Source organism: Sphingomonas sp. PAMC26645, from assembly GCF_004795835.1.
In the GTDB taxonomy this organism is placed as follows: domain Bacteria; phylum Pseudomonadota; class Alphaproteobacteria; order Sphingomonadales; family Sphingomonadaceae; genus Sphingomonas.
In genome coordinates this window covers 111,166-166,497 of the sequence record NZ_CP039249.1, presented here as the reverse complement: position 1 = coordinate 166,497, position 55,332 = coordinate 111,166, and the positions used below count along the sequence as shown (strand labels likewise).

General features: G+C 65.5%; 59 protein-coding genes and 1 tRNA gene (2 of these 60 cut by a window edge). 32 read left to right on the top strand and 28 right to left on the bottom strand.

Annotation, left to right across the window (positions count from 1 at the left end):
* From E5673_RS00835 to E5673_RS00815, 5 genes are all read right to left on the bottom strand, one after another.
* Positions 1-581, bottom strand: the 5' portion of a protein-coding gene (locus E5673_RS00835; RefSeq protein ID WP_247599502.1) for a virulence factor. 193 nt of this gene lie to the left of the window's left edge; 581 of the gene's 774 nt are visible here — the first part of the coding sequence; the start codon lies at positions 579-581; the stop codon falls past the left edge of the window.
* Positions 582-651: 70 nt separating this feature from the next.
* Positions 652-2,244: a cisplatin damage response ATP-dependent DNA ligase gene (locus E5673_RS00830; protein ID WP_136191277.1), complete on the bottom strand. Its 1,593-nt coding sequence runs from the start codon at positions 2,242-2,244 to the stop codon at positions 652-654.
* 166 nt (positions 2,245-2,410) lie between these two features.
* A complete protein-coding gene (locus E5673_RS00825) occupies positions 2,411-2,908 on the bottom strand; it encodes a DNA starvation/stationary phase protection protein (RefSeq protein ID WP_056063578.1) in 498 nt (165 codons plus the stop codon).
* Between the two features lie 61 nt (positions 2,909-2,969).
* Positions 2,970-3,536 carry a TMEM165/GDT1 family protein gene (locus E5673_RS00820; protein WP_136188562.1) on the bottom strand — a complete coding sequence of 189 codons (567 nt, stop codon included), beginning with the start codon at positions 3,534-3,536 and terminating at the stop codon, positions 2,970-2,972.
* Between the two features lie 3 nt (positions 3,537-3,539).
* On the bottom strand, positions 3,540-3,872 hold the full coding sequence (locus E5673_RS00815) for a hypothetical protein (RefSeq protein WP_235524686.1): 333 nt from the start codon (positions 3,870-3,872) through the stop codon (positions 3,540-3,542).
* 192 nt (positions 3,873-4,064) lie between these two features.
* Here E5673_RS00815 and rpmG point away from each other — a divergent pair, with 192 nt between their 5' ends.
* The gene (gene rpmG / locus E5673_RS00810; RefSeq protein ID WP_055881863.1) at positions 4,065-4,232 is read left to right on the top strand and encodes a 50S ribosomal protein L33; all 168 of its coding nucleotides are present in this window, start codon (positions 4,065-4,067) and stop codon (positions 4,230-4,232) included.
* A gap of 337 nt (positions 4,233-4,569) precedes the next feature.
* Here rpmG and E5673_RS00805 read toward each other — a convergent pair whose 3' ends face one another.
* Positions 4,570-4,932, bottom strand: a complete 363-nt coding sequence (locus E5673_RS00805) for a response regulator (protein ID WP_136188561.1) — start codon at positions 4,930-4,932, stop codon at positions 4,570-4,572.
* 36 nt (positions 4,933-4,968) lie between these two features.
* On the opposite strand from E5673_RS00805, the gene E5673_RS00800 reads away from it, so the two are divergent.
* The 4 genes from E5673_RS00800 (at position 4,969) to E5673_RS00785 (ending at position 7,850) form a co-directional block, all read left to right on the top strand.
* Positions 4,969-5,253 carry a DUF3572 domain-containing protein gene (locus tag E5673_RS00800; RefSeq protein WP_056054478.1) on the top strand — a complete coding sequence of 95 codons (285 nt, stop codon included), beginning with the start codon at positions 4,969-4,971 and terminating at the stop codon, positions 5,251-5,253.
* A complete protein-coding gene (locus tag E5673_RS00795) occupies positions 5,250-5,876 on the top strand; it encodes an HAD family hydrolase (protein WP_136188560.1) in 627 nt (208 codons plus the stop codon). The genes E5673_RS00800 and E5673_RS00795 overlap by 4 nt, the downstream gene beginning before the upstream one ends.
* 192 nt (positions 5,877-6,068) lie before the next feature.
* The gene (locus E5673_RS00790) at positions 6,069-6,533 is read left to right on the top strand and encodes a RidA family protein (RefSeq protein ID WP_107955532.1); all 465 of its coding nucleotides are present in this window, start codon (positions 6,069-6,071) and stop codon (positions 6,531-6,533) included.
* 168 nt (positions 6,534-6,701) lie between these two features.
* Positions 6,702-7,850: a GNAT family N-acetyltransferase gene (locus tag E5673_RS00785; RefSeq protein ID WP_136188559.1), complete on the top strand. Its 1,149-nt coding sequence runs from the start codon at positions 6,702-6,704 to the stop codon at positions 7,848-7,850.
* Here E5673_RS00785 and E5673_RS00780 read toward each other — a convergent pair.
* Both E5673_RS00780 and E5673_RS00775 read right to left on the bottom strand, forming a co-directional pair.
* Positions 7,810-9,399, bottom strand: coding sequence for a hypothetical protein (locus tag E5673_RS00780; protein ID WP_210731783.1), 1,590 nt, complete (start codon positions 9,397-9,399; stop codon positions 7,810-7,812). The two genes, E5673_RS00785 and E5673_RS00780, sit on opposite strands and share 41 nt — an antisense overlap.
* Positions 9,400-9,521: 122 nt before the next feature.
* Positions 9,522-10,766, bottom strand: coding sequence for an argininosuccinate synthase (locus E5673_RS00775; RefSeq protein WP_247599501.1), 1,245 nt, complete (start codon positions 10,764-10,766; stop codon positions 9,522-9,524).
* A gap of 148 nt (positions 10,767-10,914) precedes the next feature.
* Between E5673_RS00775 and E5673_RS00770 the strand changes: the two genes are divergently transcribed.
* Positions 10,915-11,304 carry an EF-hand domain-containing protein gene (locus E5673_RS00770; protein WP_056063559.1) on the top strand — a complete coding sequence of 130 codons (390 nt, stop codon included), beginning with the start codon at positions 10,915-10,917 and terminating at the stop codon, positions 11,302-11,304.
* Between the two features lie 40 nt (positions 11,305-11,344).
* Here E5673_RS00770 and E5673_RS00765 read toward each other — a convergent pair whose 3' ends face one another.
* From E5673_RS00765 to E5673_RS00755, 3 genes are read right to left on the bottom strand one after another with little or no spacing between them, the layout of a single operon-like run.
* Complete coding sequence (locus E5673_RS00765; protein ID WP_136188558.1) at positions 11,345-12,571, bottom strand: cyclopropane-fatty-acyl-phospholipid synthase family protein; 1,227 nt, start codon at positions 12,569-12,571, stop codon at positions 11,345-11,347.
* A 50-nt stretch (positions 12,572-12,621) separates the two neighbouring features.
* Positions 12,622-13,383 carry a molybdopterin-dependent oxidoreductase gene (locus E5673_RS00760; protein WP_136188557.1) on the bottom strand — a complete coding sequence of 254 codons (762 nt, stop codon included), beginning with the start codon at positions 13,381-13,383 and terminating at the stop codon, positions 12,622-12,624.
* Positions 13,380-14,147 (bottom strand): cytochrome b/b6 domain-containing protein, encoded by a 768-nt coding sequence (locus tag E5673_RS00755; RefSeq protein ID WP_247599500.1) that lies wholly within the window; start codon positions 14,145-14,147, stop codon positions 13,380-13,382. The genes E5673_RS00760 and E5673_RS00755 overlap by 4 nt, the downstream gene beginning before the upstream one ends.
* Before the next feature lie 52 nt (positions 14,148-14,199).
* On the opposite strand from E5673_RS00755, the gene E5673_RS00750 reads away from it, so the two are divergent.
* Both E5673_RS00750 and E5673_RS00745 read left to right on the top strand, forming a co-directional pair.
* Positions 14,200-14,817, top strand: coding sequence for a flavin reductase family protein (locus E5673_RS00750; RefSeq protein WP_136188556.1), 618 nt, complete (start codon positions 14,200-14,202; stop codon positions 14,815-14,817).
* A 64-nt stretch (positions 14,818-14,881) separates the two neighbouring features.
* Complete coding sequence (locus E5673_RS00745; protein ID WP_136188555.1) at positions 14,882-16,042, top strand: MFS transporter; 1,161 nt, start codon at positions 14,882-14,884, stop codon at positions 16,040-16,042.
* A gap of 338 nt (positions 16,043-16,380) precedes the next feature.
* Here the strand turns inward: E5673_RS00745 and E5673_RS00740 are convergent, their stop codons facing one another.
* Entirely contained in the window at positions 16,381-17,712 is a 1,332-nt protein-coding gene (locus E5673_RS00740; RefSeq protein ID WP_056490031.1) for an MFS transporter, read from the bottom strand.
* A gap of 273 nt (positions 17,713-17,985) precedes the next feature.
* Between E5673_RS00740 and E5673_RS00735 the strand changes: the two genes are divergently transcribed.
* The 11 genes from E5673_RS00735 (at position 17,986) to E5673_RS00685 (ending at position 28,410) form a co-directional block, all read left to right on the top strand.
* The gene (locus E5673_RS00735) at positions 17,986-19,164 is read left to right on the top strand and encodes a ubiquinol oxidase subunit II (protein ID WP_136191274.1); all 1,179 of its coding nucleotides are present in this window, start codon (positions 17,986-17,988) and stop codon (positions 19,162-19,164) included.
* Between the two features lie 10 nt (positions 19,165-19,174).
* Complete coding sequence (gene cyoB, locus E5673_RS00730) at positions 19,175-21,175, top strand: cytochrome o ubiquinol oxidase subunit I (RefSeq protein WP_056490025.1); 2,001 nt, start codon at positions 19,175-19,177, stop codon at positions 21,173-21,175.
* A 4-nt stretch (positions 21,176-21,179) separates the two neighbouring features.
* Entirely contained in the window at positions 21,180-21,818 is a 639-nt protein-coding gene (cyoC, locus tag E5673_RS00725) for a cytochrome o ubiquinol oxidase subunit III (RefSeq protein WP_244187173.1), read from the top strand.
* Positions 21,815-22,198: a cytochrome o ubiquinol oxidase subunit IV gene (gene cyoD / locus E5673_RS00720; RefSeq protein WP_056063531.1), complete on the top strand. Its 384-nt coding sequence runs from the start codon at positions 21,815-21,817 to the stop codon at positions 22,196-22,198. The genes cyoC and cyoD overlap by 4 nt, the downstream gene beginning before the upstream one ends.
* On the top strand, positions 22,198-22,914 hold the full coding sequence (locus tag E5673_RS00715) for an SURF1 family protein (protein ID WP_136188554.1): 717 nt from the start codon (positions 22,198-22,200) through the stop codon (positions 22,912-22,914). The genes cyoD and E5673_RS00715 overlap by 1 nt, the downstream gene beginning before the upstream one ends.
* Positions 22,915-22,994: 80 nt before the next feature.
* Positions 22,995-24,224 carry an ATP-binding protein gene (locus E5673_RS00710; protein ID WP_210731833.1) on the top strand — a complete coding sequence of 410 codons (1,230 nt, stop codon included), beginning with the start codon at positions 22,995-22,997 and terminating at the stop codon, positions 24,222-24,224.
* 238 nt (positions 24,225-24,462) lie between these two features.
* The gene (locus tag E5673_RS00705) at positions 24,463-24,996 is read left to right on the top strand and encodes a response regulator transcription factor (protein WP_056490014.1); all 534 of its coding nucleotides are present in this window, start codon (positions 24,463-24,465) and stop codon (positions 24,994-24,996) included.
* Positions 24,997-25,032: 36 nt separating this feature from the next.
* Positions 25,033-26,100: a spore photoproduct lyase family protein gene (locus E5673_RS00700; RefSeq protein WP_136188552.1), complete on the top strand. Its 1,068-nt coding sequence runs from the start codon at positions 25,033-25,035 to the stop codon at positions 26,098-26,100.
* Between the two features lie 76 nt (positions 26,101-26,176).
* The gene (locus E5673_RS00695; protein ID WP_136188551.1) at positions 26,177-26,971 is read left to right on the top strand and encodes a class III extradiol ring-cleavage dioxygenase; all 795 of its coding nucleotides are present in this window, start codon (positions 26,177-26,179) and stop codon (positions 26,969-26,971) included.
* A gap of 10 nt (positions 26,972-26,981) precedes the next feature.
* Positions 26,982-27,554 carry an NAD(P)H-dependent oxidoreductase gene (locus tag E5673_RS00690; RefSeq protein ID WP_136188550.1) on the top strand — a complete coding sequence of 191 codons (573 nt, stop codon included), beginning with the start codon at positions 26,982-26,984 and terminating at the stop codon, positions 27,552-27,554.
* A 1-nt stretch (position 27,555) separates the two neighbouring features.
* A complete protein-coding gene (locus E5673_RS00685) occupies positions 27,556-28,410 on the top strand; it encodes a pirin family protein (RefSeq protein ID WP_136188549.1) in 855 nt (284 codons plus the stop codon).
* Here the strand turns inward: E5673_RS00685 and E5673_RS00680 are convergent.
* Positions 28,407-29,264 (bottom strand): peptidylprolyl isomerase, encoded by an 858-nt coding sequence (locus tag E5673_RS00680; protein ID WP_136188548.1) that lies wholly within the window; start codon positions 29,262-29,264, stop codon positions 28,407-28,409. The genes E5673_RS00685 and E5673_RS00680 overlap by 4 nt on opposite strands.
* An 88-nt stretch (positions 29,265-29,352) precedes the next feature.
* Here E5673_RS00680 and E5673_RS00675 point away from each other — a divergent pair.
* Positions 29,353-29,443 (top strand) — tRNA-Ser (locus E5673_RS00675).
* 231 nt (positions 29,444-29,674) lie between these two features.
* Here the strand turns inward: E5673_RS00675 and E5673_RS00670 are convergent.
* The gene (locus E5673_RS00670) at positions 29,675-30,619 is read right to left on the bottom strand and encodes an NAD(P)-binding protein (RefSeq protein WP_136188547.1); all 945 of its coding nucleotides are present in this window, start codon (positions 30,617-30,619) and stop codon (positions 29,675-29,677) included.
* A gap of 127 nt (positions 30,620-30,746) precedes the next feature.
* Entirely contained in the window at positions 30,747-31,850 is a 1,104-nt protein-coding gene (locus E5673_RS00665; protein ID WP_136188546.1) for an aldo/keto reductase, read from the bottom strand.
* Between the two features lie 95 nt (positions 31,851-31,945).
* On the opposite strand from E5673_RS00665, the gene E5673_RS00660 reads away from it, so the two are divergent.
* Positions 31,946-32,833: a LysR family transcriptional regulator gene (locus E5673_RS00660; RefSeq protein WP_136188545.1), complete on the top strand. Its 888-nt coding sequence runs from the start codon at positions 31,946-31,948 to the stop codon at positions 32,831-32,833.
* 55 nt (positions 32,834-32,888) lie between these two features.
* Here E5673_RS00660 and E5673_RS00655 read toward each other — a convergent pair whose 3' ends face one another.
* A complete protein-coding gene (locus E5673_RS00655; RefSeq protein WP_136188544.1) occupies positions 32,889-33,377 on the bottom strand; it encodes a metallophosphoesterase family protein in 489 nt (162 codons plus the stop codon).
* Positions 33,378-33,511: 134 nt separating this feature from the next.
* Here E5673_RS00655 and E5673_RS00650 point away from each other — a divergent pair, with 134 nt between their 5' ends.
* Both E5673_RS00650 and E5673_RS00645 read left to right on the top strand, forming a co-directional pair.
* A complete protein-coding gene (locus E5673_RS00650) occupies positions 33,512-34,072 on the top strand; it encodes a GDSL-type esterase/lipase family protein (RefSeq protein WP_136188543.1) in 561 nt (186 codons plus the stop codon).
* A gap of 61 nt (positions 34,073-34,133) precedes the next feature.
* Complete coding sequence (locus E5673_RS00645) at positions 34,134-34,637, top strand: TIGR02594 family protein (RefSeq protein ID WP_136188542.1); 504 nt, start codon at positions 34,134-34,136, stop codon at positions 34,635-34,637.
* A 103-nt stretch (positions 34,638-34,740) separates the two neighbouring features.
* Here the strand turns inward: E5673_RS00645 and E5673_RS00640 are convergent, their stop codons facing one another.
* The 4 genes from E5673_RS00640 to E5673_RS00630 all read right to left on the bottom strand — a co-directional run bounded on the left by E5673_RS00640 (position 34,741) and on the right by E5673_RS00630 (position 36,971).
* Positions 34,741-34,959: a hypothetical protein gene (locus E5673_RS00640; protein ID WP_120300599.1), complete on the bottom strand. Its 219-nt coding sequence runs from the start codon at positions 34,957-34,959 to the stop codon at positions 34,741-34,743.
* A 94-nt stretch (positions 34,960-35,053) separates the two neighbouring features.
* A complete protein-coding gene (locus E5673_RS00635; protein ID WP_136188541.1) occupies positions 35,054-36,151 on the bottom strand; it encodes an alpha/beta fold hydrolase in 1,098 nt (365 codons plus the stop codon).
* Between the two features lie 131 nt (positions 36,152-36,282).
* Positions 36,283-36,459 (bottom strand): hypothetical protein, encoded by a 177-nt coding sequence (locus E5673_RS20135; protein WP_348769879.1) that lies wholly within the window; start codon positions 36,457-36,459, stop codon positions 36,283-36,285.
* Positions 36,414-36,971: a DUF2490 domain-containing protein gene (locus tag E5673_RS00630; RefSeq protein ID WP_247599499.1), complete on the bottom strand. Its 558-nt coding sequence runs from the start codon at positions 36,969-36,971 to the stop codon at positions 36,414-36,416. The genes E5673_RS20135 and E5673_RS00630 overlap by 46 nt, the downstream gene beginning before the upstream one ends.
* Positions 36,972-37,243: 272 nt before the next feature.
* Here E5673_RS00630 and E5673_RS00625 point away from each other — a divergent pair, with 272 nt between their 5' ends.
* Together E5673_RS00625 and E5673_RS00620 are read left to right on the top strand one after the other, a co-directional pair.
* Positions 37,244-37,993, top strand: a complete 750-nt coding sequence (locus E5673_RS00625) for an RMD1 family protein (protein WP_235524791.1) — start codon at positions 37,244-37,246, stop codon at positions 37,991-37,993.
* A 575-nt stretch (positions 37,994-38,568) separates the two neighbouring features.
* Entirely contained in the window at positions 38,569-39,843 is a 1,275-nt protein-coding gene (locus E5673_RS00620; RefSeq protein ID WP_210731782.1) for a DUF1295 domain-containing protein, read from the top strand.
* 110 nt (positions 39,844-39,953) lie between these two features.
* Here E5673_RS00620 and E5673_RS00615 read toward each other — a convergent pair whose 3' ends face one another.
* From E5673_RS00615 to E5673_RS19510, 3 genes are all read right to left on the bottom strand, one after another.
* Positions 39,954-41,327, bottom strand: a complete 1,374-nt coding sequence (locus E5673_RS00615) for a glutamate--cysteine ligase (RefSeq protein WP_136188540.1) — start codon at positions 41,325-41,327, stop codon at positions 39,954-39,956.
* A 73-nt stretch (positions 41,328-41,400) separates the two neighbouring features.
* Positions 41,401-42,150, bottom strand: coding sequence for a 16S rRNA (uracil(1498)-N(3))-methyltransferase (locus tag E5673_RS00610; protein ID WP_136188539.1), 750 nt, complete (start codon positions 42,148-42,150; stop codon positions 41,401-41,403).
* Between the two features lie 239 nt (positions 42,151-42,389).
* Positions 42,390-42,551 carry a hypothetical protein gene (locus E5673_RS19510; protein ID WP_168711538.1) on the bottom strand — a complete coding sequence of 54 codons (162 nt, stop codon included), beginning with the start codon at positions 42,549-42,551 and terminating at the stop codon, positions 42,390-42,392.
* Between the two features lie 82 nt (positions 42,552-42,633).
* On the opposite strand from E5673_RS19510, the gene ubiA reads away from it, so the two are divergent.
* From ubiA to E5673_RS00590, 3 genes are read left to right on the top strand one after another with little or no spacing between them, the layout of a single operon-like run.
* A complete protein-coding gene (ubiA, locus tag E5673_RS00600; RefSeq protein WP_136188538.1) occupies positions 42,634-43,575 on the top strand; it encodes a 4-hydroxybenzoate octaprenyltransferase in 942 nt (313 codons plus the stop codon).
* 9 nt (positions 43,576-43,584) lie between these two features.
* Positions 43,585-44,931, top strand: a complete 1,347-nt coding sequence (locus E5673_RS00595; RefSeq protein WP_136188537.1) for a TldD/PmbA family protein — start codon at positions 43,585-43,587, stop codon at positions 44,929-44,931.
* 43 nt (positions 44,932-44,974) lie between these two features.
* The gene (locus tag E5673_RS00590) at positions 44,975-45,739 is read left to right on the top strand and encodes a 3'(2'),5'-bisphosphate nucleotidase CysQ (RefSeq protein ID WP_056066675.1); all 765 of its coding nucleotides are present in this window, start codon (positions 44,975-44,977) and stop codon (positions 45,737-45,739) included.
* A 6-nt stretch (positions 45,740-45,745) separates the two neighbouring features.
* Here the strand turns inward: E5673_RS00590 and E5673_RS00585 are convergent, their stop codons facing one another.
* The 4 genes from E5673_RS00585 to E5673_RS00575 all read right to left on the bottom strand — a co-directional run bounded on the left by E5673_RS00585 (position 45,746) and on the right by E5673_RS00575 (position 49,209).
* Positions 45,746-46,879 carry a hypothetical protein gene (locus E5673_RS00585; RefSeq protein WP_247599498.1) on the bottom strand — a complete coding sequence of 378 codons (1,134 nt, stop codon included), beginning with the start codon at positions 46,877-46,879 and terminating at the stop codon, positions 45,746-45,748.
* A 230-nt stretch (positions 46,880-47,109) separates the two neighbouring features.
* The gene (locus tag E5673_RS19505; RefSeq protein ID WP_168711537.1) at positions 47,110-47,280 is read right to left on the bottom strand and encodes a hypothetical protein; all 171 of its coding nucleotides are present in this window, start codon (positions 47,278-47,280) and stop codon (positions 47,110-47,112) included.
* A gap of 4 nt (positions 47,281-47,284) precedes the next feature.
* The gene (locus E5673_RS00580) at positions 47,285-47,992 is read right to left on the bottom strand and encodes a hypothetical protein (protein ID WP_136188536.1); all 708 of its coding nucleotides are present in this window, start codon (positions 47,990-47,992) and stop codon (positions 47,285-47,287) included.
* Between the two features lie 5 nt (positions 47,993-47,997).
* A complete protein-coding gene (locus E5673_RS00575; RefSeq protein ID WP_136188535.1) occupies positions 47,998-49,209 on the bottom strand; it encodes a toxic anion resistance protein in 1,212 nt (403 codons plus the stop codon).
* Positions 49,210-49,361: 152 nt separating this feature from the next.
* Between E5673_RS00575 and E5673_RS00570 the strand changes: the two genes are divergently transcribed.
* From E5673_RS00570 to typA, 3 genes are all read left to right on the top strand, one after another.
* On the top strand, positions 49,362-50,375 hold the full coding sequence (locus E5673_RS00570; RefSeq protein WP_136188534.1) for a zinc-binding alcohol dehydrogenase family protein: 1,014 nt from the start codon (positions 49,362-49,364) through the stop codon (positions 50,373-50,375).
* Between the two features lie 434 nt (positions 50,376-50,809).
* Positions 50,810-51,787, top strand: coding sequence for a hypothetical protein (locus tag E5673_RS00565; RefSeq protein WP_136188533.1), 978 nt, complete (start codon positions 50,810-50,812; stop codon positions 51,785-51,787).
* 90 nt (positions 51,788-51,877) lie between these two features.
* Positions 51,878-53,722, top strand: a complete 1,845-nt coding sequence (typA, locus tag E5673_RS00560) for a translational GTPase TypA (RefSeq protein WP_056051990.1) — start codon at positions 51,878-51,880, stop codon at positions 53,720-53,722.
* Positions 53,723-54,142: 420 nt separating this feature from the next.
* Here the strand turns inward: typA and E5673_RS00555 are convergent, their stop codons facing one another.
* Positions 54,143-54,799 carry a L,D-transpeptidase family protein gene (locus E5673_RS00555; RefSeq protein ID WP_348769878.1) on the bottom strand — a complete coding sequence of 219 codons (657 nt, stop codon included), beginning with the start codon at positions 54,797-54,799 and terminating at the stop codon, positions 54,143-54,145.
* A gap of 213 nt (positions 54,800-55,012) precedes the next feature.
* On the opposite strand from E5673_RS00555, the gene E5673_RS00550 reads away from it, so the two are divergent.
* Positions 55,013-55,332, top strand: partial view of a hypothetical protein gene (locus E5673_RS00550; protein WP_132737344.1) — the 5' portion only. 85 nt of this gene lie beyond the right edge of the window; 320 of the gene's 405 nt are visible here — the first part of the coding sequence; the start codon lies at positions 55,013-55,015; its stop codon lies beyond the right edge, outside the window.

The window sequence follows — 55,332 nt, the reverse complement described above, 5'->3', positions numbered from 1 at the left end:
AGCCGATTGCCGGTCGTCGCGCCCATGCTGTCGGGCGTGCCGTGATCGTAGAGCAGGCTGGACGGATCCGCGCGATAGAACACCGTGTTACCCGGCAGGATCAGCACGATCGCGGCAACGTGTGGTCGCAAGTCCGCGGGCAGGTTGGCGAGTCCGGTCTGGACGATATCCGCGCCATAGGACTGCCCCATCACGACGATCCGCTTCGCCCCGGTCCGCGAGAGCGCCGTCCGCACGCCATCCGCGATGATCGCATCGAGCTCGTGACGCGTGACACGATGCGCGAACAACGCTGGCGTGGTGATCCCGACGACCGGGATGCCGTGCTCGGTCAGTCTCCGCGAGGTCGACGCGCCGAGCAGGAACCGCAGCCCCATGTCGCCTGAGAAGTTCACCACCGCGATCGGCGGCGGTCCCGACGCGTGCACGCCGATCGCCGGATACACATGCACCGGATCGCGGTCGAAATAGCCCGCGAGGTAGACGAACAGCACGACGATCGCGGATATTATAGCAGTCACCCACGCGCCGCGCCGCCAGCGTCGTGCCGCTACCGTGCGAGGATGTTTCGAACTTTTCACTGGATCGTCCTGACTCGTACCAAGACCGGATGAATACCCGGCCCGGCCGCGCACTTCCATGACGTGCCGATTACGTAATCATCCGCTTGAGCGTCTCGATCCGGTCCGCCTCCGCCGCGGGCTTGTCCGTCCGGATCCGCGCGATCCGGGGAAAGCGCATCGCCACCCCTGATTTGTGGCGCTTCGAGCCGTGCAGCGAATCGAACGCGATCTCGAGCACCAGCGTCTTCTCCACCTCGCGCACCGGGCCGAACCGGTTCTGCGTGTGATTGCGAACGAAACTGTCGAGCATCTTGAGCTCTTCGTCGGTGATCCCCGAATACGCCTTCCCGACCGGAAGCAGCTCCCCCTCCTCGGTCCAGCAACCGAACGTGTAATCCGAATAATAGGACGATCGCCGCCCCGACCCACGCTGCGCGTACATCATCACGCAATCGGCGGTCAGCGGATCGCGCTTCCATTTATACCAGAGCCCGGCACGCCGACCGCCGACATACGGCGAATCGCGGCGCTTGAGCATCACGCCCTCGATAGCCGCGTCGCGCGAGGTCGCGCGAATCGCCTCCAGCGCGGTGAAGTCGTCCGCCTCGATCACCGCGCTCAGATCGAACCGCTCGGGATCCAGCTGCGGCACGAACGCCTCCAACCGCTTCCGCCGCTCGGTCCAGGACAGCGCGCGCAGATCCTCGTCGCCATTGATCAGCAGATCATAGAGCCGCACGAACGCGGGATAGTCCGCCAGCATCTTGGCCGACACAGTCTTGCGCCCAAGCCTTTGCTGCAACGCGTTGAAGCTCGCCGCTCCGCCGCCATCCTCCAGTGTCCCGCCCTGATGCTCGCCCTTCACTAAAAGTTCGCCGTCGACCGTCCCCGGCGTCCGGAACGCAGCCGCGATCTCGGGGAAGCTGTCCGTCACGTCGTCGCCGGTCCGGCTGTAAAGCCGTGTCTCTCCCGCGACATGGACGATCTGGACGCGGATGCCGTCCCATTTCCACTCGGCGGCATAGTCGGTGAGATCGACGCGCAGGTCTTCGAGTCCGTGCGCGAGCATGAACGGCCGAAATACGGGGACGTCCGCCGGCGTCGGCTGCTCTCCGGTTCCCTCCGCCCAGGCGAACAGGCTCGGATACGGCGCATCGAGCCCGTGCCAGACCTCCTCGACCGCATCGACGTCGAGCCCGAACGCATCCGCCAGCGCCGTCTTCGCCAACCGCGCCGACACGCCGATCCGCAACGCGCCGGTCGCCATCTTGAGTAGCGCGAACCGCTCCTCGGCATCGGATCGGTCGAGCATGTCCGCCAGCGCACCCGGCGCATCGGCCCGCGACAATGCCGCCAGCCGCTCGACGACGTCGGTAATCGACAAGGGGGTGGGGTCGACCGGAACCGTCGGCTCGGGCCAGAGCAACGCCACCGTCTCCGCAGTATCGCCGACATAATCGCGGCTCATCCGGAACAGCACCGGATCGACGCGCTCTTCGATCAGTCCGCGGATCACCGCGGACTTCACGCCCTTGAGATCGAGATCGCCGGTTAGCGCCGCCATCGCCCAGCCCCGGTCCGGGTCGGGCGTCGCGCGCAGGTAATCCGCGATCAGCTTCAGCTTGGCGTTACGCGACCGGGTGTAGGTGAGCGAATCGAGCAGGGCGGCGAATGCGTGCATTGTCGGTAAACGCACCTGCCGCCCGAAGGGATGCAGAGGCGAAACGACCGCCGGCGGGCGGCCCCGGCGACGGTCAATCCGCAGTTTTGAAAGTTGCCGAGCAGTTGAGGGTGGAGTGGCCTCACAATCCTCCCCTTGCGGGGGAGGATTGAGGCTACGGCCGTTCTCAACCCTTGCGGCTCGCCTCGAACAGGAACCACGCACGCTCTTCGGCATGATCGGTCCATTCGTCGACGATACCACTCGTCGCGTTGTCCTTGGCGGCGTCGGCGGCGTCCTTGACGATGCGGAACTGTTCGACGAGCTTCAGATTGTCCTCGCGCAGTTCGGCGAGCATCTCGGTTGGGCCGACGAACGCCATGTCGTTGTCCGCGATCGTCTGGTGCCGCGAGATGTCGCCGATCGAGCGCAGCGTGGTGTTGCCGGTCTTGCGCACGCGCTCGGCGATCGCGTCGGTCACGCCGATTATCTGCGCGGACTGGTCGTCGAGCAGCAGGTGGTAATCCCGGAAATGCGGCCCCGACATGTGCCAGTGGAAATTCTTGGTCTTGAGATACAGCGCATAGCAATCGGCGAGCGCGGCGTTCAGCGCGTCGGCGACCGACTTGGTGCTGTTGCTCGGCAGGTCGGTCGGCGTGTCGAGAGCAGGGTTGATCTCGGCCATGTTTAGCTCCCGTTGGAAGGTCGTCGCGTGAACGATCCGAACGCACACTTGCTCCCGGCCGTCAGACCAAGCGTAGTGCGCCAAGCGCCAGGACGATACCGAAGATCAGGAACACGGTGCCGATGGCGATGCGCAACGGCTTGAGCGGCAGTCTAAGCCACGCGGCCTCGCCCATCAGCGCCGCGGGGACGATCACCACCAGCGAGCCGATCGTCGCGCCGATCGCCGCGAGGGCCGGGACGGGCGTCCGCGCGGCAAGCGTCAGGACGATGAACTGAACGCCGTCGCCGAAAGCCAGGATGAACAGGCCGAGCGCGGTAGTGGCGATCGCGCCGATCTTCCAGCGATCCAGCCGCTCGGGTGCCCTGGCCGGAAAGAACGATCCACCACCCTGCAACAGCAATGCGAGCGCGAGCATCAGTTGTTGCGCATTGGGGGCAAGCTTCGGCCCGATCACCGCGCCGAGCGCCGCCGCCAAGCCGCTCGCCGCGAACAACGCCAGCGCCGCCATCGCGATCACAAGACCCGGCTTTCGGTATCGGTCCGACAGGATCGCTGCGAGCCACGCCGTTCGATCGCCGACCTGTGCGAGCGCCGCCGCGACCAGCGCTGCCATCAACGCGTCCATGAATTATCCCGCAAGGCGCACCGAACACGCCGCGGCGAACGCGTGGCACGCCTGGACGTCCTGCCGCTCGCACCCGACCGCATCGCGCAGGATCGACAGCCAGCCATGTACCAGCGCACCATGCTCGCCGCGCGACAGGGCGGAATCGACGAAGTGCGCGACCGTGACCGCGGGGTTGAGGCCGTTGGTATGTGCGATCACGCGGATCGCATCGATCTCGGTGGCGATGTCGCAAGGGCGGGAATAGGGCGCTCGGACATCGATCGCCGCGATTCGCGCCGCGAGATCGGCTTTCACCGCGATCATGTCGTCGATTCGAACCAGCGCCTGCCCCACGATCCCGCTCCTGTCTTTATCTGATGATATGATGCGCTTGTGGTAGTGAATAGCGGGTTAAATGAAGCGTCTCGGCATGCAGCGACAGGGTAAAGCTTGACTTCGCTCCCTGCGTCCGCCATGCGCCGCCCCTGATGGAGCGGCGGCGTCAGTTCGCCGCTTTCGCATTTTCAAGCCATAGGAATTGGGCTCATGGCCAAGCCGACCACCGTAAAGATCAAGCTGCTCAGCACCGCTGACACCGGCTTCTTCTACGTCACCAAGAAGAATCCCCGTACCAAGACGGAGAAGCTCTCCTTCTCGAAATACGATCCCGTCGTGCGCAAGCATGTCGAGTTCAAGGAAGCCAAGATCAAGTAATCCGGTCGGCGGTGCAAGCCGTCGTTTGATTGCGAAGATCCGAAAAGCCGCGGGGTAGCCCCCGCGGCTTTTGGCGTTTGTGATTCCCTCCTCGATTCGTCCCCCCTCCCGTTCGTCCTGAGTAGCCATCGAGTAGTCGCCGAAGGCGGCGTATCGAGAGGGCGTATCGAAGGACAGGTTGGCGCGCGGAACCCATGCTTCGATACGCGCCCTCGATACGCTCCTGACGGAGCTACTCGGTCTCTACTTAGCACGAACGGGGTTGGGGGGTTGGCAACGGAATGTGCGGGTTAAGCAACGTGCAGGCGGAGTAGATGGCTGTCCGTTCGTTCCCACCTCAGATCAGCGCCCCGACCGCATCCATGAACCGCGCCAAGCTGATCGGCTTCGACACATACGAGTCCGCGCCCGCAGCCCGGATCCGCTCCTTGTCCTCGCGCCCAGCATACGCGGTCACCGCCATCACCGGGATCGCCTTCAACTCCTCGTCCGCCTTCAGTTCGAGGATGATCTCGTAGCCGGTGACGTGCGGCATTTGGATGTCCATGATGATTAGGTCGGGCACGAATTCCCGAGCGCGCGCAACGGCTTCGCGACCGTCCCGCACGGGTTCGACGGCGAACTGATGCGCGCGCAGCAGGTCGCAGAATAGTTTGAGGTTGAGTTCGTTGTCCTCGACAACGAGCACCTTCTTTGTCACCGCCGCACCTTATCCGGAAAGAGGGCACGATAGGCAATGCGCGACCGTGATTCAAACGAAGACGCCGAAGCGCTCGCCCTGCGCGCGTTGGTATGGACGCTGGTCGAGCCCGATCGCGCTATGCGATTGCTGTCGGTGACCGGCCTTGAGCCGCATGACCTCCGCGCTCGGGCGAGCGACCCGACGGTGCTGTCGGCGGCGCTCGGCTTTCTCGAAAACCATGAGCCGGACCTGATTGCCTGCGCCGAGTCGCTGGGTGTGAAGCCAGAGGCACTCGTCCGCGCACACGCCAAGCTGGACCAGGGAGAATTTGAAGCATGAGGCCGTTGCTGATCAGCGATTGCGACGAAGTGCTGCTGCACATGGTCAAGCATTTCGGCGTCTGGCTCGACGAGCGCCACGACATCGATTTCGCGATCCAGCACGGCGATTTCTCGACCGCAATGACGCGGCGTGACGGTGGCCCGCCGCCGTCGCGCGAGGACATGTGGGCGATGCTGGGTGAGTTCTTTCCCGGCGAGATGCACCGCCAGACGCTGGTACCGCATGCGGTCGAGGCGCTGGAGCGGCTCGCACAGGTGGCGGACATCGTCATCCTCACCAACCTCCAGGACGAATGCCGCCAGCCGCGGATCGAGCAACTGGCGAAGTTCGGCATCGCGCACCGTGTTGAGTGCAACCAGGGCGGCAAGGGCACGCCGGTATCGCGGCTGGTCGAAGAATACGGCTCGCCGGTCACGGTGTTCGTGGATGATCTGGCGGTGCATCACGAGTCGGTCGCGAAGCACGCCCCGGGGGTGCACCGGCTGCACATGGTCTCCGAGCCGACGCTGGCGGTGAGCGTCCCGAAGGCGCCCGAGGCTCATGCGCGGATCGACGACTGGCGCGAGGCGGCGGATTGGATCGCCGCACGGTTCGAAGCGGGTTTGCCGGCGGACGCCTGAGTCGTCCACGTCACCACGAACACAGCATTCTCCCCTCCCTGAAAGGGAGGGGTTGGGGGTGGGTAGGCCAGCTTCAGTCGCAACCGTTCCGACAAATGCGGAAGCCCACCCACCCCCGGCCCCTCCCTTCCAGGGAGGGGAGCAGAAGGGGCCCCTTGACCCATCCCCCACCGCTGTGGTGATACCTCCTCCATGACCGATCGTATCGACCGCAAGCTCGAAGAGCTGGGCCTCACCCTTCCGCAGGCCGCCGCACCCGTGGCGTCCTACGTCCCGACCGTGCTGGCGAACGGCATGCTCCATATCTCGGGCCAGCTACCGTTCAAGGACGGCGCGCTGGTTACCGGTCGCGTCGGAGACGGCGTCTCGCTCGAAGACGCACAGGAAGCGGCGAAGCTCTGCGGGCTGATGCTCGTCGCACAGATGAAGGCGGCACTCGGCACGCTCGGCCGCGTCGAGCGGATCGTGAAGCTTGGCGTGTTCGTCAACTCGACCGGCGATTTCACTGACCAGGCGAAAGTCGCCAATGGCGCTTCGGACTTGATGGTTGCGCTGTTCGGCGATGCCGGCAAGCATGCGCGCGCGGCAGTCGGCGTTCCTGTCCTCCCGCTCGGCGCCGCTGTCGAGGTCGACGCGATCGTTCAAGTTTCCGCCTGACACTTGTTCTCCCGCGAAAGCGGGAGCCCAGGGTTACCAAGCGCAGCCCATGTGGTCCTGGGCTCCCGCCTTCGCGCGAGAGCGGCGTATGGGACGGACGGCTGTTTTCCTTCGAGATAAGCTGACGCGCCCTTTGCTATCGGCACCCCGCTACCCCAAATGTCGCGGATGAACGCCGTCACAGCCCGCATCGCCCAAGGCGTCACTTCGATCGCGGCCGCGGACTGGGAGGCGTGCTCCGGCACCGCCAACCCGTTCGTCGGCCACGCCTTCCTCTCCGCGCTCGAAGGGTCGAAAAGCGTCGGCGGCCGCTCCGGCTGGCAGGCATTGCCGGTGGTGGTCGACGGCGCCGACGGCAAGCCCGCGGCAATCGCGCCCGCCTATGCCAAGAGTCACAGCCAAGGCGAATACGTCTTCGACCAGGGCTGGGCGGACGCGTGGGAGCGGGCAGGGGGGCAATATTACCCCAAGCTCCAGATCGCTGCGCCGTTCAGTCCTGTACCCGGCCCACGCCTGCTCCTTCGCGACCGCGAGCAAGCCCCCGCGCTGATCGCCGCGCTGGAGGCGGTGACCGACCAGAGCGGGCTATCCTCCGCCCACGCCACCTTCATCGATCCCGACGAAGTGGCGCTATTCGAGGCGGCAGGCTGGCTGATCCGCCAGGGTACGCAGTTCCACTGGAAGAACGACGGCTACGCCAGCTTCGACGACTTCCTCGCCGTCCTTGCCAGCCGCAAGCGCAAGGCGATCCGCAAGGAGCGCGCCGCCGCCGTCGAAGGTCTGACGATCCGCCACCTCGTCGGTACCGAGATCACGCCCGAGCACTGGGACGCGTTCTGGGTTTTCTACCAGGACACCGGCAGCCGCAAATGGGGCCAACCGTACCTCACGCGCGGCTTCTTTGACCAGATCGGCAAGACGATGGGCGACCGCGTGCTCCTCATCCTCGCAGAGCGTGATGGCGCACCGATCGCCGGCGCGCTCAACCTGATCGGCGACGACACGCTCTACGGTCGTTATTGGGGGGCGACGGAGGAGGTGCCGTTCCTCCATTTCGAACTCTGCTATTACCAGGCGATCGACACGGCCATCGCGCGGGGATTGCAGACCGTCGAGGCGGGCGCGCAGGGCGAACACAAGCTCGCGCGCGGCTATGCCCCGGTCGCGACCTATTCCGCGCACTACATCCCCGACCCGAGCTTCCGCCGCGCGATCGCCGACTATCTGCTCCGTGAACGCGAAGCCGTCGCCGAGCAGCAGGAATATCTTGGCGAGCTTACTCCGTTCCGGCGGGGCGAGCAGCAGCAACCCGATTGACGCGGTAGAGCAGGCTGGTGCCATCGCGCCGGATCAGCGTCAGGTCGCGGACCAGCTTCGAATCGAACTTCGGCGGGTGGATCAGCCAGACATAATCGAAAGCATCGCGCGGGAATTTCTGCAGCGCCACGCCGATCGGCCGCCAGAACTGGCCACGGCACTTGATGTCGCTGACGATCTCCGACGGATCGTGCGCGAAGCCCTTCGCCGCCGGATAGTGCGTCGTCATCAACTGCGCGCCGGCCATCGACCACTGATCGTTGGTGAACGCCAGTCGCCGCTCCAGCAGCAGCGCGGGGACATGCTCGAGCCGCGAATACGCCCAGTCGTCGCGACACCGCCGCCCGACGAACGACACGACGCGCGATCGCTCGGGCACCGTATCGATCGCCGCGATCGCCTGGTCGTAGCTGCGATCGTACATCAGGTAGCTGACCGTCGTCCCCACCAGCCGCACGCCGAAGAACGCAAAGCCCAGCACCGCGAGCACCGCCGCGCCGCGCAGCGAAAGCCCGTGTCGCGGCCGCAGCGCGATCACCGCGATCCCGAGCATGAACGGCGCGAGCCGCATGTCGGCATAGGCCGACCCGAACACGATCCGCGGCAACAGGATATACACGATCGCGAGGAACAGCGCCGACAGGCTCAGGTTGCGCGAATATTCGATCGTCTGGTCGCGCACGCCGCGGAACAGGATCACGAACAGCACGGTGACCGACGCGATGTCGAACGTCATCCAACGATCGCGCAGGACCATCGTGATCCAGTTCATCTTCCAGCGCCAGTTGAACCAGTCCTGCGTCTTGCCGCCTACATGATCACCCGAGCGCCAGACGATCATCATCACCATCGGCAGCGCGAGCGGCAGGCAGTTCAGCCCCGCCTGGATGCACGCCTTGAACCAACCATGCGCCCAGCTCTTGGGATCGCTGTCGCGACGGATGTCGTGCTGGCGGATCAGCTCTGCGGAGAAGGCGAGTACGCCCAGCACGCCCCAGCCGAACGTATGGCACAGCCACAACAGGCACGAGACGGGGACGAAGATGATGGTCCGCAGCTGCCGCCGGTCGAGCCGCCCCATCCGCAGCCACAATGCGAACAGGTTGAGCGCGAGTGCCATGCCGAGCGCGAAATTCACGAATCCGAACTGGAACGGATAGCTGTACGCGAGCGGCAGCGCGAACAGCGCGGTCGCGGGGATTCGCCCGTGCACCTCGCGCGCGATCCACAGCAGCCCGGTCACGGTGAGCGCGGGGATCGCCATCACGATCAGCTTCACCGCGAGCTGCAACCCGAAGATCGGCGCGAGCGGCACGATCAGCAGGTCGATGCCGAGGTTGCCGATCATCTGCCAGCGGAAGTTATACCACTGATTCAACCAGGGATTGTCGGCGATCGCCAGCTGGACGCGGTACCGGCCCATATGCCCGGGCAGGTCGACCAGCGGCGGTATTTCCGGCCACAGCAACGGTATGATCGATGCGATCGCAACCGCGGCAACGAATGCGCGCGTCTGCCACCAATGCAGCGTTTCCCCCTGAGTAATCATATCGTCGAACCCTAGGGGCGGGTGGGCGCACTAGACAAGTGCGCGCACGACGAGTTGACGATCTTCCCCGCAAACTTCGACATTAGACTGAGGTCCGACGGGGAACGGGTTACTGTTCGCCCCTACTGATCACGCCGTCCGAGCAGGCGCAGGCGCAGTGCGTTCAGCTTGATGAAGCCCGCCGCATCGCGCTGGTCGTAGGCGCCCTGGTCGTCCTCGAACGTCACGACCTTCTCCGAATACAGCGAGTTCGGCGATTTCCGGCCGACCACGTACACGCCGCCCTTGTAGAGCTTCAGCCGAACGGTGCCCGAGACCTTCTCCTGGCTGTGATCGATCGCGGCCTGCAGCATCTCGCGCTCTGGCGAGAACCAGAAGCCGTTGTAGATCAGCTCGGCATAACGTGGTGCCAGCTCGTCCTTCAGGTGGGCCGCGCCGCGATCGAGCGTCAGCTGCTCGATGCCGCGATGCGCGAGGTGATAGATCGTGCCGCCGGGAGTCTCGTACATGCCGCGGCTCTTCATGCCGACGAAGCGGTTCTCGACGAGATCGAGACGGCCGATCCCGTGACGGCGGCCATAGTCGTTGAGCGTCGACAGCAACGTCGCCGGGCTCATGCCCTCGCCGTTGATCGCGACGCCGTCGCCGCGCTCGAAATCGATCGTAATGTACTCGGGGGTATCAGGCGCGTCCTCGGGGTTCACGGTGCGCGAATAGACATAGTCGGGGACCTCGTCCCACGGGTTCTCGAGCACGAGGCCTTCGCTCGACGTGTGCAGCATGTTCGCATCGGTCGAGAACGGCGCCTGGCCGCGCTTGTCCTTGCTGACCGGAATCTGGTGCTGCTCGGCGAACTCGATCAGGCGCGTACGGCTGGTGAGATCCCACTCACGCCACGGCGCGATCACCTTGATGTCGGGCGACAGCGCGTAATAGCCGAGCTCGAACCGCACCTGGTCGTTGCCCTTGCCGGTCGCGCCGTGGCTGACCGCGTCGGCGCCGACCATCTTGGCGATCTCGATCTGGCGCTTGGCGATCAGCGGCCGCGCGATCGACGTGCCGAGCAGGTACAGCCCCTCGTACAGCGCGTTCGACCGCATCATCGGGAACACGTAATCCCGCACGAACTCCTCGCGCAGATCGTCGACGAAGATGTGCTCGGGCTTGACGCCCATCATCTCGGCCTTGGCGCGCGCCGGCTCGAGTTCCTCGCCCTGGCCAAGATCGGCGGTGAACGTCACGACCTCGCAGTTATACGTCTGCTGGAGCCATTTCAGGATCACGCTCGTGTCCAGGCCACCGGAATAGGCGAGCACGACCCGATTGATGCCGGCCTCGCCGGCGGGACGATTGATCTGATCGGTCACGGGCAGAATCCTTCGGGCAATATGCAATGCCCGCGCCCCTATGCGCTGGGGGCCCCTCATGCAACCTGTGCATGCAACCGCAAGCGTTAATGGCGCGTACAACCGAACCGGTCTATTCGCGCCGCAAATCCTCTGGAGTTAACCCACCGTGCTACGCCAAAGCCTCACTCTTCTCGTCCTTGCCGGCCTTGCGACTCCGGCGCTCGCGCAGGAAACCCGCGCGTCCGCCTCGGCCAAGTTCAAGACCGAGTTCGCCGCGTCGGATACCAACAAGGACGGCGTCCTGACGCGCGCGGAAGTGCAGGCACGGATCGGCAACATGAAGGTCGGGCCGGGCCGTCCGGATCCGGTGCATGCCAAGCGCCTCGCCGATCTGTGGTTCACCAGCGCGGACAAGAACAAGGACGGCAAAGTCACGCAGGCCGAAGCGCAGGCACTCCTGGCGGCAACGTTTGCGAAGTACGACGCGAACAAGGACGGCAAGATCGGCGGCGACGAGCGCGCTGCGGCGAAGTCGGAGATGCAGGGGCCGCGCTAAAGCGTAACCAATTCCCCTCCCTTCCAGGGAGCAGAGCGGGTCACCCCTCCCGCAACGCTCGCTCACCCTCGAGCATATAGTCCCGCGTCAACGGTAACGTCATCCGGCTCTTCGACAACTGGATCTGGTAATTGACCATCCCCCCGGTCCGGAACGCTGCCGCCGCGCCCGCGAGATAGAACGTCCACATCCGGTAGAACCGCTCGTCGTACAACGCGACGATCGCGTCCTTCGCGGCCACCGTGCGGTCGTACCATTGGTCGATCGTCAGTGCGTAATGGACGCGTAGCACCTCGATATCGGTCGGGAACATCCGCAGCCCCTCATACCCCTTCACGATTTCCGACAGCGCCGGGTTATAGCCGCCCGGGAAGATATACTTGGTCGTAAAGGTGTCGGTGACGCCCGGACCGCCCATCCGGCCGATCGTATGGAGCAGCATCACGCCGTCCGCGGTCAGCAGGTCGCGGCATTTGCGGAAGAACGCCTTGTAGTGCGCCGGGCCGACGTGCTCGAACATCCCGACAGAGACGATCCGGTCGAAACTCCCGGTCAGCGCGCGGTAGTCGATCAGCTCGAACTTCACCTTGTCGGCGACGCCAGCCTCTTTGGCCCGTCGCCGCGCGACCTTCAACTGTTCCTCGCTCAGCGTCACGCCCAGCACTTCGGCGCCGGTCTTCGCGTGCAGATACAGCGCCATCCCCCCCCAGCCGCAACCGATGTCGAGCACGCGCATGCCCGGCTGGATCGCAAGCTTGGCGGCGATATGCGCCTTCTTGTCCGACTGCGCCTGCTCCAGGCTGTTCCCCGGATCGGTGAAGTACGCGCAGGAATATTGCCGGTCCGCGTCGAGGAACAGGTCGTACAGCCGATCCGACAGGTCATAGTGATGCGCGACGTTCTTTTTCGACCGGCGCGCCATGTTCACGCGGTCGACGCGGTGCACCACCTTGTCGAGCAGCTTGATCGGCAGCGACGGATTGAGCCCGCCGCCACGCTCCCACGGGGTGTTGCCCTTGAGTAGGTTGACCAGGTCGCGAATGTCGCCCCGTTCGATCACCAGGCGCCCATCCATGAACGCCTCCGCCGCGCCCAGCGCCGGGTGGCGGACGATCGCGCCGGCCACGCCCGGCTGGGTCAGCCGGATCGCGACGGGGTTATACGCAGGGTCGGGCTTGCCGAAATGCTTGGTCGTGCCGTCCGCATGGATGAGCGTGAGTTCGCCGGTTTTAACCTGCCGCGCCAGGAAACGATCGAATAGGGCCATGTCGCGTTAGCTAATGACTGGTATGGAATTGCGCTACCCCTCGGGGCGGCTCAGATGCCTGCGTACCAGTCATAATCCACGTTATCTTCCCAATAGCCGCCCTTGCCCTTGCCGATCCCGGCGAGACTGGCGACCGCGTCGATCGCCATGACGTATTTGGCGTGCTTGTACCCGAGTTGCCGCTCGACGCGCAGCCGAACGGGGGCGCCGTGCGCGACGTCGAGCACCTGATCGTTGAGCGCCCAGGCAAGAATCGTCTGCGGATGGAACGCGTCGACCAGATCAACCGACTCGTAATAGTTCGCGCCGCCGAACAAGTCGGCGCAGGTGAACACGATGTAGCGCGCGGACTTCTGCAAACCCGCAGCGGTCAGCAGCGCGCCGAGCTTCGGCCCCTGCCATTTGCCGATCGCGCTCCAGCCCTCGACGCAATCGTGGCGCGTGATCTGCGCACGCGATGGCATCTGGCGGAGTTGCGGGAGCGAAACCGACAGCGGCCGATCGACCAAACCGCCGACCTTGAGCCGGTAATCCGCGAAATTATTGGCGACCATCGAAGTATACTCCGCGGTCCCCGGATTGCTCGTCCCATTGGAGCGGAAGATCGGCGACATCTGCGCAGGGCTGAACTCGGGCGCGAGCGCGTTGCGGTTGGTCAGCGCGCGTTGCAGCCCGCGGTTCATGTCCTCGCCCATGAACAGGATCTTCCGCGCCTCGGGATTCGCAGCGATCTTGTCGCAGCCGGTCAGCAGCGCGCCGGCACCGATGGTCGCGCCCATGACGAGCGAACGGCGGGTGATCAGCGAGCTCATGCGACGTCCTCCGACGTGTGGGCGGGGACGTGCCCCGGAACCTTCCAGCGCCCGGTAATCATCGACCGCACTTCGTTCCAGGTCCCCGCGAGGATCACCAGCGCCAGATGCGCGATGATGAACAGCACCAGCCCGGTGGCAGCGATGAAGTGGATCGAGCGCGCCGACTGCCGACCACCGAACACCTCGAGAAGCCACGGCCACGCCGCGTCCATCCCCGGCGACATCGTCAGCCCGGTCAGGATCATCACCGGGATCAGCACGAAGATCGTTACGACATACGAGAGCTTCTGGAGGATATTGTACGCGCCCGGCTTCTTGGGATCGTGAAAGCGGAAGGCAAGATGCTCACTCACGTCATGCACCACTTCGCGCGGCGAAAGCTCGGCGGCACGCACGCGGAGATCGCGCTGGAAGTGCTTGTTGATCAGGCTGACGATCATGAACCCGAGCAGCGCGAAGGCGAGCACCAGCGCGAATAGCAAATGCCAGCGTCGCGACAGCGCGAGGTTGTAGCCCGCCGGAATCGTCAGCAGGTTGAGCAGCGACACCAGCCAGCTCGGCCACTGGTCGAGCGTCGTCCACGCGGTATCGAAATTCGCGCCGTACCGTCCCCAGTACAGCCGCGGATGCGCCTTGAGGATGCCGATGCCGCTGCCGATCATGATGAACATCGTCACCACCGTCACCCAGTGCCAGACGCGCGTCGCCATCCGGTGGCGCTTGATGACCGGGGTGATTGTCGGGTCAGTGGGATCGTTCATGCTCGACCTTCGCTATAGGCAGTCGCACCGTGATATAGCAGGAACGTACCGCATGATCGAATGGCATTCTTACGAGCCCGCGAACGGCCATCGCCTGCCGCACGATCCTCTGAACGCGATCGTCGCGCCGCGCCCGATCGGCTGGGTCAGTACGATGTCCGCCGACGGCGTGGCGAACCTCGCACCGTACAGTTTCTTCAACCTCTTCAACTACGCACCGCCGATCATCGGCTTCTCGTCGATGGGCTGGAAGGACAGCGTCGCCAATATCGAGGCGACCGGTGAGTTCGTCTGGAACCTCGTCACGCGCGATCTCGGCGAGGCGATGAATACGACCGCCGCGAACGTCGCCGCCGACGTCGACGAGTTCGCGCTGGCGAGGCTGGAAATGGCCGCTTCGACGAAGATCAAGCCGGCGCGGGTCGCCGCTTCGCGCGCGCAGTTCGAGTGCAAGCTCACGCAGCTGATCCGGCTTGAGACCAAGGACGGCAAAGAACTCGACCAGTGGCTGGTGCTCGGCGAGGCGGTCGCGATCCACATCGATTCCGCGATGCTGGAGGACGGCGTCTACCAGACAGCCCGCGCGAACCCGATCCTGCGCGGCGGCGGCCCTGCGGATTACTTTGCGATCACGGAGGATTCCTTGTTCAAGATGCGCCGTCCGGGGTGATAGAGGGCCCATGTTGCGATGCAGCATTGTGCCGCCGCAGCGACCCTGAGAAAGCGATACCTCTATGAAACCTGTCGATACGCGCATGGCGCTGCTCGCGCTCGCCGTCGGCGGGTTCGCGATCGGGACGACCGAGTTCGCGGCGATGAGCCTGTTGCCGCAGTTCGCGCGCGGGCTCGGGATCGACGAGCCGACTGCGGGGCATGTCATCAGTGCCTACGCCCTGGGCGTGGTGGTTGGCGCGCCGACGATCGCGGTGCTGGCGGCGAAGATCGAGCGGCGGGTGTTGCTGATCGGGTTGATGATGTTCCTCGGAATCGCCAACGGCCTGTCCGCGCTCGCGCCGACCTATCACCTGATGCTGCTCGCCCGGTTCCTGAGTGGATTGCCGCATGGCGCGTATTTCGGGGTCGGATCGCTGGTCGCGGCGTCGATGGTGCCGCGCGAGAAGCGATCGCGTGCGGTATCGCGGATGATGCTCGGGCTGACGATCGCGACGATTGCAGGCGTGCCGCTGGCGAACGGCATCGGTCAGTGGTTCGGCTGGCGCTGGGGGTTCGGGATCGTCGCGATCATCGCGGCCGCGACGGTGGCGATGCTGTTCAGGTTCGCGCCGGTCTTGCGCCCCGCCAAGGATGCGAGCCCGCTCGGGGAACTGGCGGCGCTACGTAACGGGCAGGTGTGGCTGACGCTTGCCATCGGTGCGGTCGGGTTTGGCGGGATTTTCTGCGTCTACACCTATCTCGCCTCGACCTTGACCGAGGTCACGGGGGTGTCGTCCGCGTTCACGCCGGTGGCATTCGCTTTGTTCGGCGTCGGCATGACGATCGGGACATTGGTCTGTGCCAAGGCAGCGGACGTCGCGCTGATGCCGGCGGCGGGGATCACCTTGCTGTTCGGGGCAGGGGCGCTCGCGCTCTACGCGCCGGCGACGCCGCATCTGTGGGCGATGCTGCCCGTGGTGGTGTTGATCGGGTGCGGGGGCGGTCTGTCGACGATCCTCCAGACGCGGCTGATGGATGTCGCAGAGGAGGCGCAGACCCTGGCCGCAGCGCTCAATCATTCCGCGTTCAATACGGCCAATGCGCTTGGGCCTTGGCTTGGCGGGCTGGCGATCGCGGGTGGGTATGGGTTGCCATCGACCGGTTGGGTCGGGACCGCGCTGGCGCTTGGCGGGTTTGCGATCTGGGCGGTGTCGTGGGGGCTGGATCGTCGGCGGGTATGAGAAGGAGCACTAGCGAGTTTGAGTGCTCGCCGAATACTGTTCTCCCGCGAAAGCGGGAGGCTCGGGTTACGAATGATGGCGCCAGTGGCTCCTGGACCCCCGCCTTCGCGGGGGAACGGTTCTGGTGGGTCGTCCGGGTTATCTCAATCACTACCACCCCGGCGAAGGCCGGGGCCCAATTGGGGGACGGTGCTAACTAGCGGCAGCGCTCCGTTACTGCAGCCTTGCCAATTGGGCCCCGGCCTCCGCCGGGGTGGTGCTCTTCAGTTCGTGTGATGTTCGTGGGTGCGGAAGGAGGGGGCGGGGGCCCGTTCGGTAAGTCCGTCAGCCCCGACCAATCACCGCGCGATGTCCCGCTTCGCCAGCTGCTTGTTCAGACCCAGTGCGATCAGCGTGAACACCGCGCCCGAGAACAGGTACGCGCCGCTCGCCGCCAGCCCAAGCTTGCTCGTCAGCAACAGTGCCGCCAGCGGAGCGAACCCGGCACCGAACAGCCACGCCAGATCGGTCGTCAGCGCCGACCCCGTGTAGCGATGCTGCGGCGACAGGCTCGACGCGATCGCGCCCGAGGACTGGCCGAACGACAGGCCGAACAGCAGGAAGCCGACGCCCATGAACAGGCGCTCGCCGACGTCGCCGCCATCGAGCAGCTTCGGTGCGGCGATCGCGAACAGCGCGATCAGCACCGCGATCGTGCCGAGCATCGTGCGACGCCCGAACCGGTCCGCAAGCAGCCCCGACACGAGCATCGCACCGATACCGATCACCGCGCCGATCACCTCGACCACCAGGAAACGCGCCGGTGCCTCACGCGTGAACAGCACGACCCACGACAGCGGGAACACCGTGACCATGTGGAACAGCGCGAAGCTCGCGAGCGGCACGAACGAGCCGAGCCAGATCGCCTTCCACTGCGACTGCACGGTCTCGACGACCGGCGCGGGCTCGAGTTCGCGCTTGGCGTACATTTCTTCGAACTCTGGCGTCACCACCAGACGAAGACGCGCGAACAATGCGACGACGTTGATCGCGAACGCCACGAAGAACGGATAGCGCCAGCCCCACGAGAAGAAATCCTCGGTCGGCAACGCAGCGACGAAGAACGCGAACAGGCCGCTGGCGACCAGCAGGCCGATCGGCGCACCGAGCTGCGGCAGCATCGCGTACCAGCCACGATGCTTCTCGGGCGAGTTCAGCGACAGCAGCGAGGCGAGACCATCCCAGGCGCCACCGAGCGCGATGCCCTGGCCGATGCGCAGCAGCGCGAGGATCGCCACCGACCAGTTGCCGACCGAATCATAGCTCGGGATAAACCCCATCGCGACGGTCGAGGTGCCGAGCAAGAAGATCGAGATCGTCAGCTTGACGCTGCGGCCATAGGCGCGATCGACCGCGATGAAGATGACCGTGCCGATCGGCCGGGCGAAGAATGCCAGCGCGAACACTGCGAACGAATAGAGCGTGCCCTGCAACCGGTCGACGTACGGGAACACCAGCGTCGGGAACACCAGCACCGAGGCGATCGCGTACACGAAGAAGTCGAAGAATTCCGAGGTGCGGCCGATCACCACGCCGATCGCGATCACGCCCGGCGTGACGTGCTCGCCGTCGCTGTGGATACTGCGAGCATCGGCTTCGAAGCTCGTCTCGGGGACTGTATTTGCACTCATTCTTCAACTCGCTCTTCAGGGCGCGAACCCGATGATACGCTGTTCCGGCGGATGCGGGCAGATATATTCCGCGCCAATCTCCCGCGCCCAATGCGGGCAGGGGTGATCTATGCTACTCCGGGCGACGATAAAGTCATGCCGATGTTGCAGTGCAGCGCCCATTGGACAAATTGTCCACTGTAGCGCAGCGCAACCGAGGCGTAGGGGGACCGAATGACCGTCGTGACACAGCTTTCCCGCACCAAAATCTCGGCTCGAAAATGGTTGGTGGCCATGCCTTTGGCACTGCTCACCAGCGGTTGCGACTGGGTAGTGATGTCGCCCTCCGGCGATATCGCAGTGCAGCAGCGCGACCTCGTGCTGATCTCGACTGGGCTGATGCTGCTGATCATCGTGCCGGTGATCTGCCTCACGCTGTTCTTCGCGTTCCGATATCGCCAGTCGAACAAGGCGGCCAAGTACGAACCCAACTGGGATCACTCGGTTGGGCTCGAGCTGTTGATCTGGGGCATCCCGCTGCTGATCATCATCGCGCTCGGTGCGCTGACCTGGACCAGCACGCATCTGCTCGATCCGTATCGCCCGCTCGGCCGGATCAAGCCTGATTCTCCGACGCTCGCGAACAACGTGCCGGTCGGCAATCTGGTCGACAAGCAGCAGGCGGGCAACGGTCCGAACGGCGCCGGCAAGCCGCTCGAGGTTCAGGTGGTCGCGCTCGATTGGAAGTGGCTCTTCATCTATCCGGAATACGGCATTGCCACGGTCAACGAGCTGGCCGCGCCGGTCGATCGGCCGATCCGCTTCTCGATGACCTCGTCGTCGGTGATGAACGCGTTCTACATCCCTGCGCTCGCTGGCATGATCTACACGATGCCTGGCATGCAGACGACGCTGAACGCGGTCATCAACAAGCCCGGCAACTACGAGGGATTCTCGTCCAACTATAGCGGCGCGGGCTTCTCGGGGATGCGCTTCCGCTTCCACGGCGTCAGCGACGCGGGCTTCGATGCCTGGATCAACCAGGTCAAGCAGCGTGGCGGCGGTCTGAACCGCGCGAGCTATCTCCAGCTGGAGAAGCCGAGCGAGAAGGTCCCGGTCCGCTATTACAATGCGGTCGAGCCGAACATGTTCAAGCTGGTCGTCGAGCAGTGCGTCCAGCCCGGCAAGGTCTGCATGTCGCAGATGATGCACGGCGGCAAAGGCGGGGGGGACTCGCACGCCGGCATGGCGATGCCCGGAGTCAACGGCGGCAAGGGCCCGCAGGACACCGGTCATCCCGAAGGCGCCCTGATGAAGGACGCGAACGAAAAGGGAAGCGGCAACCACTGGACCGCGCCGGCCGACATCAAAAAGGATGGTGCAAACAGCGCCCCCGGCTCGCAGTCCAACCGCAATCACACGATGCTGACCCCCTCCACCATGCCGGGCACGCGCCCCGTCGCGAACGGCTAGAGAAACCATCATGAACGACACCCTGTTGAAGACTATCTTCGGCCGCCTGACCCTGGAGTCGCTGCCGCTGCACGAACCGATCGTCGTCGCCACCTTCGCGATGGTGGCGATCGGCGGGCTCGGGCTCGTCGCCGCGCTGACCTATTTCAAGGTCTGGGGCTATCTGTGGAACCAGTGGTTCACCAGCGTCGATCACAAGAAGATCGGCATCATGTACATCATCCTGGCGATCGTCATGCTGCTGCGCGGGTTCTCCGACGCGATCATGATGCGCGCGCAGCAGGCGATGGCGTTCAACGGGTCCGAAGGATACCTGACGGCGCATCACTACGACCAGGTCTTCACGGCACATGGCGTGATCATGATCTTCTTCGTGGCGATGCCGCTGGTCACGGGCCTGATGAACTACGTCGTCCCGCTCCAGATCGGTGCGCGCGACGTGTCGTTCCCGTTCCTCAACAATTTCAGCTTCTGGATGACCGCGGCGGGTGCCGTGATCGTCATGATGTCGCTGTTCATCGGTGAGTTCGCACGGACCGGCTGGCTCGCGATGCCGCCCCTCTCAGGGTTGGCGTATTCGCCCGACGTCGGTGTCGATTACTATATCTGGGCGTTGCAGATCGCGGGCATCGGGACGCTGTTGTCCGGCGTCAATCTGGTCGCGACCATCGTCAAGATGCGCGCACCCGGCATGACCATGATGAAGATGCCGATCTTCGTCTGGACGTCGCTGTGCACCAACATCCTGATCGTCGCCGCCTTCCCGGTGCTGACCGCGGTTCTCGCGATGCTGTCGCTCGATCGCTACATCGGCACCGCGTTCTTCACGAACGACTCGGGCGGCAACCCGATGATGTACGTCAACCTGATCTGGATCTGGGGTCACCCGGAGGTCTACATCCTGGTCCTGCCGGCGTTCGGCATCTTTTCGGAAGTCACCTCGACCTTCTCGGGCAAGCGCCTCTTCGGCTACAGCTCGATGGTCTATGCGACGCTCGTCATCACGATCCTCGCCTATCTCGTCTGGCTGCACCACTTCTTCACGATGGGGTCGGGCGCGAGCGTGAACTCGTTCTTCGGCATCACCACGATGATCATCTCGATCCCGACCGGTGCCAAGATCTTCAACTGGCTGTTCACGATGTACAAGGGCCGCATCCGGTTCGAACTGCCGATGATGTGGACGATCGCCTTCATGGTGACCTTCACGATCGGCGGCATGACCGGCGTGTTGCTCGCCGTCCCGCCAGCCGATTTCGTGCTGCACAACTCGCTGTTCCTGGTCGCGCATTTCCATAACGTGATCATCGGCGGCACGCTGTTCGGCATGTTCGCCGGCATCAACTACTGGTTCCCCAAGGCGTTCGGCTTCAAGCTGGACAAGAAGTGGGGCACGGTATCGTTCTGGTGCTGGGTTGTGGGTTTCTACTTCGCGTTCATGCCGCTTTACGTGCTCGGCCTGATGGGCGTGACCCGCCGGATGCGCTATTTCGACGATCCGAACCTGCAGATCTGGTTCGTCATCGCCGCCTTCGGTGCAGCCCTGATCGCAGCCGGCATCGGTGCCTTCCTGCTCCAGATCTTCGTCAGCATCCGCAACCGCGAGGCGCTGGCCGATCATAGCGGCGACCCGTGGAACGGTCGCACGCTGGAGTGGGCGACCTCGTCGCCGCCGCCGGAGTACAACTTCGCGTTCACGCCGATCGTCCATGACCTGGACGCCTGGTACGACATGAAGGATCGCAAGCACGAGCGGCCTGTGACCGGCTTCAAGTCGATCCACATGCCGAGTGGCACCGGCACGGGCGTCGTGCTCGCCGGCCTCAGCGTGGCGTTCGGGTTCGCGATGATCTGGTACGTCTGGTGGCTCGCAGGGCTGGCACTCGCCGGCATCTTCGGCACCACCATCTTCCACACTTTCAACTACAAGCGCGACTTCCACATCCCGGTCGAGGACGTGATCGCCACCGAGAACGCGCGCACCCGCCAGCTCGCGACCCAGGGAGCCTGACGCGATGTCCGCAATACCCATGAAGGATGGTCTGAACGAGACCGAGAAGGTCTCGTTCTACGACATCGAGGAGCACGAGCATCCCGACGGCGCCAGCACGATGCTGGGCTTCTGGATGTACCTGATGAGTGATTGCCTCATTTTCGCGGTGCTGTTCGCGGCTTATGCCGTGCTCGGCAACAGCTATGCCGGCGGCCCCAGCCCGAAGGAGATCTTCGAGCTGCCGCTGGTGGCCGTGAACACCGCGATGTTGCTGTTCTCGTCGATCACCTACGGCTTCGCGATGCTGTCGATGGAGGAAGGTCGCCAGCGCGTCATGCAGATGTGGCTGGTGTTCACCGGCCTGTTCGGCCTCGCGTTCCTGTCGATCGAAATGTACGAGTTCGCCAACCTCATCCACGAGGGTGCGGGCCCGACCCGCAGCGCGTTCCTGTCGTCGTTCTTCACGCTCGTCGGCACGCACGGCCTTCACGTCACGATGGGCCTGATCTGGCTCGTCACGCTGATGGTGCAGGTCCAGAAGCACGGCCTGATCGCCGCGAACAAGCGCCGCCTGATGTGCCTCAGCATGTTCTGGCATTTCCTCGACGTCATCTGGATCGGCGTCTTCACCTTCGTCTATCTGATGGGCACCCTGCGATGAGCGATCCCCAAGCACCGGCGAACAATCCGCACGCCGATCACGACCATGACAACGGCGCAGCACACGGTACGCGTGGCAGCTACCTCAAGGGGTTCTTCCTCTCCGTCATCCTGACTGCGATCCCGTTCTGGGCGGTGATGACTGGCGCGTTCAAGGATCCGTCGACCGCCGCGCTCGTCGTGATGGTCTTCGCAGTCGCGCAGATCGTCGTCCACATGATCTACTTCCTGCACATGAGCGGCAAGTCGGAGGGCGGCTGGACGATGATGGCGCTGATCTTCACGATCATCCTCGTCGTCATCACGCTCAGCGGATCGATCTGGGTGATGTACCACATGAACACGAACATGATGCCGATGCAGGCCGCGGCAGACATGTGATGAAGACGCGACCGGGCCCTGCCGTCTATGTCGCAGGCCTGGTCGCGCTGCTGCTGTTCGCCGGGTTCATGGCGCTCGGCATCTGGCAGGTCGAGCGCCGCACCTGGAAGCTCAACCTGATCGCACAGGTAGCGGCGCGCTCGCACGCCGCGCCGGTCGCTCCGCCCGGACCCGGCTTCTGGGGCAGGATCACCGCCACCACCGACGCCTATCGGCGCATCCGCCTCGACGGCACCTTCGATAACAGTCGCGAGACGCTGGTCCGCGCCGCAACCGCGCTCGGTAGCGGCTACTGGGTCGTGACGCCCTTACGGACCGCGCAAGGCTTCACCGTCCTCGTCAACCGCGGATACGTCTCGCCCGAACAACGCCTAGCGCATACCAAGCCAACCGGCCCGGTCACGATCACCGGCTATCTCCGCATCACCGAGCCTGGCGGCGGCTTCCTCCGCCACAATGACCCCGCCACCGGCAAATGGTATTCGCGCGACGTCGCCGCGATCGCCGAGGCGCGCGGCCTGTCGAACGTCGCCCCCTATTTCGTCGATGCGGACAAGTCCGGCAGCGCAGCCCCGGTCGGCGGCCTGACGATCATCGCCTTTCCGAACAACCACCTCGTCTACATGCTGACCTGGTTCGCGCTCGCCGCGATGACGATCGGCGCATTCGTCGTGTTCGTCCGCCAGGATGCGCGGAAGCGGCGGGGGGCGGAATGACTTCGGAGGCGGCACGCCAGGGCTGGCAACGCTGGCTCGCGCTCGCGACCGCGCGCACCGACGCGACCGGCAACGCCAACATGCGCCAGCTGGTGACGCTGCGCTGGATCGCGGTCGCCGGCCAGTTCGTCACCATCTTGTTCGCGCGCTTCGGCCTCGGCTTCGACCTTCCGCTGGTCCCGATGATGGCCGCGCTTGCAGCGGCCGTGGGGCTCAACCTCGCGAGCATGCCGCTCTACGGCTGGCGCAAGGGCGCGAACATCCAGCTCCTGCTCGCGCTGCTGTTCGATGTCGGCCTGCTCACCACGCAGCTCTATCTCGCGGGCGGCGCGACCAACCCGTTCATCTCGCTCTATCTGCTCCACGTCGTGCTCGGTGCGGTGCTGCTCGATCGCTGGTCGAGCTGGGCGATCGTCGCCGTCACCGCCGCGTGTTTCGGCGTGCTCACGCTCTATTACCGCCCGCTGATCCTGCCCCCCGATTACAGCGGCGAGTATTTCCTGCTCTACACGATCGGCTCGCTGCTCTGCTTCATGCTGATCGCGACGCTGTTGATGCTCTTCATGGCCCGCATCACCGGCAACCTGCGCGCCCGAGACACGCGCCTCGCCGACCTTCGCCAGCAGGCCGCCGAGGAGGATCATATTGTCCGCATGGGCCTTTTGGCTTCGGGCGCCGCGCACGAGCTAGGCACGCCGCTCGCATCGATAGCGGTTATTCTCGCCGACTGGCGCCGCATGCCGACGCTCGCGCAGGACGCCGACCTCCAGGCCGAGATCGTCGAGATGCAGTCCGAGGTCCAGCGCTGCAAGGCAATCGTCACCGGCATATTGCTGTCCGCGGGCGAAGCGCGCGGCGAAGCACCCGAGATCATGCCGCTCCACCAGCTCCTCGACGGAATCGTCGACGAATGGCGCGCGGTGCACCCGTCGGTCGATTTCGACTACACCACCCGAGTCGGCGACGATCCGCAGGTCGTGTCCGACCCCGCGCTCAAACAGGTAATCGCCAACGTGCTCGACAATGCCGCCGAAGCCTCGCCGCACTGGGTCGCCTTCCGCGGCGAACGCACCGACGGCGACCTCGCCCTGATCGTCCGCGACCGCGGCCCCGGCTTCAGCGACGAACGCCTCGCCAGTTTCGGCAAACCCTATCAGTCGAGCAAGCGCGAACCCGGCCATGGCCTCGGCCTGTTCCTGGCGGTCAACGTCATGCGCAAGCTTGGCGGCGGCGTGTCGGTCGTGAACTGCGAAGGCGGCGGCGCCGAAGTCACGATCCGCATGCCCCTCTCCGCGATCGCGCTGTCATGACGCGGACGGATCGACCGTCGGTTCGAGACGGAGACTGTGGCGGAAATTCTTTCATGCCGAGCGGCACCATGCCCCTCCTTGTTCTCCCGCGAAGGCGGGAGCCCAGTCTGGATCCCCGCCTTCGCGGGGAAACACGTCTTACTAGCTCGCAAGGGATAGCCGTCGAGCCAGTCCGGGGTGACAGAGTGGTTTGGGACAATCCTTCTCCAAACACGGACGTCGGATCGGTGCTACCCAAATGACCGAACCCAAACTCCTGGCGATCGTCGAGGACGACGAGACCTTCGCCCGCACGCTCCGCCGCTCGTTCGAACGCCGCGGCTACGAAGTGATGCAGGCGGCCAGCCACGAGGAACTCGTCGAGCAACTCGCCGAGCGCACCCCACGCTACGCGGTCGTCGACCTGAAGCTGGGCGGTGCGTCCGGCCTCGTCTGCGTCCAGACGCTCCACGCACACGATCCCGAGATCCTTGTCGTCGTCCTCACCGGCTTCGCCAGCATCGCCACCGCGGTCGAGGCGATCAAGCTCGGCGCGTCGCACTATCTCGTCAAACCCTCGAACACCGACGACATAGAAGCCGCGTTCGATCGTACCGAGGGCAGCGTCGACACCGAATTGTCGGAACGCCCGACCTCGATCAAGACGCTCGAATGGGAGCGCATCCACACCACGCTCGCCGAAACCGACTTCAACATCTCCGAGACCGCGCGCCGCCTCGGCATGCATCGCCGCACGCTCGCGCGAAAGCTCGAGAAACGCCCGGTAAAATAGCCGCAACGCTTCCCCGAAGGCGTGCGTTGTCGTTCGATGCCAGCGCCAAAACCCTCCCGACTCTGGCAGCCGAAGCGACTGCTCGCGACCCCGTCCGCGCTGACCTGGGATCATGGCGCCGAGATTGCAGCGCGCGCGACCGCACTCGGCGTGCCCGTCACGACGCTACCGAGCGACCGTCTAAAGCTCGATTTCCCCGACGACTCCCGCCGTGCCTATGCCGAAGCCAAGGCGACACTCGCGCTGGTCGTCGCGCCGCCGTCGAAGCGCAAGCTCCAGCCGATCGCCCCCAGCGCGGACTGGCGGATCGACCTCGCCGAAGGCTGCCCCGCGCATTGCGGCTATTGCTACCTCGCCGGCTCGCTGAAAGGGCCACCCATCACGCGCGTCTACGCGAACCTGCCCGAGATACTCGCCGAACTCCCCGCACATCTCGGGCAGGGCACAGTAACCTCGCGCTCGACCGCCCGCGCGCACGAAGGCACCACGTTCGAGGCCTCCTGCTACACCGACCCGCTCGGTATCGAGCACGTCACCGGATCGCTGTCCGCACTGATCGCGCATTTCGGCGCGTGGGAGGCGGACGTGCAACTGCGCTTCACCACCAAGTTCGACGCGGTCGAGCCATTGCTGGGTCTGGACCACGGTGGCCGCACCCGCATGCGCGCCTCGATCAACCCCGCCGCCTATGCACGCTTCGAGGGCGGCACGAGCCCCGTCGCCGCGCGGCTGGTGGCGCTACGTAGGATGGCGGACGCGGGCTACAAGGTTGGCCTGACGGTCGCGCCGATCATCGCCGCTGAGGGCTGGCGCGAGGCGTATGGCGACTTGCTGGCGGAGGCGGGCAGGGTGCTCGCCGACGTGCCCGACGTGACGATCGAACTGATCACGCATCGATACACCCCCGGATCGAAGGCGGTGCTCGAAACCTGGTACCCGGGCTCGTCGCTCGACCTCAGCATGGCCAACCGCGCCGAGAAGCGCACCAAGTTCGGCTCGGTCAAATACGTCTACGACGCCGACACGATGCGCGCGCTACGCACTTTTTTCCAGGATGAGATCGCCGCCAAACTCCCGCAGGCGCGCATCCTCTACTGGACCTGACCGCCGCGCCCACCGGCAACGCAGCGTTGCCATTCGCGGCCTTCCGGTCGCCGCCACCGCCACCTACCTCGAGACCATGACACACATCCGCCAGCCAACGCTCTTCATTCCGCACGGTGGCGGGCCCTGTTTCTTCATGGACGACCCCGCCGGGAACTGGACCGGCATGGCCGCGTACCTTCGGTCGATCGCCGCCTCGCTACCCGAAAAGCCCAAGGCGATTCTCGTCGTCTCCGGCCACTGGGAAACGCGCGGCTTTGCGTTGACCGGCGCGGCAACGCCGCCACTGATCTACGACTACGGCGGCTTCCCCGCGCATACCTACGAGATCCGCTACGACGCGCCCGGCGATCCCGCCTTGGCAGCCCGCGCCGCCGGCCTGCTTCGCGAAGCCGGCCTGACCGCCATTGTCGACCCGACGCGCGGCCTAGACCACGGCGTCTTCATCCCGATGAAGGTCGCGTTCCCCGACGCCGACATCCCGGTCGTCGAGATGTCCGTCGACCGCGATCTCGACCCTACGTTGCACGCCGCCGCCGGCCGCGCACTCGCCCCCTTACGCGACGAAGGCGTCCTGATCGTCGGCTCGGGCATGAGCTTCCACAACATGCGCGGCTACGGCGACCCCCGCTTCACTGCGCCGTCCGAAGCCTTCGACCAATGGCTGACCGCCGCGGTCGAGTCCGAACCGACCGCCCGAGCAGAGGCGCTAGCCGGCTGGGCCGAAGCCCCCGCCGGCCGTCTTTCGCATCCCCGCGAAGAGCATCTCCTCCCACTGATGGTTGCCGCCGGTGCCTCCGACCGACCCGGCACGCAAGATTACAGCGAGCGCGTGCTGCAAACCGCAATCTCCGGCTACCGCTTCAATTAAAGGAAACTCCATGGCTCTTCCCGTCCTGCTCGCTATCTCCGGCAGCCTGCGCCGCGGCTCGTACAATACCGCGATCCTGACCACGCTTGGCGAAGCGATCACCGACAAGGCCGCGCTGACGGTCTTCGCGCTGAACGATGTACCCCTCTACGACCAGGACGCCGACACCGATACGCCCCCCGCCGCCGTCGCAGGCCTGCGCGCGGCAATCGGCGCGGCCGACGGGATCGTCATCGCCAGCCCCGAATATAACCACGGCATGTCCGGCGTCCTGAAGAACGCGCTCGACTGGGCCTCACGCCCGCATGGCAAGGCGACGCTTACGGGGAAGCCGGTCTTCACGCTCACCTCGTCGCCCGGCGCAGTCGGCGGCGCACGCGCCCACGCGCAACTCAACGAGACGCTGGCCTCGATCGGCGCGCGCACCGTGCTGCGCCCACAAGCCGTCGTTGGCGCGGTGCACGAGAAGATCGCCGACGGTCGCCTGACCGACCAGCGCACGCTCGACTTCCTCGTCACCGGTGTCGACGACCTGCTCGCCGACATCGCGCGGCCGACCGCCGCCGACCGCGAGGCATCCTGACATGCGCCACGTCCTCAACCAGTATCCCGCCCAGCGCGACGATATCGCCGATCTCGTCACCCGCCGCCCGCTACCGGGTCCCGGCCTGTCGCAGGTCGATCCGTTCCTGTTCCTCAACCATCACGGTCCGCAGACCTATCGTCCCGGCAATAGCGGCCTCCCGTTCGGCCCGCATCCGCACCGCGGCTTCGAGACAGTCAGCTTCATCCTGAAGGGCGAGATGGCGCATCTCGACAGCGGCGGCCACGAGAGCGTCATCCGCGCGGGCGGCGTCCAGTGGATGACGGCAGGCTCGGGCCTGATCCACGCGGAAATCTCGCCGGCGTCGTTCAAGCGCGACGGCGGTTCGCTGGAGATCCTGCAACTCTGGGTCAATCTCCCCGGTCGGCTCAAGATGACCAAGCCCGCCTATACCGGCCTCCAGCGCGAAGACATTCCCGCGATCCCGGTCGAGGGTGGCACCGTGAACCTGATCTCGGGCACGTTTGCCGGACGACAGGGCCCGTTCGAATCGCTGACCGACGTTGCGATGATGACGATCGAACTCGAAGCCGGCGCCAAGGTCGACCTGCCAGCCCCAACCGGCCGCGCGGTCTTCTTCTACGTCGTCGCAGGCGCCCCCACGGCTAACGGCACGCCGATCAAGCCGCACCACCTCGCCACATTCGGCAACGAGGGCGACACCATCACTGTTGAGACTGAAGCCTCCGCCACAATCCTTTACGGCCATGCCGATCCGATCGGCGAACCCGTCGTCTCCCACGGCCCGTTCGTCATGAACACCCGCGAAGAGATCGTCCGCGCGATCGAGGACTATAACGCCGGCCTGTTCGGCAAGCCGCCCGTCATTCGCTAGGGCGCCTTGCGCACCGGGGGTAGCGCGGCACAGATGTCGGCGCCCCCGGCAGGCACGGTAAAGAACGGCCCCGCCCGGTTCTCCCGCGAGGCGATCCAGGCCACGAACCGCGGATTGTCCGCCGCGCGATATTCGAAATGCGGTCGCTCGGCGGCGGGCAGTTCGCTCACGAGGCGAGCGGACACGATCGGGCTACGCTCCCCTTCCGTCTTGTAGAATCCCAAATCCCCCGTCCCGCGCGGCAACGACGAGAGCCACTCGACACCGTCGATCACGCGGCCTACCACCGCGATGTTCCGGTCCAGCGCACGCGGCGAATGCCCGATCACGGTATACAGCTCAGCGCCGCTCCCCGTGCTCGGCGCCAGATCGCGCGCGACGCCGACCATCCCGTAGCAATGCGGCACCCACTCGGTCGCGCCATTGCCCGCAAGCGGCCACCCGTCGCGGCTATACCCCGCCCATTCCGCATAAGGATCGCGCTGCGAAAGCCGCGCCACCGTCGTCGACCCGGTATGCAGATATTCCGCCGGCGGGTTGGCGACGACGCCCGCGACCAACGGCTTCTTCTCGGTCGCGTCACCCCATTGCGCCACGTAATTGTCTTGAACGCGGTACACGCTCGTCCCCGCATCCCACCAATGCGCAAGCGCCAACTTGCGTATGTTCGCCACGTGAATGGGCGCATACCGAGGCGCGAGCCGCACCGTGAACCGGTGCCCATTGGCCAGCGTGAACACCACCAGCTCGTCGTCCGGCACCGCGACCCAGTCCGCCGCAACCGGATCGGACGGGAGCGTCGCGGCGACCGGAACGGCCTGCGCAAGCATGGCGGCGAGAAGGATATTCAACATCCCCGTAGACTGCCCCAGCCGATCACCGCACGCAATTGCTTGCGCGCGGGCGAAACCCGCACTAGCAGACCCGCTTCCAGAGCAATGCGGAGCGGTGGCCGAGTGGTCGAAGGCGCTCGCCTGGAAAGTGAGTATACGTCAAAAGCGTATCGTGGGTTCGAATCCCACCCGCTCCGCCACTGGTTTCCCTACCGAGTCATTCGCTGACATGCGTTGCGAGAAACGACCTTGCAAAGGGCCGGCTCCCTGACCACGGTGCTACTGGACTGGCGACGCGTCTTCGCCGCGCTTATCGGTCGACGGATATAGCGATCGACCAAAAAATTAGCGTCGGCGGAGCTTGGTGCCGGTACTGCGAACGCGATCGTAGCGGGGGCACGAAGGCGCGCGTCGACAGCGCAAGGTAGGTCTCAGTGACCTCCTTCAGCGGCAGTTGATCCGGTTGGACCAACTAGTGTCGCAAGCCGCTGCCCGGATAGCCAAGCGGCTTCGATCCGCGGTCCGACGAGCCAGTCGCCGCATGCGCCCAGCTGGATGTCCGGGTTCCAGAACGCACCCCGGTCCAGTGCGTTGGTCTTTGCATACCGCCAGCGATGGGCGCTGGTCGCGATGATAGCAGGCGACGCGACGCCGATGTGGTCGGCGAAGGCCGCGAGCACTGCCTGTTCGACGACGTCCGGCGTATCTTCGAGATGTTCGCGCGACCAGTCGGCACTGGCCTGAAGTACCCACGCCTCCGGTCCGGTCCGCCCGGGCTTGGCCGAGTTGCGGACGGCGGACCCGATCGCTCCCAAATCCGTCACCCGGTCGTATTCGAACTGCACCGGACCATCGAACGCCGCCATGACGGTCCAGCAGGGATCGGACACCGTGGAGCGGGCCGCATCGGCGAGCGCACCGTCGTGAGCCGCGACCAGGGGCGCGACCTGTTCTGCGGGTACCGCGACGATCGCCACGTCGAACCGCTCGCGCCCGATCCGCCAGTCGCCGTCATACGAGACGCTGTCGATCGCCGTGTTCCATCGAACATCCAGGTCGCTCGCCATGGCGCGGACCGGCGCATTCATCGCTGGCGTCCCGACCCAGGCATCGGGGCCCGCAGGCGACCAGCGCGCGACGTGGCCCGCCTGCGCCCAACGATCGACCTGCGCGACGAAGGCGGGATCGCGCGCCGTGAGATATTGCGCGCCGTGATCGAACGCGACCTCGTCCAGCGGCGTGTCGATCCGGCGCGTCGACATCCTGCCACCGGGCCCGCGACCCTTGTCGAACAGGACGGGGTGATGACCCTGGTCGCGTAATGCATGCGCACAAGACAGGCCTGCCATCCCCGCGCCGATGATCCCAATTCGCATGATACCCCCGTGCCGGCGCGCAACATCTAAGCGTGCAGCGGACCGGACATCTTCAAACGCGAAGATTGTCGATTGGAGCCGGACCAACGCAGATTTCGTCCCACGTTGCCGGCTCCAGGATCAAGCTTCAGCTTTGGACATCTGCCCCACCGAAGACGACCTGGTTGCGCACGGCAGGTTGGAACAGGCCGTAGAGAAACGGCAGGTTACCGCCGCTCGCCGTATCGAGCGCGGCCCGGTGTTCCGGCGGCAGGCGAAGGCCGAGTGCGGCGACATTGTCGGTCACCTGTTCGGGCCGGCTCACGCCCATCAACGTCGATGCGACCCCCGGCTGCCCGACCACCCAGGACAGTGCGACACGTGCCGGCGTTTCGCCAATCTCGCCTGCGATGCGCTTGAGTATCTCGAGGATCTGCCAGTTGCGTTCGGTGAACAGTGTGTCGCCGAACGGATTGTCGCCGTCGAGCCGCTTGTCGTCCGCGGGCCGCGCGGTGTCGTCCGGCCCGGCCTGGTTGGGGACGCCACCCGCCCGCTTCGGTCCCGCCTCGACGGTGGCGCGGTCGTACTTGCCGGTCAGCAAGCCATAGGCGAGGGGGCTCCAGGGAACGAGGCCCATGCCCGCCGACCGCGCGAGCGGCAGGTGCTCGGCCTCGACCCCGCGTTCTACCAGCGAGTAGAAATATTGCAGGCCGATCGGCGCCGGATGACCCTGGACGCGGGCCAGGGTGGCGAGTTCGGCGACATACCACGCTGGCGTATTGGATATGCCCCAATAGCGGATCTTGCCCGCTGCGACGAGCGCGGTCATCGTCCGCAGCAATTCCTCGGCGGGGGTGACGCCGTCCCAGACATGCACCCAGTACAGGTCGATGAAGTCCGTCTTGAGCCGGCGGAGCGAACCCTCGACCGAGGCCAGTATGTGGCGTGCGCCGTTGCCGCCCGCGTGATAACCACGACCGGTAGCGAACCCGGATTTCGTCGCAATGACGATCCGGTCGCGCGACGATTGCGCGGCGACGAACGCGCCGACCATCTCTTCGGATCGTCCCCCGGCATAGACGTCGGCGGTATCCACGAAATTGCCGCCGAGATCGGTGTAGCGATCGAACACCGCGCGGCTGCCGCGTTCGTCCAGGCCCCAGCGCGGCGTGCCGAAGGTCATCGTGCCGAGCGCCAGCGGGCTGACGAGCAGGCCGGAGCGGCCGAGCGGACGATAGGTGTCGAGGTTCATGATGGCATCCTGCACTGTGTCGCCTCCAGATGGACGCCGGACCGCCCGAGGATTAGATCGTCTCAGGCGCATGGGTTGCTGAAGGATGTTCACGAATGGATCGCGATCTCTGGTCCGGTCTCGCGGTGTTCGAGACGATCGTCGAGGCCGGCAGTTTCGCACGGGCGGCGACGCGGCTTGGATTGTCTGCCTCTGCGCTCAGCCATGCGATGCGGTCGCTGGAAACGAAACTGGGCGTCCGGCTGCTCGATCGTACCACTCGGTCGCTGGCGCCGACGCCTGCGGGCGAGGAACTGCTGGCGCGGTTGAGACCGGCGATAGCGTCGGTCGCGGGCGCGCTGGCGGACCTGGACAACGCGCGCGAACGACCGGCGGGGCGGATCCGGGTCAGCGCGCACCGGGTTGCCGCCATCTACGCCATCCTGCCGCGGCTGGCCGACTTTGCGCACGCCTATCCCGACATCGCCGTCGAACTGGTGGTCGATGACGGGTTCGTCGATATCGTCGCGGACCGCTTCGATTGCGGAGTCCGCCACGCGCAGAGCTTGCAAGCCGACATGATATCGGTCCGGATCAGCGCGCCGGTGCCGCTCGTCTTCGTTGCAGCACCGTCCTATCTCGCCGGGCGTGCTGCACCGGTCGATCCCGACGATCTCTCGGCGCATCGGTGCCTGTGTTACCGGTACACGTCGTCCGGCGTGGTCCACCGCTGGGAATTCGAACGGGATGGCCGGACGTTGGAGCGATCGGTCCGTGGCGACTTCACGACCAACGACATCGACGTGATGCGCGACGCCGCGGTGTCGGGGCTAGGCGTAACCTGCCTGCCGCTGCCGCACGCCGCGCTACAACTGGCTGACGGCACGCTGGTCGAGGTTCTGGCCGGCTGGGCACTGACCCTCGCCCCGAACCATCTTTATTATCCCAGCCGACGCCAACCCACCGCCGCGTTCCAGGCCTTCGTGACGGCAATGCGCGCCTGATCTTACGCACGCTGATGCTAGATGCCGAAGCGACGGGACGTCGAACGCAGGTGTATCAGCGCGCTTGAATCAGGCTGTCGAGCAGGATCGGTGCGAAGTCGTGAACATCGACGCCGACGTCGAACTGGCGCGGCATCGGTTTCAGCCGGCCATGGCTGTGCCCGTGCAGATTGAGCGCGCCGCGGTGCTGCCCGTTCCAGCTTCGGAACGGATAATGACACAAGACGAGCTGTCGGCCATCCAGTTCGATTTCCGCATAGTCGCCGACGCTCGCCCATCCGTGCGCCGCCAGCGTCGCATCCGGATCGTTATTGCCGCGCAGCAAATGCTTGCTCCCGTTCAGTCGGGCGAGCAGTTCGGCGACATCCGTCGGGCGACGTGCCACGTCGCCCAGGTGCCACACCACGTCATCGGGGCCGACGACGGCGTTCCAGCGCTCGACCATCGCCGCATCCATTTCGGCGGTGTTGGCAAACGGTCGTCGCGAGATGTTGATCGTGCGATGGTCGCCGAAATGCGTGTCGGCCGTGAAGAATACGCTCATGAGCGCCGCGACGTCCGTTCGTCTGTCATTACGTAGGAACGAGCATCAGCGTCAAAGGTTCGACGCGATAGCGGCGTGCCGTCTTACCCGAACGTCTTACAATGCGTCGAACGTGAACTATCTCGCGGCAACGCATGACGACCGACCGACCCTTGATCCTGGCAATAGGTGACAGCCTGATTGCCGGTTACGGCCTGCAAGCTGCCGATAGTTTCCCCGCACGATTGCAGGCATCGCTGCAGACGGCACATCCTGGCGCCCGCGTGGTGAACGCCGGGGTGTCGGGCGATACCACTGCCGACGTCCTGCGGCGCTTGCCCCGCTTGCTGTCCGCGCTCGACCAGCGGCCCGTACTTGCGATCGTTCAGGTGGGACCGAACGATGTCCTGCGGCAGATCCCCGTGGCGCGTACGCGGGCGAACCTCGAGCAGATCCTGCTGAGCCTGGGTAGCTGCGGCATCCCCGTGTTGCTGACCACCGTCGACCCCCCGGCGTTCATCCGTGACCGCGCCGCGGCGTATCTGGGTATCCACGCGGGGTTGGCTGCCGAGCATGGCGCGACCGTCTGGCCATTCTTCCCGCCTGGCGTGTTGGGACATTCCGAGATGGTACTGGCGGATCGGGTGCATCCCAACGCGGCGGCGATCGCAGCGGTAGTCGCGGCGATCCTGCCGACCGTGAAGCGGATGCTGTAGTGCGCGTGTTCGAGCGCAACCACGGGCGTTCCCTGATTTTAGCTTTGAGGCCGAGTGAATCATGGTGACGGAGCCCAAATGGTTGAAAGCCGCGCGCGCGAAGCTGGGCACGAAGGAAGCTGCCGGATCGGCCAACAGCGCGACGATCCTGGGTTGGGCGAAGCGGCTGGGGACGAAGATCCTCGGAATGGTCTATAATGCCGACAGCGTCCCGTGGTGTGGGGTGTTCGTCGCTTATTGTCTTCAGGAAGACGGTATCGAGCCGGCCGCTATCGCGGTGCGCGCAACGTCATGGTCGACATGGGGGTCGGCACTGCGGCCGGAGCGACTGGCTCCCGGCGCCGTGCTGGTGTTCGAACGTCCGGGTGGTGGGCATGTCGGGTTCTATGTCGGCGAAGACCCAACCGCGTATCACGTCCTTGGCGGCAACCAGGGCGATACCGTCAGCGTAGTCCGGATTGCCAAGGACCGCTGCATCGCGCGACGCTGGCCATCTGGCCGCGCGGTCATTGGCAAGCCGGTCCAGATGGCGGCGCGAAAGCCGATCTCCACCGACGAGGCCTGATGCGTCGGGCGACGGCCTGACGCGCAGCCACCTGGTCGTAATGCGATCGATAACGACCGCGCCGGCAGGTCAAATTTGCACCAGCGCACGCCGTCGCGTCAGCCTACCGGACGCCGAACCCCGCCGTGCTGTTCGCGCCATCGTCGGTTCGCTCGCGCCCAGCCAGAACGTTCTCGAGTTCGGCCAATGAATGCGGCACGTCGATGTGTTGCGCCCCCAGGAACAGGCGTGACCCATCGCCCTCGGGTACCGCGTGGGTCAGCTTGTCGATATCTACCAGCGCCTTGCCCTGCGGCAGGATCTCGATCTGAACAAATCGCATGTCATTTCCCATCTTGCGTCTGACGGCTCGATTGCCACGCAGGCGATAACGCACGGCTGAACTACGCAATTTTTGTCGCCGCGTCCTCCGACATCTATTCGGTACGTTGCAGCAGGTCGGCCAGGTCCTGCTTCCAGAACCGGGCCGCAGTGTGGGTGCCGTGGCCGCGCGTGTCGGTGCTCTCCGGAATCATCCGGAATCGCGCGTTCTTCATGCGGGCAACGGCGCGAAGCGGGTAATCGAGATTGCGTGGGTTGATGAAATCGTCGGCCGAGTTGATCCAGGTCGTCGGCGCGGTGATCGCCTCCAGCCGCGACCAGGGCGCATAGGTCCGCGAGGCATCGAGTTGATACACGAGGTCATTGGCATCCGTCCCGTCGATCGAGGCTGCGACCCGCTGCTTGGCAAAGGCCTCGGCGGCATCGCGCCCGGGATATTGTTTCTGGAAAAATAGCGGCGCACCACCGGCGACGAACAGCAGGCTGGCGGCTGTGCGCAGGCCCTGTACCGGTGGCGTCCGGTACTCGCCGCCCGCCCAGGCCGGATCGGCCTTGATCCCGTCGATCGCGAGCTTGCGCCACATGCGGTTCAGCCCGGCGATCTCGACAGGTTCGCAGGCGAGCGGCATGAGCGCGCGGGCGAACTCGGGATACGTCTCGCCCCAGACCAGGCTGTGCATGCAGCCCATCGACGTTCCCATGATCAGCCGCATGCGGCGGATGCCGAGGCCATCGTGGAGCAGCCGGTACTGCGCCTCGACCATGTCGTCATAATCGTAATGCGGAAACCGCATGCGCAGCCCGTCGGACGGCTTGGAGGATTTGCCGTGCCCGATTCCGTCGGGAAGGATGATCCAGTAGCGCGTAATGTCCAGTGGCTGAGCCGGGCCGTAAAGTTCATCGGCGAACTGCGGGCTGAGGAATTGGCGACCGGTGCCACCCGTACCGTGCAGGACCATCACCGCATTGTCGATTTCACCCCGCGCATTCCGGTGCGGCTGCCCCAGCATCGTATAGTTGAGGCGCAGTTCCGGCAGGGTCTCGCCCGAGCGGAAGCGAAAGCGGCGAACCGTGAACTGCGCGTCGCGTGCCGGCCAGTTCGACGTGGACGGTGCGGTCTTGACCGCGGGCGTGAGCGGCGGCGTCTGCGTGACGGCGGCCTGGAGAAGCAGGAGCGAGAGCAGGAACGACATGACCTATCGTTGCGTCTAAGCGGACCGCGCGCAAGTGGTGTCCCGATACACAGGGGCGAACGTTCGGAGGCCGGGCTTCGATGATGACGCGGCAAACCCGAGGTCGGGATCCGGATTCCAGCGCGAGGACCTCAATCGTGAAGACCTGCCACGCCAAGCGTCCCCAGGTTCAAGGTAAGCTGCAGGTTCAGCGCATTGTCCATCTGGGCGCGTGCGCCACCGCGCGCGAACCGGTACTGGTTGAGATAGCCGACATCGGCCGTCACCGCCTTGCCGATCGGGAAAGCCAGCCCGACGATGTTGCGCATCCGCTCATACCCGGCGCGCTGGCCCCAGGTCGTACTGTTCGGCAGAAAAAGCTTTCGTGGCTGACGAACAAGGCCAGTCGCTTGGGTCCGAGCGGCAAATTGTACCGCAGCAACGGCCGGACCCGGAAGCCGATCTCGCTACCGTCCGGGTTGAAGCGTTCGTCGAGTCGCAATCGCCCGGCGAAGCGCCCGCTGGTGACCACGATCTGCTGGCGGAGCCGGTCCTCGTCCGGCGCGAGGTTGCGACTGTGAAATCCGACATGGCGGTATCCGAATCCAAGCTCGACGCCCTTGGCCAACTGCCAGCCGAGAAGCGCACCGAATTCGGTGGTGTAGATTCCGTCCTGGCGGTCGCTGGTCCGCGCAATCTCTTCCAGCGTCACCCGCAATTTTGGTGCGATGGGAACGACGACGTTGAGCTGCTCCCACGCCTGCGTATCCTGTTGCTGTGCCCAGGTCGGGGCGGCAGCCAGCAACAGCGGCAAAACCGCCAGGGGTGAAGCGCGATACATCGCATGGTGTTGGCACGGCTTTGTCGATGCAGGCAATGGACTGGCGTCGCCTCGGTCCTTTTCATCGATTGCATGCCTGGCAACAATCGTGTGACGCTACGGTGTAGCTCGGCGGCCGCTAAATCGGTTGCGAGACGATGTGTCTGAAACTGATAAGGTCGGGCCCATGGTTGTGACGCGACATGGTTGAGGGCGGATCGCTGCGAACGATAAGCGTCGGGATCAGGGAGGTGCTGGGTGCACCCCTGCCTGGCGAAGCCGCCAGGGGCGACGTGCGAGCGCTTCTGCTGGGTACGCGTATCGATACCCGCAATTTGCAGGACTTCGCGGAGCCCGAGACCCTCAACCTGTCGGGGGTCGGGGCCGCGTTCGTCTTTCGCTACGGTGTCCTGGTGCTGATCGGGGCGGCGGTCGAAACCGAGCGTCGGTTCATCGAAACCCTGTCCGAGCACATCATCGATCCCTTGGCCACGCCCGAAACGGAAACCGCCTGGATCGAGATTTCCGCGGACCGCGAGGAAACGGTCAGTGCAGACGGACACATACGGTTGAGGGAGGCGTCACGGGAACGCTTGTTGCTGACGGCCACCGTCGTCGCCCGGAGCGTCGTCCTCGCGCGGGATGAAGGCCGTATTGCCGAAGCGTTCGATCGCGTGGAGCCGCTCATCAACGAACTGCGCATCCACGGTCGTGCGGTGATGCCGATCCGACGCGTCATGCAGAGCATCGGTGACGTTCTCGCGGCGCAGCACCGCGTCGTCGGCCGGGCGCAGATCTCCGAGAAGCCGGACCTGCTCTGGGATCATCCCGAACTCGACCGGCTTTACGGGCGTCTCGAAGCCGAGTTCGAACTGGGCGACCGCGCACGCGCCATGGAACGCAAGCTCGAGGTGATCGGCGACGCTGCCGAATGGCTGCTCGACCTGGTGCAGGACAAGCGCTCGTTGCGGCTTGAGCTTGCCGTGATCGGGCTGATCGCGTTCGAGGTCATCCTCAACATCTACGAATTGTGGCGTCACTGACGACGACGCGCTGTCGGACCGGGCTTTAGTCCGTTCATCGCACCACCAAACGGGCGATAGCGCGACGAGTACTGGCCCCGCCTCACATTCAGACGATCGTCTCAGTTCGAGTGTTCGACGACCCAGCCCGCCGGCGTACTCCGCATCGATTTCCTGCAATAGCGGCAGATGCTCGTATCCGCGCCGCGACCCTTGAAGACGGTGTGTCTGCGAGACCGACGATGTATGCCGATCATGCATTTGGCACGTCCGATAAGTCTCTGAAACATCGCGATCTCCTTGATCGCAACGTAGCGCCCGACGGGACGCCCGCGATTAAATTCGCGGTCATCCAGGTCCCGAAATAGAACATTCGCGCTCGTGATCCACAGGTGGCCGCCGAGTCCAGATTGCCCCTGTTATTCAGCACCGAGCGAGTTTCTCCTCCCACCCAGCTCGGCCCGCGCGCTGCGTTATTTCGGATCCGATGCTGCCATTGCCGATCATCCTAAATCGACGGGGATGACCTTGCTTCGGACCGGGCGGCCAAACATGCTTCATGGCTTGCTTACCAATCCGCGCTACGTATCACCGCCATGGATCACGACGCTCAGCTTGCCGGTACGACCGAGACCGACCCTCGTCCGCGGTCGGCGGTCAGTCACGGCGCGGGGTTGTCGGGACTCGTTGGCGTGCTTGTCTGGATCGGGTTCGCGCGCCATTTCGGCATGGACGGGCCCTATTCGGCGCTCGTCAACGTCGTCGCCTGCGGGCTGCCGATGATCGTGTGGTCTTTGCTGGTCGACAAGGTTCATCGCAATCCCAGTACCGGGATCGACTGGTCGACCGCCAGGCTCTGGCGCGAAACGCTGGACCTGAGCCTGACGAAGCTCGCCGGGCTGTGGGCGACCTGGGCGGGGATCGCGGTGATCTACGGTGCCGGGCGATTTTATTGGGAAGGCAATTTCGCGTTTGCGATGTGGTGCTTCACCAATGCCGCACCGATCCTGTTCGTCGCGTCGATCCCGTATGTGCTGTGGATCGACCGGTACCTCATCGAGCCGCGCGACGGCGCCTGGCATCTCGGCGCGTGGCTGACCGGACAGGCCGGCGTCGACCGCGAGGCGATCTACGGCCATCTGCGCGCATGGGGGGTGAAGACGTTCTTCCTGGCCTTCATGCTGGCTATCGTCCCGCCGGGCTTCGGTAACTTCGTCCGCGGTGACGTCGCGTCGGTGCTGCGTGATCCGGTCGCGCTGTCGGGCTGGCTGGTGACGTTGATGTTCTTGATCGACGTGGCATTCGCGACGGTCGGCTATCTGCTGACGTTCCGGCCGCTCGATTCGCATATTCGCAGCGCAAATCCGTTCGCCGCGGCCTGGATGCCGGCGCTCATGTGCTATCCGCCGTTCATCCTGATGACGACCGGCGGGCCGCTCGATTATCATCCGGGCACGTCGGACTGGGCATACTGGTTCCAGGGGCATCCGATCCTGCTGGCGCTGATCGGCGCGGTGCTGGTGGGGCTGACCGCGATCTACGCCTGGGCGACGATGGCGTTCGGGTTCCGCTTCTCGAACCTCACCAATCGGGGGATTCTGACACACGGGCCGTACGCGGTGTCGCGGCATCCCGCTTATCTGTCGAAGAACCTGTTCTGGTGGATCTCGACGATCCCGGTGCTGACGCTCGGCAGCATGGTCGACGCGGCGCGTGCGACGCTGCTGATGGCAGCGGTCAGCGGGGTGTATTACTGGCGCGCGAAGACCGAGGAGCGGCATCTGAAGCTCGACCCGGACTATCGCGTGTATTTCGACTGGATGACGCGCAACGGCCTGGTGCCGCGACTGTTCGCGAGGCTGCGCGGCTAATCCCCCTCCCGCTTGCGGGAGGGGTTAGGGGAGGGGCTACCTTACGCTTTCGCCCTCGCGTCCGCGGCCAAGCCCTCCCCCGACCCCTCCCGTAGACGGGAGGGGAGCAGTCAGAAGCTGGCTTCGTCGTAGACCTTCGAGACGTCGCCGTTCCACGCGCCGTTATAGCGCTCCAACAGCACCTCGGCCGGCACCTTGCCGCTCCGCACGATCTCGCGCAGCGGATCGAGGAAGCCTGTCTCGTTATCGCCCGCCCGGTTGAACCGCGCGCGCGCCGACAACCCCGCACCGGCGATATCGAGCACTTGGCCCGCGATGTCACGCAGCTTCCCGCCGCCCGCGATCGGCGCGTTCAGCGCGAGCTTCGGCACCGCATCGCGCAACGCCTGGCGCTCGTCGATCGTCCAGTCCTTGACCAGGTCCCACGCCGCATCGAGCGCACTCTGATCGTACAGCAATCCAACCCACAGCGCCGGCAGCGCGCAGATCCGGTTCCACGGCCCGCCATCGGCACCACGCATCTCGAGGAAGGTCTTCAACCGGACCTCGGGGAAAGCGGTCGACAGATGATCGGTCCAGTCGTCGAGCGTCGGCTTCTCGCCCGGCAAAATGCTCAGTTCGCCCTTCAGGAAGTCGCGGAACGACAGCCCGGCGGCATCGATATACTTGCCCTCGCGGTAGACGAAGTACATCGGCACATCGAGCGCGTACTCGGCATAGCGCTCGTAGCCGAAGCCATCCTCGAACACGAACGGCAGCATGCCCGTGCGATGCGGATCCGTGTCCGACCAGATATGGCTTCGATACGACAGCATGCCGTTGGGCCGCCCTTCCGTGAACGGCGAGTTCGCGAACAGCGCGGTCGCCAGCGGCTGGAGGGCGAGCCCGACGCGGAATTTCTTCACCATGTCCGCCTCGGACGCGTAGTCCAGGTTCACCTGGATCGTGCAGGTCCGCAGCATCATGTCGAGGCCCATGCTGCCGACGCGCGGCATGTGCCGCAGCATGATCGCATAACGCCCCTTGGGCATCGTCGGCAGTTCGGCACGCGTCTTGTCCGGCCACATGCCGAGCCCGAGGAAGCCGATGCCGAGCTTCTCGCCCGCCGCCTTCACCTGCTCCAGATGGCGCCCGGTCTCGGCGCAGGTCTCGTGCAACGAGTCGAGCGGCGCGCCCGACAGTTCGAACTGGCCTGCGGGTTCCAGGCTGATGCTGCCGTCGGGACCCGACATGGCGATCGCGTTTCCGCCCTCCATGACCGGCTTCCAGCCATATTGCTCTAGCTCGCCGAGCAGCGCGCGGATGCCACTGGGCTCATCATAGGACGGCGCGTGGTGATCGCCGTTCGCATAGACGAACTTCTCGTGCTCGGTGCCGATCCGCCACGCGTCCTTCGGCTTCTCGCCGCCCGCGAAGCTGGCGATCAACTGGTCGCGCGACTCGATCGTCGGGCTGGTCTTTTTCGGAGCGGGAATCGTCGTCATCGCCGCGCCTTACGCGTCGATGAACGAGGGTGCTAGAGGGTATCCGGACCAATCGGTAGCAATGTCGTATCGATCATTCGCCGCGCCAATCTCCCGCCGCCGCCATCCACAAGGCAACGGCCGCCCCTGCCGCGGTTTCAGCGCGAAGAATCCGCGGCCCCAGCCCGATCCCGACCGCGTTCGGATGCGCGCGAATCGCCTCGCGTTCGTCGGCATCGAAGCCGCCTTCGGGCCCGATCAGTATCGCCGCCGGACCGGGCCGAGACCGCATCGCCTCCAACGCCGACACGCCGCCGGTCTCGTCGGCAAAGAACAGCGCGCGGTCCTCGGGCCAGTCGCGGAGCAACGCGGCGAGCTTCACCGGTTCGGCGACCTCGGGCAGCGCGGTGCGCCCGCATTGCTCGGCCGCCTCGATCATCTGCGTGCGCAGGCGCTCGGTATTGGGCTTGTCGACGATCGTCCGCCGGGTGACCACCGGCTGCAGCCTAGCGACGCCAAGCTCGCACGCCTTCTCCGCCATCCAGTCGACCCGGCCCTTTTTAAGTGGAGCGGCGCAGAGCCAAAGATTGGGCACGCCCTCGCGCGGCCGCAGCAATTCGGTGACGTCGAGCACCAGATCCCGCTTGCCGACGCTCGAAGCGACGCCGAGCCATTCGCCGGTCCGATCGTCGAACAGCTTCACCGGATCGCCAATCTTCATCCGCATCACCCCGACGAGGTAATGCGCGGCGGGACCGTCAACGTGAAGCGGACCAGGCGCGAGGAGGCGATCGACGAAAAGGCGCGGCGTGGACTGCGGCGGCCAGGCGGGAGTTGCAGGCATAGCTCGCCTCTAGCAAATCCTCCCCGGCACGGGGAGGGGGACCAGCGCAGCTGGTGGAGGGGGGCTTCCACAGGCGTCACGCCAGCGTTTAGCGTCTTCTACAAGGGTTCCGGCAAGTGTCTCGCCTTCGATCAGCGTATCGTACGCGGCGATCCCCCTCCACCCTTCGCCGATGGCGAACGGTCCCCCTCCCCGTGCCGGGGAGGATTTGCATTTCCCTCTGAAGGGGCGGGGGCGGTTCACGACTTCCGCCGCACCCACATTTTTCGCGCGACCACCCACGCAACGACCAAAACCACGACCCCAAGGATCAACACCCCCGCGACCGCGCCGGCAACCCGAAAAATACCCCAGAATAACGCCTCGACGAAGCGGCCTACCGCGACCGAAAGGCCGATCATGCTGGAGGGTCCGAACGCGTCACGCCCCACCGGTACCCGGCAAAGGCTTGCGCGCCAAACCCCGTCTTCCTACGCCCGCATCATGCAGACCAAGCCGAGCCACGCTGAAATCGTCCCCGACAGCGAGCACAGGGGTTTAGTCGGCCGCCTCCCGCCAACCCTCCGCGGCCTCGCGCTGCTCGCCCGCTTCGACCGCCCGATCGGCTGGTGGCTGCTGTTCTGGCCAGGCGCCTGGGGAGTCGCGCTATCCGGTGGCGCAGTCGAGCGCTGGGACCTGATCCTCTGGCTCCTCCTCGGCAGCATCGCGATGCGCGGCGCAGGCTGCGTCTTCAACGACATCGTCGACCGCGACCTCGACACGCAGGTCGCCCGCACCCGCGCCCGACCGATCCCCAGCGGGCTCGTCTCGATAAAGCTCGCCTGGATCTGGCTCGTCGCACTCTGCCTGGTCGGCTTTGCGGTCCTCCTGCAACTCACCTTCTTCGCCGCGATCGTCGCACTCGCCAGCCTCGCGCCCGTCGCCGCCTACCCGTTCATGAAGCGCATCACCTGGTGGCCGCAGGCGTGGCTCGGCATCGTCTTCTCCTGGGCGCTGCTGGTCGGCTGGAGCGACATCGCCGGCGCGCTCGATACCCCGATGTGGCTGCTCTACGCCGGTTCAATCGCCTGGGTGATCGGCTACGACACGATCTACGCGCTGCAGGACCGTGAGGACGACGCGATAATCGGCATCCGCTCGTCCGCGCTCCGCATGGGCGCGCACGTGAAGGCTGGCGTCGGCATCTTCTACGTCGCCGCCGTCGCGTTATGGGCCGCAGCCTTCTGGCAAGTCCGCCCCGACCCGCTCGCGATCGCCGCGCTCGTTCCTGTCGCGCTCCACCTCGCCTGGCAGGTCGTGACGCTCAAACCCGACACGCACGAGGGCGCAGGCACCGCCGCACTCGCCCGCTTCCGCGCCAACCGGTTCGCCGGACTGCTCATGTTCCTCGCCTGCGTGGTTGTCGGCACGAGCCTGCATCCCTAACTCGCTGATATGCTGACCCCAGACCAAGCCCGCGACCGCGCCCACGACATCGTCCAGCGCGCGAGGGCGGCAGGCGCCGACGCCGCCGACGCAGTCTTCGCCGCCGACGCCGCGCTCGACGTGTCGATCCGCCTCGGCAAGCTCGAGGATATCGGCCGCTCCGAAAGCGAGGACCTGGGCCTGCGCGTGTTCGTTGGCCAGCGTTCGGCCAGCGTTTCCACCTCCGACCTCTCGACCGCCGCGATGGACGCACTCGTCGAACGCGCGGTCGCGATGGCGCGCGAAGCACCCGAAGACCCCTGGGCAGGCCTGGCCCCCGCCGATCGCCTCCTCCACGGCATCACCCCGATGCTCGGCCTCGACGACGGCGGCGAAGCCAGCCCGGAGCAACTCCGCGACGCCGCGCTCGAAGCCGAAGACGCCGCCCGCGCCGTCCCCGGCGTCTCGAACAGCGAAGGCGGCGGCGCCAGCGCCTCGCGCAGCGTCTGGGCGTTAGCCACCAGCCACGGGTTCGCCGGCGCCTATGCCGCAACCGGCTACGGCGTGTCGGCCAGCGTGCTCGCAGGCGAAGGCGGCAACATGCAGCGCGACTACGCCCACAGCAGCGCCCGTCTCCGCACGCATCTCGAATCGCCCGAAGCGATCGGCCGCCGCGCTGGCGAACAAGCCGTCGCGCGCCTCAACCCCGGCCGCCTCGTCAGCGGCCCCACCACGATCGTCTACGATCGCCGCGTCGGCGGATCGCTGGTCGGCCACATGCTCGGCGCGATCTCGGGGCAGGCGATCACGCGGAAAACGAGCTTCCTCCTCGACTCGCTCGGCAGCCAGGTGTTCGCGCACGGCATCACCATCCGCGACGATCCGCACCGCCCGCACGGCCTGCGCTCGCGCCCGTTCGACGGCGAAGGCCTGCCCGTCTCGCCCAGCGACATCATCGAGGACGGCATGCTCGAACGCTGGCTGCTCGACTCCGCCTCGGCGCGCCAGCTCGGCCTCGAACCCACCGGCCACGCCGCGCGCGGAGTCGGCGGCGGTCCCGGCGTATCGACCAGCAACGTCTTCATGGAGCCCGGCCATGTGCCGCTCGAAACACTGATCGCGGACATCGAGTCGGGCGTCTACGTCACCGAACTGATGGGCGGCGGCGCGAACGGCGTGACCGGCGACTACAGCCGTGGCGCAGCGGGCTTCCGGATCGAGAACGGCCAGATCACCACGCCGGTCGCCGAGTTCACGATCGCGGGCAACGTCAAGGACATGTTCCTCGCGATGACCCCCGCCAACGACCTCGAATTCCGCTACGGCGTCAATGTGCCGACGCTGCGCGTGGAGGGCATGACGGTGGCGAGTGGCTGAGCGGCGGCGCGGGCCCGAGCGCTCGCCGGCATGGCTGCGCGCTATGGCGGACGCGGTAGCGAGTATCGCCGCAGAGGCTGGCGCAATGGCGCTCGACCGCTTCGACACCGACTTCCAGCGCTGGGAGAAGACCCCCGGCAGCCCGGTCTGCGAACTCGACATCGCGATCGACCGGATGCTCAAGGCGCGGCTGTCGACGCTTCTCCCCGAGGCCGGCTGGCTGTCCGAGGAAACCGCCGACAACGCCGACCGCCTGGCCCACGACCTGCTCTGGGTCGTCGACCCGATCGACGGAACGCGAGACTATATCCGCGCCAGGCCCGGCTGGTGCGTCTCGGTCGCGCTAGTCGACCGTGGCAAGCCGGTGATCGGCATCCTCGAAGCGCCGTCCCGCGACGAACGCTGGCACGCGGTCGCAGGGCAGGGCGCCACGCGCAACGGCATCCCGCTGAAAGCCGGCAACCGAACCGACTTCCCCGGTAGCCGGACCCCGGTGGACGCCCTCCCCAAAGCCGACCGAGACCTCGTCATGGTCCACAAACCCAACTCGATCGCCCTGCGCATAGCCATGGTAGCCGCCGACGAAGCCGACCTCGTAGCCACCCTCCGCTGGGGCAACGAATGGGACATCGCCGCCGCAATCCTCGTCGCGAGCGAAGCGGGTGCGGTGGTGACCGATGCACTCGGTGCACCGCTGATCTTCAACAAGCCGCGCCCGCAGGCGTTTGGGGTGCTCGTCTCGACGCCGGGGATACACCCAGCCGCGGTCGCGCGCCTGGCGGACCGGGCCCGCGCGATCAACGGCTAGTGCCGGTCAGCGACTTGCCGTTATCGTCGTATCCGGCAGCGTCAGGTCGAGCACCTCCAGTTCGCCGGGGCCGGCCCGTCTATTGATCAGACTGCCCTTAGGCGTTTGATACGTGCCGCGCAGCGAGAACCGCTCGACCCTGTAGACGCCCCGCGCGCCCGCCGCTCCGTCCGTACCCGTATAGCGGCGCGCGGATACCTGCTTGACCAGATACCCCGCCCACCCCGTCGACCGCGATCCGCGCAGGATCTCGGCATCGTCGGTCTTGCCATCGGGCTTGATCCAGAACCCGATATCGACCCATTGGATCGAGCCCACATCGGACGAGCTGGCCGACACCGGGTTCACGAGGTCGAATTTGGCGGCGGCGTCCCGTGCCGCCGCCTCTGCCGTCGGTTCATAGGGAGGGCCCCAGATCAGCACCGGTCGGGTCGACGTGTCGTGGCCGATCTCCCGGACCAACCGGTCGACCTGACCATCATCGGCACGTTGCGCTGCCAGTCGCAAGCGGACCACCCGCGACACCGATCGAAGCGCGGGGTCGGTCGCGGCGGGTCTTGCCTCGGCTTCGGCGAGAAGGCGGGCGGCCCCGGCGGGATCGTTCCGCGCGTTGGCCAGTTCGGCGCGACGCAATGTCGCCAGCATCGCCAACGTCGCGTTGCCGTCGGCAAGCGCCTGCCGTTCGACCGCGCGATAGGAAAGCTCGGCAGTGCGTCCGTCGCGCAGTGCCAGCCACATGTCGCCGGTGGCGAACGCGGCGGCAGTCACCGCGGGATCGTCGCGCGGTAAATTCTCGCGCAGCGTGCGAACTTGGCCACCTACCGCTTTCTTGAAGACATCCATTTCGCCGTCGTGCAGCGACACCGTCGCATAGGCTTCATATAGCGCCGCAACCGGCTTTGGCGCGATCGCGGCATTTTGCTTGTTGCGCGCAACCGCGGCAGCGAGTGTCCGCCTGGCCCGCTGATAGGCGCCTTGGCGGAATTGCTGTTCGGCAAACGCGATCGAGACCTGCGCATCGCGAAGCGGCGGGCAGCCTTGCTCGACGCAGGCCTGGTATGCTTCGTCCAGACGTTTGCCCGACACGATGATGTCGGGTGTAGCAGCCTGCATCGCCAGCACGAAAAGCAACCCGATCATGGTCCAGCCTCCGGATCTATCAGGCGACATCGTGCATGATTCGGATCAACGATCAAAGTCTAAATTCATCGGGTCTGATTACAGTTCGTGGCACGCGCTTGCGCTACTGCGCGCCATTTTTCTCGTATTCGATCTTATTTCAGAAACGTGCGCGTCGCGAGATTGTCGAGGTCGCTGAAAGCCAGACGAGCGCTTCTCATTGAAACACCGGCCGATCGGCGAAATGCCAGCTACCCGAGCACGCGTTTGCCCTTCGTGCGGCTGGTCAGGTGGAATTGTAGGCAGCGGTCGCACCGATAGGCCCTGAGCGGTACGCGTCCGATTTGCGCTACGATCAGCGCATCGGCTTCGGAGACGAAGCGCGCCTTGCGACGGCAGACGCTGAGCCGAGTGCGCTTCACCGCCTCAATCCTTGTACTTCATCTCCAGGAAGCGTCCGCGGGTCGACAGATTGTCGAGGTCGCTCTGCGCGAGGCGAGCGGTCATCTCGCCGATCTCCTGTTCGATCAGCTTCAGGCCGTCGACCAACTCGGCGTCGGGCGTGCGGCCGTTGCGCGGGGTGGTCCGGAGCGACGCTGGCACCTTCTCGTAATCCTTGACGAAGGCGGGGAGTTGTTCGCCGATCAGCTTCCGCACGTCGACCGCTTCCTGCGTGTTCGCGTCGAGCGTGGCGAGTTGCGGCGTCAGCGTTTCGAGGCGCAGGCCGATCCGGTCGACCAAGTTCATCGCCGGCGCGGGGAGGGCGGGGCGCTGCGCCTCCAGCCAGCGTTCGGTCTGCGCCGGCAACGCGCGAATGTCGACTGCCGCGAGCCGCTCCGGCGTCGGTGCGCGTTCCGCCGGCCAGACCGCGAACAACACCGTGGCGGCGACCAGCAGCGCCATCACCAGCATCGCGCCACCGATCCCGAGCGGCACGATCCAGCCGATCACCATCGCCGCGATCAGGATCGACACGTCCGCGACCGCGATCCGGGTCAATCGCTTGCCGATCGCCTGCGTCTGCCTCGCCCGCCCCCGCGTCGGCACGCGCGCGATCCCCGTGCCCGTCCGGTCGTCGGAAATGCGCGACCAAGAGGCGCGGGCGCTGGCGATGGCGTCGTCGACTTCGCTCACGAGGGTTACATCGCCTCCAGCTTGAACGGGCTGGCGGAAGGCCCGCCGAGCTGGCCTTGAGTCGCGCCTTCAGCCCGCGCGATATACCCACGGGATTTATCGACCTCGTTCGACAGCGCGCCAACCGTGACCTTCATCGAATCGAGCGCCTTCAGCTTGAACACGTCGATCGCGTCCATCGTATCGTAGATATTCTGGAACGCGCGTTGCAGCGTTTCCAGCGGGATCGTCGCCGACGCCGCCTGCTCATGGATCTGTGCGGTCTGCGATTTGAGCAGCTTGCCGGTCGAATCGATGATGTTCGCGGTCGTCGTGTTGAGCGCGGTGATCTGTTCCAGCACCAGCTTCTGGTTGGTCAGCGCCTGTGCCACCGTCACCGCGGTACGCAGCGCCGAGACGGTCGTGGTCGACGCGCGATCGACGCCCTTCACCAGCTCGACATTGTTCTTTTTGACCAGGTCGAGCGCGAGATAGCCCTGCACGGTCACCGCCATCTGCGTCAGCAGATCCTGCGTCCGCTGGCGCGTGTAGAACAGCGCGGTCTCGCGGATCGCCTTCGCCTTGGCGGGGTCGGTATGGTCGAGATCGTTGGCGACGTCCTCCAGCTTGGCGTCCATCGTCTTCGACAGATGGATCATCTGCTCGAGCTGGCCCATCGCCGCCCACAGGTTCGCGCGCTCGGTATCGATCGCGGCATTGTCCATCAGCAGCTCGTCCTTGCCCGAGCCGAGGCTCTTCAGGATCTGCGCGATGTGCGTCTGCGACGACTTATAGCCGTCGAAATAATTGCGCATCTTGCCACCGAACGGGATGATCCCGAACAGCTTCTGCGGCGCGGTGAGATTGCCCTTCTTGCCGGGATCGAGATCCTCGACGACGCGGCGCAGCTCGGCCAGGTCCTTGCCGACGCCGGTCTCCTGATCCATCGCCTTGACCGGGCGATCGAGGAAGCGGTTCGACTGGCCGGCGGCGTCGCGGATTTCCTTCGCGCCCATCGCGGTGATCGCGTCGACGCGCTTGCCGAATTCGGGCGAATTGACGTCCTGCGCGACGAGGTCGGTGACGAAGCCCGACACGCGCTCCTCGAGCTGCGACTTCACGCCGGCATCGACGGGCACCAGCCCGGACGCCTTCGCGGCCGCGACCGTGGGCACCGGATCGGGCGGGGTCAGCACCAGGCCCGGCTCTTCCGTCAGCGTGTTCGGGGTCGTCGCCATGCTCGTGTCTCCGTTCGGTGGGGCATCGTGGCTGCAACCCGCCCCGCATTCAAGTGGCGTATATAGATAATACACTCAGGCTTGCCAACTGCTCTCCTTGAAACCGGGCGGCCGCGTGGACAGCTTGGTCGCGCCATCACAGGAGTTCCAGCATGCGCGCCATCGGCTATACCAAGTCGCTCCCGATCGACGATCCGCAGTCGCTCGTCGATCTTGATCTCCCCAAGCCCGAGGCTATTGGCCGCGACCTGCTGGTCGAGGTGAAGGCGGTGTCGGTCAACCCGGTCGACACCAAGATCCGCCAGCGGCGCGAAGATTCGGACGGCAAGCCGCAGGTGCTCGGCTGGGACGCATCGGGCGTCGTCGTCGCGATCGGTCCGGACGTGACCGGGTTCAAAGTCGGCGATGACGTGTTCTACGCGGGCGCGATCGACCGGCCCGGTACCAATTCCGAATATCACCTCGTCGACGAACGCATCGTCGGGCACAAGCCGACGTCGCTCGACTGGGCGCAGGCGGCGGCGTTGCCGCTGACCTCGGTCACTGCGTGGGAGACGCTGTTCGACCGGCTCGACGTGCGCAAACCCGTCCCCGGCGCGGCGAACGCGATCCTGATCATCGGCGGGGCAGGCGGGGTCGGCTCGATCACGATCCAGCTCGCGCGGCAGCTCACCGACCTGACCGTGATCGCCACCGCGTCGCGCGACGAGACGCGGGGCTGGGTCGAGGAGCTTGGCGCGCATCACGTGATCGACCACCGCAAGCCGCTCGCCGCGCAGGTCGAGGCGCTGGGGCTGGGGGCTCCGGGGTTCGTGTTCTCGACCACGCATACCGACGAGCACATCGCCCAGATCGGCGAACTGCTCGCGCCGCAGGGCCGGCTGGCGCTGATCGACGATCCGAAGACGCTCGACATCGTGCCGCTCAAGCAGAAGTCGATCTCGGTCCACTGGGAGCTGATGTACACGCGCTCGCTGTTCCAGACCGCGGACATGGGCGAGCAGGGGGTGTTGCTCGACGAAGTCGCGCGGCTGGTGGATGCGGGGACGATCCGGACGACGCTCGCGGAGAATTTCGGGACGATCGACGCGGCGAATTTGCGGCGGGCGCATGAGCGGATCGAGAGCCACACGGCGAAGGGGAAGATCGTGCTGGAGGGGTTCTGACACCACCCTAGTCATCCCCGCGCAGGCGGGGATCCATACTGGCTGGCCGTGAGATACAGCCAGCAGCCTCCTGAGAATATGAGTTCCCGCCTCCGCGGGGATGACTTGCAAGGGTGTGCACCACCCCGGCGGAGGCCGGGGCCCAGTTGGGGGACGTCGCTAACGGATGGCGGCACGTCGTTATTTCCACCTTCCAAATGGGCCCCGGCCTTCGCCGGGGTGGAATGGAGGGTGGGGCGCTGCAGGTCGTCGCCACCTCACGATCCTCCCCCGCAAGGGGGAGGTGGCAGGCTCTTGCCTGACGGAGGGGGAGGCGCGCGCCAACCTCTGCTCCGTATCCTCCCCCTCCGTCCCCTTCGGCGACACCTCCCCCTGGCGGGGGAGGATTGCAATATCGGCTTTGGCGCCCCGGCAAACACGCGATACTCTGCACCATGCTCCGTCCGCTGATCCTCGCGCTCGCCCTCCTCCCCGCGGCGACCACGAATCGTCCTCCACCAGCCGACCCGCTAACCGCCACAATCCACACCGAAGACGCCGACCGCTTCGCGACCCTCTTCGCCAAGACCAAAGGCAAGCCCACCGCCGCGCAACTCAAGCGCGACTATCTCGACAAGGGCAGCTTCGGGATCGGCGTCTTCACCCCCGGCCGGATCGTCGACGCGGACAATCTCGCGCGCGCCATCGCCGCAAACCCCACCCGCTACGCGCAGGCGATCAAGACCTGTCTCCCCTCCGCCAAGGCCGCCACCGCCGATCTCCGCGCGATCTATCTCGGCCTCCACGGCGCACTCGCCGACGTGAAGCTCCCGCAAGTCTATATAGTCTTCGGCGCGAACACCTCCGGCGGCACCGCCAAGCCCGGCGCGCAGGTGCTCGGGCTCGAGGTGCTGTGCCGCATGTCGCCGACGCCCGAGAAACTCCGCCAGACGCTCCGCCATTTCTTCGCGCACGAGACGGTGCATTCGTTCCAGCAGGACGCCGGGATGACGCTCGCCCGCGACCCGCTGCTCACCGCGATCCTTGTCGAGGGCGCCGCGGACTTCATCGCGCAACTCGTCACCGGCGAGGAGCCCGATGCCGCCCGCGCCGCCTGGGCCACCCCGCGCGAGGCCGAGCTCTGGCGCCAGATGCAGGCCGACATCGCGCTCACCCGCAAGCTCACCGACAAGGACGATCCCGAGGAAGGCTCACCCGAAGCCAAGGCCTATGCCCGCTGGATCGGCAACTACTCCACGCCGCCCGCCGGCTGGTCGCCCGAACTCGGCTATTGGATGGGGCTGAGGATCTGGCAGCGTTACTATGCTGCCGCACCCGACAAACACGCCGCGCTAAGGGCAATGCTGGCGGTCCGCGATCCCCGTGCTATTCTCGCCGCCGGAACATACAAGCGCCGCGGAGGTTCCCTCTAAAGGCGACGAAATCCCGCTGCATCTTCCCGCGGCGCAACAATTACGCTATGGCGCGCGCCAACCCCGTTCCTCGATCAAGAGAATACATTCATGAGCCTCCGCAACGTGGCGATCATTGCGCACGTCGATCACGGCAAGACGACGCTGGTCGACCAGCTCTTCCGCCAGTCCGGCACCTTCCGCGACAACCAGCGCGTCGAAGAGCGCGCAATGGATTCGAACGACCTCGAAAAAGAGCGTGGCATCACCATTCTCGCCAAGCCGACCTCGGTCGACTGGACCCCTCCCGGTGAGTCCGAGAGCATCCGCATCAACATCGTCGACACGCCCGGCCACGCCGATTTCGGCGGCGAAGTCGAGCGCATCCTGTCGATGGTCGACGGCGTCGTCCTGCTGGTCGATTCGTCGGAAGGCGCGATGCCGCAGACCAAGTTCGTCACCGGCAAGGCGCTCGCGCTCGGCCTGAAGCCGATCGTCGTCGTCAACAAGGTCGATCGCAACGACGCGCGCATCCAGGAAGTGCTCGACGAAGTGTTCGACCTGTTCGTGTCGCTCGACGCGAACGACGACCAGCTCGACTTCCCCGTGCTCTACGCATCGGGTCGCAACGGCTATGCCTCGACCGACATGGACGCGCGCGAAGGCACGCTGATCCCGATGTTCGAGACGATCGTGAAGCACGTGCCGCCGCCCGCCGTGGAAGTCGCCGGCGTGCCGTTCACCTTCCTCGTCACGCTGCTTGACCGCGATCCGTTCCTCGGCCGCGTCCTCACCGGTCGCGTCAATTCGGGTACCGTGAAGACCAACCAGGCGATCCACGCGCTCGATAACGACGGCAAGATCATCGAGACCGGTCGTGCGTCCAAGATCATGTCGTTCCGTGGTCTCGAGCGCGTTCCCGTCGACGAAGCCAAGGCCGGCGACATCATCTCGCTCGCAGGTCTCTCGGTCGCGACGGTTGCCGACACGATCGCCGACATCACGGTGACCGAGCCGCTGCACGCGCAGCCGATCGATCCCCCCACGCTGTCGATGCGTTTTGCCGTGAACGACTCGCCGATGGCGGGCCGTGAGGGCAGCAAGGTGACGAGCCGCATGATCCGCGAGCGCCTGTTCCGCGAAGCCGAGTCGAACGTCGCCGTGAAGGTGACCGAGGCGGCCGACAAGGACAGCTTCGAAGTCGCCGGTCGCGGCGAGCTTCAGCTCGGCGTGCTGATCGAGACGATGCGCCGCGAAGGCTTCGAACTGGGCATCTCGCGTCCGCGCGTGCTGTTCGGCGAGGACGAGAACGGCAAGAAGACCGAGCCGTACGAGACCGTCATCATCGACGTCGACGAGGAGCATTCGGGCACCGTCGTCGAGAAGATGAACACGCGTAAGGCCGAACTGACCGACATGCGTCCGTCGACCGGCGGCAAGACCCGCATCACCTTCTCGGCGCCGTCGCGCGGGATGATCGGCTATCATGGCGAGTTCCTGTCCGACACGCGCGGCACGGGCATCATGAACCGGCTGTTCGAGAAGTACGGTCCGCACAAGGGCGCGATCGAAGGCCGCAAGAACGGCGTGCTGATCTCGAACGGTTCGGGCGAGGCGAACAACTACGCACTGGGTCCGCTCGAAGAGCGCGGCATCCTGTTCGTGGGCCACGGCGAGGCGCTCTATGAGGGCATGATCGTCGGCGAGAACGCCAAGCCGGACGACCTCGAGGTCAACCCGATGAAGACCAAGGCGCTAACCAACTTCCGCGCGTCGGGCGGCAAGGACGACCAGGTCCGCCTGTCCCCGCCAAAGCGCGCGACGCTGGAGCAGGCGATCGCGTACATCGACGACGACGAGATGGTCGAAGTCACGCCAAAGTCGATCCGCCTGCGCAAGCGTTTCCTGGATGCCAATGAGCGCAAGCGCGCTAGCCGGGCTAAGCAGAGCGCCTGAGGCCAGCAAAGGCGAAGCCGGCTGAGCCCTCAGGCGCTCGGCCGGCCTCGCTCAAGCGAGGTCCGACGACGCGGCTTTGCCGTGTCGCGCTGGCTAGGAAATGAAGAAGGGCCGGGGGGAAACCTCCGGCCTTTTTCTGTTTGTGCGCGAAAGTCAGAACAAACCCAATTCTTCCCCCCTCCCTGGAAGGGAGGGGCCGGGGGTGGGTCGGCTTCCGCATCACGGCACGGCTGCGGCCAAAGCTGGCCGACCCACCCCCAACCCCTCCCTTCCAGGGAGGTGGGAATGGCGGCCTTCACGGCGATGTGGCGAACTAAACCCAGTCCAGGAACTAAAGGATCCTCTCCCATCGGGAGAGGAAAAGACGCCAAAGGCGGCGAAAGGTGAGGGCACGGCGCACAACCGCCCAACCCCCCACCCTCAAGCAGCAGTAATCCGCCCACCCCGTTCCAACATCTCGCCACTCGTCACAATAACCCGATCCCCCAGCTTAACCTGCTCGAAGATCAACTTCGCAAACGCGGTAGGCACCCCAACGCACCCATGCGTAGCGTACTTCCCATCCATCAACGCGCTGCCGTGAATCGAAACCCCATCGTTAGTCAGCCGCATCATGTACGGCATCGGCGCCCCGTACAGGTTCGACACATGATGCGCGTCCTTCTGCGTGATCTTGAACACCCCCAGCGGAGTCGGCTTCTCGTCCGCGCCGTAGATCACCGCCGCCGTCCCGATCTCGTACCCGGCGCGAAAGATCGACAAGGTCTGCGCCACCAAGTCGACGGTAATCACGATCGGCCCCTCCGGCACGCCCGCCGTATCCCAATAATACGCGCCATGTCGCAAAGGCTCCGGCACGTTCAGCACCCGCTTCACGACATACGCATCGGCCGGTTCCTCAGCAGCGACCGCAGCCGGCTTCGGCGCCGGCTTCGCAACCGGTACAGCGACCTGAGCCACCCGAGCAGGTGCCTCGACCGCCCGCACCTTCACCGGCGACCCGGACAGCGCCAGCCCACCGATCAGCACCGCACTCCCGCCGAGCACGGCAAAGGCGATCGCTCGCGTCGTCATCATCCTGTCCATCGGCGCACCCTATCCGATATTCGTGAACAATACCCAGCCGGGCCGAGACTCCTGTGTCCTCGACCGGGACTCCAGCTATACCGTGGGTTAACAAGCCGTTCCGAACCAGTTCAGACCGAATCACCTAAATCCTGAAACACGGTCGGACACTTATGCGTTTGTCCCAAGCGGACCGGGCGTAACTAGTAACGGAGTTCGGAAGAGATGAACGGATTTTTCAAGAAAGCAGGCCTCGGCGTAGCACTCGCCGCAACGGCTCTGACGGCAGCAGCACCAGCCGACGCGCAGCGTTGGGGACGCGGCGGCTATGGGCGCGGCTACGGCGGCGGCTGGCACGGCCATCGTGGCGGCGGCAATGCAGCCGGCGCAGCGGTGCTCGGTGGCATCCTCGGCCTCGGTGTGGGCGCGGCGATCGCCAGCAGCAACAACCGCAATCGGTACTATGACCGCGGGTACTACAACGGCGGCTATTACGCGCAGCCACCGGTGGCCTATTACAGCCCGCCGGTGCGGACCTACTACCG

Coding starts and splice junctions, on each gene's coding strand:
- E5673_RS00830 (WP_136191277.1), bottom strand. CDS start 2,244: ATGCACGCATTCGCCGCCCTGCTCGATTCGCTCACCTACACCCGGTCG.
- E5673_RS00825 (WP_056063578.1), bottom strand. CDS start 2,908: ATGGCCGAGATCAACCCTGCTCTCGACACGCCGACCGACCTGCCGAGC.
- E5673_RS00820 (WP_136188562.1), bottom strand. CDS start 3,536: ATGGACGCGTTGATGGCAGCGCTGGTCGCGGCGGCGCTCGCACAGGTC.
- rpmG (WP_055881863.1), top strand. CDS start 4,065: ATGGCCAAGCCGACCACCGTAAAGATCAAGCTGCTCAGCACCGCTGAC.
- E5673_RS00800 (WP_056054478.1), top strand. CDS start 4,969: ATGCGCGACCGTGATTCAAACGAAGACGCCGAAGCGCTCGCCCTGCGC.
- E5673_RS00795 (WP_136188560.1), top strand. CDS start 5,250: ATGAGGCCGTTGCTGATCAGCGATTGCGACGAAGTGCTGCTGCACATG.
- E5673_RS00790 (WP_107955532.1), top strand. CDS start 6,069: ATGACCGATCGTATCGACCGCAAGCTCGAAGAGCTGGGCCTCACCCTT.
- E5673_RS00785 (WP_136188559.1), top strand. CDS start 6,702: ATGAACGCCGTCACAGCCCGCATCGCCCAAGGCGTCACTTCGATCGCG.
- E5673_RS00780 (WP_210731783.1), bottom strand. CDS start 9,399: ATGATTACTCAGGGGGAAACGCTGCATTGGTGGCAGACGCGCGCATTC.
- E5673_RS00765 (WP_136188558.1), bottom strand. CDS start 12,571: ATGGCCCTATTCGATCGTTTCCTGGCGCGGCAGGTTAAAACCGGCGAA.
- E5673_RS00760 (WP_136188557.1), bottom strand. CDS start 13,383: ATGAGCTCGCTGATCACCCGCCGTTCGCTCGTCATGGGCGCGACCATC.
- E5673_RS00755 (WP_247599500.1), bottom strand. CDS start 14,147: ATGAACGATCCCACTGACCCGACAATCACCCCGGTCATCAAGCGCCAC.
- E5673_RS00750 (WP_136188556.1), top strand. CDS start 14,200: ATGATCGAATGGCATTCTTACGAGCCCGCGAACGGCCATCGCCTGCCG.
- E5673_RS00745 (WP_136188555.1), top strand. CDS start 14,882: ATGAAACCTGTCGATACGCGCATGGCGCTGCTCGCGCTCGCCGTCGGC.
- E5673_RS00740 (WP_056490031.1), bottom strand. CDS start 17,712: ATGAGTGCAAATACAGTCCCCGAGACGAGCTTCGAAGCCGATGCTCGC.
- E5673_RS00735 (WP_136191274.1), top strand. CDS start 17,986: ATGCCTTTGGCACTGCTCACCAGCGGTTGCGACTGGGTAGTGATGTCG.
- cyoB (WP_056490025.1), top strand. CDS start 19,175: ATGAACGACACCCTGTTGAAGACTATCTTCGGCCGCCTGACCCTGGAG.
- cyoC (WP_244187173.1), top strand. CDS start 21,180: ATGTCCGCAATACCCATGAAGGATGGTCTGAACGAGACCGAGAAGGTC.
- cyoD (WP_056063531.1), top strand. CDS start 21,815: ATGAGCGATCCCCAAGCACCGGCGAACAATCCGCACGCCGATCACGAC.
- E5673_RS00715 (WP_136188554.1), top strand. CDS start 22,198: ATGAAGACGCGACCGGGCCCTGCCGTCTATGTCGCAGGCCTGGTCGCG.
- E5673_RS00710 (WP_210731833.1), top strand. CDS start 22,995: ATGCGCCAGCTGGTGACGCTGCGCTGGATCGCGGTCGCCGGCCAGTTC.
- E5673_RS00705 (WP_056490014.1), top strand. CDS start 24,463: ATGACCGAACCCAAACTCCTGGCGATCGTCGAGGACGACGAGACCTTC.
- E5673_RS00700 (WP_136188552.1), top strand. CDS start 25,033: ATGCCAGCGCCAAAACCCTCCCGACTCTGGCAGCCGAAGCGACTGCTC.
- E5673_RS00695 (WP_136188551.1), top strand. CDS start 26,177: ATGACACACATCCGCCAGCCAACGCTCTTCATTCCGCACGGTGGCGGG.
- E5673_RS00690 (WP_136188550.1), top strand. CDS start 26,982: ATGGCTCTTCCCGTCCTGCTCGCTATCTCCGGCAGCCTGCGCCGCGGC.
- E5673_RS00685 (WP_136188549.1), top strand. CDS start 27,556: ATGCGCCACGTCCTCAACCAGTATCCCGCCCAGCGCGACGATATCGCC.
- E5673_RS00680 (WP_136188548.1), bottom strand. CDS start 29,264: ATGTTGAATATCCTTCTCGCCGCCATGCTTGCGCAGGCCGTTCCGGTC.
- E5673_RS00670 (WP_136188547.1), bottom strand. CDS start 30,619: ATGCGAATTGGGATCATCGGCGCGGGGATGGCAGGCCTGTCTTGTGCG.
- E5673_RS00665 (WP_136188546.1), bottom strand. CDS start 31,850: ATGAACCTCGACACCTATCGTCCGCTCGGCCGCTCCGGCCTGCTCGTC.
- E5673_RS00660 (WP_136188545.1), top strand. CDS start 31,946: ATGGATCGCGATCTCTGGTCCGGTCTCGCGGTGTTCGAGACGATCGTC.
- E5673_RS00655 (WP_136188544.1), bottom strand. CDS start 33,377: ATGAGCGTATTCTTCACGGCCGACACGCATTTCGGCGACCATCGCACG.
- E5673_RS00650 (WP_136188543.1), top strand. CDS start 33,512: ATGACGACCGACCGACCCTTGATCCTGGCAATAGGTGACAGCCTGATT.
- E5673_RS00645 (WP_136188542.1), top strand. CDS start 34,134: ATGGTGACGGAGCCCAAATGGTTGAAAGCCGCGCGCGCGAAGCTGGGC.
- E5673_RS00640 (WP_120300599.1), bottom strand. CDS start 34,959: ATGCGATTTGTTCAGATCGAGATCCTGCCGCAGGGCAAGGCGCTGGTA.
- E5673_RS00635 (WP_136188541.1), bottom strand. CDS start 36,151: ATGTCGTTCCTGCTCTCGCTCCTGCTTCTCCAGGCCGCCGTCACGCAG.
- E5673_RS20135 (WP_348769879.1), bottom strand. CDS start 36,459: ATGCGCAACATCGTCGGGCTGGCTTTCCCGATCGGCAAGGCGGTGACG.
- E5673_RS00630 (WP_247599499.1), bottom strand. CDS start 36,971: ATGTATCGCGCTTCACCCCTGGCGGTTTTGCCGCTGTTGCTGGCTGCC.
- E5673_RS00620 (WP_210731782.1), top strand. CDS start 38,569: ATGGATCACGACGCTCAGCTTGCCGGTACGACCGAGACCGACCCTCGT.
- E5673_RS00615 (WP_136188540.1), bottom strand. CDS start 41,327: ATGACGACGATTCCCGCTCCGAAAAAGACCAGCCCGACGATCGAGTCG.
- E5673_RS00610 (WP_136188539.1), bottom strand. CDS start 42,150: ATGCCTGCAACTCCCGCCTGGCCGCCGCAGTCCACGCCGCGCCTTTTC.
- E5673_RS19510 (WP_168711538.1), bottom strand. CDS start 42,551: ATGATCGGCCTTTCGGTCGCGGTAGGCCGCTTCGTCGAGGCGTTATTC.
- ubiA (WP_136188538.1), top strand. CDS start 42,634: ATGCAGACCAAGCCGAGCCACGCTGAAATCGTCCCCGACAGCGAGCAC.
- E5673_RS00595 (WP_136188537.1), top strand. CDS start 43,585: ATGCTGACCCCAGACCAAGCCCGCGACCGCGCCCACGACATCGTCCAG.
- E5673_RS00590 (WP_056066675.1), top strand. CDS start 44,975: ATGGCGGACGCGGTAGCGAGTATCGCCGCAGAGGCTGGCGCAATGGCG.
- E5673_RS00585 (WP_247599498.1), bottom strand. CDS start 46,879: ATGATCGGGTTGCTTTTCGTGCTGGCGATGCAGGCTGCTACACCCGAC.
- E5673_RS00575 (WP_136188535.1), bottom strand. CDS start 49,209: ATGGCGACGACCCCGAACACGCTGACGGAAGAGCCGGGCCTGGTGCTG.
- E5673_RS00570 (WP_136188534.1), top strand. CDS start 49,362: ATGCGCGCCATCGGCTATACCAAGTCGCTCCCGATCGACGATCCGCAG.
- E5673_RS00565 (WP_136188533.1), top strand. CDS start 50,810: ATGCTCCGTCCGCTGATCCTCGCGCTCGCCCTCCTCCCCGCGGCGACC.
- typA (WP_056051990.1), top strand. CDS start 51,878: ATGAGCCTCCGCAACGTGGCGATCATTGCGCACGTCGATCACGGCAAG.
- E5673_RS00555 (WP_348769878.1), bottom strand. CDS start 54,799: ATGATGACGACGCGAGCGATCGCCTTTGCCGTGCTCGGCGGGAGTGCG.